Annotated in this window: 28 protein-coding genes, 2 tRNA genes and 8 pseudogenes; 24 read left to right on the top strand and 14 right to left on the bottom strand. The window is 62.7% G+C overall.

Annotated features, from left to right (window positions below; translation table 11 throughout):
- Nucleotides 1–121: 121 nt before the first annotated feature.
- The 4 genes from ahpC to secA form a co-directional block, all read right to left on the bottom strand.
- Nucleotides 122–685, bottom strand: a complete 564-nt coding sequence (ahpC, locus tag BAY1663_RS12335) for an alkyl hydroperoxide reductase subunit C (RefSeq protein WP_021208079.1) — start codon at nucleotides 683–685, stop codon at nucleotides 122–124.
- A 151-nt stretch (nucleotides 686–836) separates the two neighbouring features.
- Nucleotides 837–1787 carry a Nudix family hydrolase gene (locus BAY1663_RS12330; protein WP_037041193.1) on the bottom strand — a complete coding sequence of 317 codons (951 nt, stop codon included), beginning with the start codon at nucleotides 1785–1787 and terminating at the stop codon, nucleotides 837–839.
- Between the two features lie 133 nt (nucleotides 1788–1920).
- Nucleotides 1921–3138 (bottom strand): bifunctional glutamate N-acetyltransferase/amino-acid acetyltransferase ArgJ, encoded by a 1218-nt coding sequence (gene argJ, locus BAY1663_RS12325; protein WP_037041191.1) that lies wholly within the window; start codon nucleotides 3136–3138, stop codon nucleotides 1921–1923.
- A 112-nt stretch (nucleotides 3139–3250) separates the two neighbouring features.
- Nucleotides 3251–5989: a preprotein translocase subunit SecA gene (gene secA / locus BAY1663_RS12320; RefSeq protein ID WP_037041188.1), complete on the bottom strand. Its 2739-nt coding sequence runs from the start codon at nucleotides 5987–5989 to the stop codon at nucleotides 3251–3253.
- 296 nt (nucleotides 5990–6285) lie between these two features.
- On the opposite strand from secA, the gene BAY1663_RS12315 reads away from it, so the two are divergent.
- The 4 genes and pseudogenes from BAY1663_RS12315 to BAY1663_RS12300 all read left to right on the top strand — a co-directional run bounded on the left by BAY1663_RS12315 (nucleotide 6286) and on the right by BAY1663_RS12300 (nucleotide 8107).
- On the top strand, nucleotides 6286–6741 hold the full coding sequence (locus tag BAY1663_RS12315) for a DciA family protein (RefSeq protein WP_037041185.1): 456 nt from the start codon (nucleotides 6286–6288) through the stop codon (nucleotides 6739–6741).
- Nucleotides 6742–6891: 150 nt separating this feature from the next.
- The gene (locus BAY1663_RS12310; RefSeq protein WP_037041182.1) at nucleotides 6892–7356 is read left to right on the top strand and encodes a hypothetical protein; all 465 of its coding nucleotides are present in this window, start codon (nucleotides 6892–6894) and stop codon (nucleotides 7354–7356) included.
- Nucleotides 7357–7454: 98 nt separating this feature from the next.
- Complete coding sequence (locus BAY1663_RS12305; protein ID WP_037041179.1) at nucleotides 7455–7712, top strand: YebG family protein; 258 nt, start codon at nucleotides 7455–7457, stop codon at nucleotides 7710–7712.
- A 129-nt stretch (nucleotides 7713–7841) separates the two neighbouring features.
- Nucleotides 7842–8107: pseudogene (locus BAY1663_RS12300) on the top strand (DUF3509 domain-containing protein).
- Nucleotides 8108–8259: 152 nt separating this feature from the next.
- On the opposite strand, the pseudogene BAY1663_RS12295 reads toward BAY1663_RS12300, so the two are convergent.
- From BAY1663_RS12295 to BAY1663_RS12280, 4 genes and pseudogenes are all read right to left on the bottom strand, one after another.
- Nucleotides 8260–10883, bottom strand: a pseudogene (locus tag BAY1663_RS12295) (LuxR C-terminal-related transcriptional regulator).
- Between the two features lie 249 nt (nucleotides 10884–11132).
- Nucleotides 11133–12514 (bottom strand): annotated as a pseudogene (locus BAY1663_RS12290) (DUF1329 domain-containing protein).
- A 98-nt stretch (nucleotides 12515–12612) separates the two neighbouring features.
- A complete protein-coding gene (locus tag BAY1663_RS12285) occupies nucleotides 12613–14406 on the bottom strand; it encodes a DUF1302 domain-containing protein (protein WP_037041175.1) in 1794 nt (597 codons plus the stop codon).
- Between the two features lie 625 nt (nucleotides 14407–15031).
- Nucleotides 15032–15589 carry a hypoxanthine-guanine phosphoribosyltransferase gene (locus BAY1663_RS12280; RefSeq protein WP_037041172.1) on the bottom strand — a complete coding sequence of 186 codons (558 nt, stop codon included), beginning with the start codon at nucleotides 15587–15589 and terminating at the stop codon, nucleotides 15032–15034.
- A gap of 262 nt (nucleotides 15590–15851) precedes the next feature.
- Between BAY1663_RS12280 and upp the strand changes: the two genes are divergently transcribed.
- The 3 genes from upp to BAY1663_RS12265 all read left to right on the top strand — a co-directional run bounded on the left by upp (nucleotide 15852) and on the right by BAY1663_RS12265 (nucleotide 18160).
- On the top strand, nucleotides 15852–16490 hold the full coding sequence (gene upp, locus BAY1663_RS12275) for a uracil phosphoribosyltransferase (protein WP_037041170.1): 639 nt from the start codon (nucleotides 15852–15854) through the stop codon (nucleotides 16488–16490).
- 2 nt (nucleotides 16491–16492) lie between these two features.
- Complete coding sequence (locus tag BAY1663_RS12270; RefSeq protein WP_037041165.1) at nucleotides 16493–17752, top strand: uracil-xanthine permease family protein; 1260 nt, start codon at nucleotides 16493–16495, stop codon at nucleotides 17750–17752.
- Nucleotides 17753–17854: 102 nt separating this feature from the next.
- Nucleotides 17855–18160: a YkgJ family cysteine cluster protein gene (locus tag BAY1663_RS12265; RefSeq protein ID WP_037041162.1), complete on the top strand. Its 306-nt coding sequence runs from the start codon at nucleotides 17855–17857 to the stop codon at nucleotides 18158–18160.
- Nucleotides 18161–18227: 67 nt separating this feature from the next.
- Here the strand turns inward: BAY1663_RS12265 and BAY1663_RS12260 are convergent, their stop codons facing one another.
- From BAY1663_RS12260 to hemA, 6 genes and pseudogenes are all read right to left on the bottom strand, one after another.
- Nucleotides 18228–18746: an acyloxyacyl hydrolase gene (locus tag BAY1663_RS12260; RefSeq protein ID WP_037041158.1), complete on the bottom strand. Its 519-nt coding sequence runs from the start codon at nucleotides 18744–18746 to the stop codon at nucleotides 18228–18230.
- An 84-nt stretch (nucleotides 18747–18830) separates the two neighbouring features.
- On the bottom strand, nucleotides 18831–19625 hold the full coding sequence (murI, locus tag BAY1663_RS12255; protein ID WP_037041154.1) for a glutamate racemase: 795 nt from the start codon (nucleotides 19623–19625) through the stop codon (nucleotides 18831–18833).
- The gene (locus BAY1663_RS12250) at nucleotides 19618–20373 is read right to left on the bottom strand and encodes a molybdopterin-synthase adenylyltransferase MoeB (protein ID WP_037041151.1); all 756 of its coding nucleotides are present in this window, start codon (nucleotides 20371–20373) and stop codon (nucleotides 19618–19620) included. The genes murI and BAY1663_RS12250 overlap by 8 nt, the downstream gene beginning before the upstream one ends.
- A gap of 21 nt (nucleotides 20374–20394) precedes the next feature.
- Complete coding sequence (gene prmC / locus BAY1663_RS12245; protein ID WP_037041149.1) at nucleotides 20395–21222, bottom strand: peptide chain release factor N(5)-glutamine methyltransferase; 828 nt, start codon at nucleotides 21220–21222, stop codon at nucleotides 20395–20397.
- A 79-nt stretch (nucleotides 21223–21301) separates the two neighbouring features.
- Nucleotides 21302–22383 (bottom strand): annotated as a pseudogene (gene prfA / locus BAY1663_RS12240) (peptide chain release factor 1).
- Nucleotides 22380–23648: a glutamyl-tRNA reductase gene (gene hemA, locus BAY1663_RS12235; protein WP_037041143.1), complete on the bottom strand. Its 1269-nt coding sequence runs from the start codon at nucleotides 23646–23648 to the stop codon at nucleotides 22380–22382. The pseudogene prfA and the gene hemA overlap by 4 nt, the downstream one beginning before the upstream one ends.
- Before the next feature lie 203 nt (nucleotides 23649–23851).
- Here hemA and BAY1663_RS12230 point away from each other — a divergent pair, with 203 nt between their 5' ends.
- The 17 genes and pseudogenes from BAY1663_RS12230 to BAY1663_RS12155 form a co-directional block, all read left to right on the top strand.
- Nucleotides 23852–25582: a tetratricopeptide repeat protein gene (locus BAY1663_RS12230; protein WP_037041139.1), complete on the top strand. Its 1731-nt coding sequence runs from the start codon at nucleotides 23852–23854 to the stop codon at nucleotides 25580–25582.
- Entirely contained in the window at nucleotides 25579–26196 is a 618-nt protein-coding gene (gene lolB, locus BAY1663_RS12225) for a lipoprotein insertase outer membrane protein LolB (protein WP_037041136.1), read from the top strand. The genes BAY1663_RS12230 and lolB overlap by 4 nt, the downstream gene beginning before the upstream one ends.
- Entirely contained in the window at nucleotides 26197–27057 is an 861-nt protein-coding gene (ispE, locus tag BAY1663_RS12220; protein ID WP_037041133.1) for a 4-(cytidine 5'-diphospho)-2-C-methyl-D-erythritol kinase, read from the top strand.
- A gap of 19 nt (nucleotides 27058–27076) precedes the next feature.
- A tRNA-Gln gene (locus BAY1663_RS12215) sits at nucleotides 27077–27151 on the top strand.
- Between the two features lie 48 nt (nucleotides 27152–27199).
- Nucleotides 27200–27274: transfer RNA gene (locus BAY1663_RS12210), tRNA-Gln, on the top strand.
- A 78-nt stretch (nucleotides 27275–27352) separates the two neighbouring features.
- A complete protein-coding gene (locus tag BAY1663_RS12205) occupies nucleotides 27353–28294 on the top strand; it encodes a ribose-phosphate pyrophosphokinase (RefSeq protein WP_037041197.1) in 942 nt (313 codons plus the stop codon).
- A 119-nt stretch (nucleotides 28295–28413) separates the two neighbouring features.
- Nucleotides 28414–29031 (top strand): 50S ribosomal protein L25/general stress protein Ctc, encoded by a 618-nt coding sequence (locus tag BAY1663_RS12200; protein WP_037041131.1) that lies wholly within the window; start codon nucleotides 28414–28416, stop codon nucleotides 29029–29031.
- A 35-nt stretch (nucleotides 29032–29066) separates the two neighbouring features.
- Nucleotides 29067–29651 (top strand): aminoacyl-tRNA hydrolase, encoded by a 585-nt coding sequence (gene pth, locus BAY1663_RS12195; RefSeq protein WP_037041128.1) that lies wholly within the window; start codon nucleotides 29067–29069, stop codon nucleotides 29649–29651.
- 24 nt (nucleotides 29652–29675) lie between these two features.
- On the top strand, nucleotides 29676–30776 hold the full coding sequence (gene ychF / locus BAY1663_RS12190) for a redox-regulated ATPase YchF (protein WP_037041126.1): 1101 nt from the start codon (nucleotides 29676–29678) through the stop codon (nucleotides 30774–30776).
- 196 nt (nucleotides 30777–30972) lie between these two features.
- Nucleotides 30973–32183 (top strand): annotated as a pseudogene (locus BAY1663_RS12185) (tyrosine-type recombinase/integrase).
- A 235-nt stretch (nucleotides 32184–32418) separates the two neighbouring features.
- Nucleotides 32419–32772, top strand: coding sequence for a MarR family transcriptional regulator (locus BAY1663_RS12180; protein WP_164838451.1), 354 nt, complete (start codon nucleotides 32419–32421; stop codon nucleotides 32770–32772).
- A 111-nt stretch (nucleotides 32773–32883) separates the two neighbouring features.
- Nucleotides 32884–35273: pseudogene (gene hsdR / locus BAY1663_RS12175) on the top strand (EcoAI/FtnUII family type I restriction enzme subunit R).
- A 25-nt stretch (nucleotides 35274–35298) separates the two neighbouring features.
- The gene (locus BAY1663_RS12170) at nucleotides 35299–36777 is read left to right on the top strand and encodes a class I SAM-dependent DNA methyltransferase (protein WP_037041122.1); all 1479 of its coding nucleotides are present in this window, start codon (nucleotides 35299–35301) and stop codon (nucleotides 36775–36777) included.
- Nucleotides 36774–37812: pseudogene (locus BAY1663_RS12165) on the top strand (YhcG family protein). The gene BAY1663_RS12170 and the pseudogene BAY1663_RS12165 overlap by 4 nt, the downstream one beginning before the upstream one ends.
- Nucleotides 37805–38587, top strand: a complete 783-nt coding sequence (locus BAY1663_RS24785) for a restriction endonuclease subunit S (RefSeq protein WP_218186666.1) — start codon at nucleotides 37805–37807, stop codon at nucleotides 38585–38587. The pseudogene BAY1663_RS12165 and the gene BAY1663_RS24785 overlap by 8 nt, the downstream one beginning before the upstream one ends.
- Before the next feature lie 332 nt (nucleotides 38588–38919).
- Nucleotides 38920–40149 (top strand): restriction endonuclease subunit S, encoded by a 1230-nt coding sequence (locus BAY1663_RS24780; protein ID WP_218186665.1) that lies wholly within the window; start codon nucleotides 38920–38922, stop codon nucleotides 40147–40149.
- 90 nt (nucleotides 40150–40239) lie between these two features.
- Nucleotides 40240–40893: pseudogene (locus BAY1663_RS12155) on the top strand (Reverse transcriptase); the annotation flags it as partial.

Below are 40893 nucleotides of genomic sequence, written 5' to 3'. Positions count from 1 at the left end.
GATCGACGGTACCTACGTGCGAATTTCAGTTAATAAAACGCCCGGACGGGTCGCGTCCAGGCGTCGGGTTGGTAGAGGCCGGGTCACGGCCTCTCCAGCATGCAAGGCAGGTAGGCGAAGCTTAGATCTTGCCGACCAGGTCCAGCGACGGAGCCAGGGTCTTCTCGCCTTCTTTCCACTTGGCCGGGCAAACTTCGCCCGGGTGCGCGGCGGTGTACTGGGCGGCCTTCAGCTTGCGCAGGGTTTCGCCGACGTCACGCGCGATTTCGTTGGAGTGGATTTCCAGGGTCTTGATCTGGCCTTCCGGGTTGATGATGAAGGTGCCACGCAGGGCCAGGCCTTCTTCGGCAATGTGTACGCCGAAAGCGTTGGTCAGCTGGTGGGTCGGGTCGCCGATCAGCGGGAACTGCGCCTTGCCAACGGCCGGGGAGGTTTCATGCCAGACCTTGTGCGAGAAGTGGGTGTCGGTGGTGACGATGTACACCTCGGCACCGGCCTTCTGGAACTCGGCGTAGTTGTTGGCCGCGTCCTCGATCTCGGTCGGGCAGTTGAAGGTGAAGGCTGCCGGCATGAAGATCAGTACCGACCACTTGCCCTTCAGGGACTCTTCGGTGACTTCGATGAACTTGCCGTTGTGGAAAGCGTTGACCTTGAACGGTTGAACTTGGGTGTTGATCAGAGACATCTGCTAACTCCTTCAGGGGGTTCAGAAATTTAACGGGGCCTACGATAACGCAGTCAGTCGCATACGGTTAATTGATTAAGAGAATAAGCAAAATTACTTTTCTCTATCGAAGATCGTATAACGGCGACCCTGAGCCATCGACCGGCAATCGTCATGCAGGTTCAGCGGGCCATAGCGCTCTTATCGCCGCCACACCCTGTGCGCCGGCCCGCCATGCGTCGGGCAGGTGCGCCGGGGTCATACCGCCGAGCACGAAGGCCGGCTGGTTGAAGCCCTGCAACAGCTCCGTCACCCGCGGCCATCCCAACGGACACGCCTCGGGATGCGTCGGCGTCGCCAGTACGGGTGACAACGTGACGAAATCTACGCCCAATGCCGTAGCCATGGCCAGCTCTTCGGCATCATGGCAGGAGGCCGCCAGCCATTGCCCGGCCGGAAGCGGCCGGGCCTGTCCCGCATGGCGTCGAAGCTGCTCGGCCGTCAGCTGCCAGCCGGCGGCCGGAAACCCGCTCGCCCACTCCAGCGGGCCCTTGAGCATGAGCTGCGCCCGCCCGGCGCACAGGGCCAGGGCGTCGGTCGCCAGCGCCCGGTAGTCGGCGTCGGACAGCGACGGTGCGCGTAGCTGGAGCAGGCGGATGCCGGCATCCAAGGCTCGCGCCAGGCCGTCCAGCAATTCTCGCGGGGAAGCATCGTCAGGGGTAATCAGATAGCGATCGGGCAAGCGCGCGGCGGCGACGATCGGACGGTTCGCCGCCGGGAAGGCGTAGTCCGACAATCGTGCCGGCGCGACCCAGGCCAGCGGCTGGCCTTCGGCGCCGTGCGGCTCGCCGGAAAATGCCGATACCTCCCAGACGTCCAGCAGGACGTGCTTGTCCGGGTAGTCGTGGCGCACCTGGATCAGCGGTCGCGCCGCCGTCACGCCGATGCCCAGTTCCTCCAGCAGTTCGCGCGCGAGCGCGGTCTCGACGGCCTCGCCCGCCTCGACCTTGCCGCCGGGAAACTCCCACAGCCCGCCCTGGTGTTTGTCGAGCGGCCGCTTGGCGATCAGCACGAGACCGTCCGCGCAGCGGACGACCGCGGCTGCGACATGGATTCGTTTCATAGGTCAGGCTTCAGCCGGCAGCGTTGCATGCTGCAGGAGCGCGCCATGCTCGCGAACCCCGGCCACGCAGAGTCATCGCGGGCATGGCCCGCTCCTACGAAAGTGTGCCCCCCTCTACCACAGCACCGCTTTTTCACGTGCGGTATTCGGCGTTGATCCGCACGTACTCGTGCGACAGATCTGTGGTCCAGATAGTCTCGCTGCAGGCGCCACGGCCCAGTTCGATGCGGATGGTGATTTCCTCGCGGGCCATCACCGCCGCCCCCTGTTCCTCGGTGTAGCTGGCCGCGCGGCCACCCTGGCTGGCGATGCAGACCTCACCGAGGTAGACGTCGATCCTGCTCACGTCCAGCTCCGGCACACCGGCATAGCCCACCGCGGCGAGGATACGGCCCCAGTTCGGATCGGAGGCGAACAGTGCGGTCTTGATCAGCGGCGAGTGCGCGACGGCATAGCCGACGTCCAGGCATTCCTGGTGGTTGCCGCCGCCGTTGACCTGCACGGTGACGAACTTGGTCGCACCTTCGCCATCGCGGACGATGGCCTGGGCGACTTCCATGAATACCTCGAACACCGCCTGCCGCAGCTTGGCGAACAGCTCGCCGGCCGCCTCGGTGATTTCCGGCAGCACGGCCTGGCCGGTGGCGATCAGCATGCAGCAGTCGTTGGTGGAGGTGTCGCCGTCGATGGTGATGCGGTTGAACGACTTGTTCGCCGCATCGCGCACCAGATCCTGCAGCACGCCCTGCGCCACCTTGGCGTCGGTGGCGATGTAGCCGAGCATGGTCGCCATGTTCGGCCGGATCATGCCGGCGCCCTTGCTGATGCCGGTCACCGTGACGGTCACGCCGTCGTGCTGGAACTGCCGGCTGGCGCCCTTGGGCAGGGTGTCGGTGGTCATGATGCCGCTGGCGGCAGCGGCCCAGTTATCCACGGACAGGTCATCGAGCGCCGCCTGCAGGGCGGATTCGATCTTCTCCACCGGCAGCGGCTCGCCGATCACACCGGTGGAGAATGGCAGCACCGCCGCCTCGTCGACGCCGGTCAGCGCTGCCAGGGCGGCGCAGGTGCGGCGGGCATTGGCCAATCCCTGCGGCCCGGTCCCGGCATTGGCGTTGCCGGTGTTGGTCAGCAGGTAGCGCACCGCGCCGTGCATGCGCTCGCGGGTGACCAGCACCGGCGCCGCACAGAAGGCATTGGTGGTCGTCACGCCAGCCACGCGCGAGCCTTCGGCACAGCGCATCACCACCACGTCCTTGCGGCCGGGGCGCTTGATGCCGGCCGAGGCGATACCGAGTTCGAAACCGGGAACCGGATGCAGCGTGGGTAAAGGACCAAGACCGACCGCCATGGATACGCTCCTTCAGACGTTGAATGGCCCGCGGGCCATGAGGAAAACGGGGAGAAAAACGCCGCGAGCGGCAGGACCGGTCGCGGCGCGGGTTCACATGGAAAGGTTCCGCTTACTGGACCTGTCCATGGCAATGCTTGTACTTCTTGCCCGAGCCGCATGGGCAGGGCTCGTTGCGGCCGATCTTCGGCTCGGTGCGCACCGGTGCCACGGCGACGTCGGCCTGGCCTTCGGCCTCGGCCTGCTCCTCCGGTTGCTCCAGCGCGGAGACTTCCGCATGTTGGAACTGCATGCGGCGCGCCAGTTCCTCGGCTTCGCGCCGCAGGCGCGCCTCCTCTTCCGCCGGGTCTTCGCGGCGTACCTGGACATGGGACAGCACGCGGATGCTGTCGCGCTTGATGGAATCGAGCAGATCCTGGAACAGCGCGAAGGACTCGCGCTTGTACTCCTGCTTCGGGTTCTTCTGTGCGTAGCCGCGCAGGTGGATGCCGTGACGCAGATGATCCATGGTGGACAGGTGCTCCTTCCACAGATCGTCCAGCACGCGCAGCACGATCTGCTTCTCGAAGGAGCGCAGCGCCTCGGCACCGGCCATCTCTTCCTTCTCGCGATAGGCGTCGAGCAGGGCCTGCATGATCTTCTCGCGCAGGGTTTCCTCGTAGAGCTTCTCGTCCTCGTCGAGCCACTGCTGGATCGGCAAGCGTACCCCGAAGTCGCTGTAGAGCGTGGCTTCCAGGCCGGGAATGTCCCACTGCTCCGGCAACGATTGCGGCGGAATGTGCCCCCCGATGGCGGCATCCAGCGCTTCCTGGCGGAACTCGACGATGGTCTGGCCGATTTCATCGGCGGCCAGCAGGCTGTTGCGCATGTGGTAGATGACCTTGCGCTGCTCGTTGGCGACGTCGTCGTACTCCAGCAGTTGCTTGCGCATGTCGAAGTTGCGTCCCTCGACCTTGCGCTGCGCCTTTTCGATGGCATTGGTGACCATGCGGTGCTCGATCGCCTCGCCAGACTCCATGCCCAGCGCCTTCATGAAGTTCTTCACCCGGTCGGAGGCGAAGATGCGCATCAGGTTGTCTTCCAGCGACAGGTAGAAGCGGCTGGAACCCGGGTCACCCTGGCGCCCGGCACGGCCGCGCAGCTGGTTGTCGATACGCCGCGACTCGTGGCGCTCGGAGGCGATCACGTGCAGGCCACCGGCCTCGAGCACCTGCTGGTGGCGCGTCTGCCAGTCCGCCTTGATCCGGGCGACCTGTTCCTCGCTCGGATTCTCCAGGGCTGCCACCTCCACTTCCCAGTTGCCACCGAGCAGGATGTCGGTACCGCGACCGGCCATGTTGGTGGCGATGGTCACCGCGCCCGGCCGGCCGGCCTGGGCGATGATCTCGGCTTCCTTGTCGTGGTGCTTGGCGTTGAGCACCTTGTGCTCGATGCCTTCCTTCTCCAGCAGGCGCGAGACGTATTCGGAGGTCTCGATGGTGGCGGTGCCGACCAGCACCGGCCGGCCCTGCTCCCGGCATTCCTTGATGTCGGCGATGATCGCGGCGAACTTCTCTTCCTGGGTCAGGTAGACCAGGTCGTTGAAATCCTTGCGCGCCAGCGGCTTGTTGGTCGGGATGACCACCACTGGCAGGTTGTAGATCTGCTGGAACTCGAAGGCCTCGGTATCGGCGGTACCGGTCATGCCGGAGAGTTTCTTGTACAGGCGGAAGTAGTTCTGGAAGGTGGTGGACGCCAGGGTCTGGCTTTCCGGCTGGATCTGCAGCCCTTCCTTCGCCTCGATGGCCTGGTGCAGGCCCTCGGAGAGGCGGCGGCCGGGCATGGTACGGCCGGTATGCTCGTCGATCAGCAGCACCTGGTTGTTCTGCACGATGTATTCGACGTTGCGATGGAACAGCTTGTGCGCGCGCAGCCCGGAATAGACATGGGTCAGCAAGCCGAGATTGTGCGCCGAATAGAGACTTTCGCCCTCGGCGAGCAGGCCGGCCTTGGTCAGCAGTTCCTCGATGAACTGGTGGCCCTGCTCGTTCAGTTCCACCTGGCGGGTCTTTTCATCGACGGTGAAGTGGCCTTCCTGGGTAACGACGCCCTCTTCCTCCTCGATGTGCTGCTTGAGGTGCGGGATCAGCTGGTTGATCTGCTGGTAGAGCTTGGAGCTGTCTTCGGCCTGGCCGGAAATGATCAGCGGGGTGCGCGCCTCGTCGATCAGGATGGAGTCGACCTCGTCGATGACGGCGAAATTGAGCTCGCGCTGGTGCTTCTCCTCCAGGCTGAACGCCATGTTGTCGCGCAGGTAGTCGAAACCGAATTCGTTGTTGGTGCCGTAGGTGATGTCGGCGGCGTAGGCGGCGCGCTTCTCTTCCGGCGGCTGGAACGGCGTGACGATACCGACCGTGAGGCCGAGGAATTCGTACAACGGACGCATCCAGTTGGCGTCGCGACGTGCCAGGTAATCGTTGACCGTCACCACATGCACGCCTTTGCCGGCCAGCGCATTCAGATAGACCGCGAGGGTGGCGACCAGGGTCTTGCCCTCACCGGTGCGCATCTCGGCGATGCGGCCTTCGTGCAAGGTCATGCCACCGATGAGCTGAACGTCGAAATGGCGCATGCCCATCACACGCTTGCCGGCCTCGCGGCAGACGGCGAAGGCCTCGGGAAGGATCTGGTCGAGGGTTTCGCCTTTATCGAGACGGGCCTTGAACTCTTCGGTCTTGCTCCGCAGTTGCTCGTCGGAAAGCGACAGCATCCGCTCTTCGAGGGCATTGACGGCCTGCACCGCCTTGAGCATGCGTTTGACCTCACGCTCATTCTTGCTTCCAAAGAGTTTCTTCAATAAAGGCGCAAACATATCGACAAGGACTTCCATGCTGGGGATGGAGGCACGGCCGTGGACCTCACGGCTGCGTGCAAAGCGGCCATTCTACTCGGAAACGACAGTGAGGAAAGGTGCCTGACCGCGCAGCCCGGCGACGCCGCGAAGCCACCGGCGCTTGACCGCATGGTCATCGCCGCCACCGGAGCTCGCCGGACTGGCCGGCCCGAAACGGGCAGCGGCGCATCGACCATGACCGGCCTGGAAGCATCGGCGCGATGGCGCGAAAGCTTCTGCTACCATGTCGGCTCCTGCGTTCAAGACATACCGCCATGGCCTTTCGTCCGTCGCCGGCCCGCGCTCCCGCCGCCCTGCTGCGCGAGGCGAAGCCGCTCAGAGCACTATTCGGGGAAGCCCTGCGACTCGACCGCCTGCAGCAACTGCTGGAAAGCCAGCTGCAGCCGGCGGCGCGCGAGCATTGCCGCGTGGCCACCTGGCGCGAGGGCAGTCTGCTGCTGATCGTCACCGATGGCCACTGGGCGACGCGCCTGCGCTACCAGCAGCGTCGCCTGCTGCGTCAGCTGCAAGCGTTCGAGGAGTTTGCCGGGCTGGCCCGCATCCAGATCAAAGTGCAGCCAGCGCCACCGCCGCGGCATATGCCGCCCCGCACCCAGCCGCTTTCCAGCAACGCCGCCGACAGCATCCAGGCCGCCGCCCAGGGTATCCGCGACCCCAAACTGCGCGCCGCCCTGGAACGCCTGGCCAGCCATGCCCAGCATGACGCCTGAGATCCGTCCCGCCGGTGCCGTGCATCGGCCATCGCGGGGCAGCATCCGTGCCCAGGGTCGGCTGGCGTTTCGCTCGCGGCCACGCCGGACTCCAAAGGCCTGCGCCGAACCATCCACAGCCCCCGGCTACCCGACTCCCGGAATCCGACCATGCTGATTGGCGCCCTGCTCGTCCTCACCTGGCTGATACTGCTGATTCGCTACCCGCTCAGAGCGGTGCCCGTCTCGTTGGGGGCCGCGCTGGGCCTGGTACTGATTGCCGGCTGGGTGCTCTGGCAAGAGCATCGTGAAGAACAGTTGCTGGCCCAGCTCGAGTTGCGCCTGGTCTATGCCCCCGAGCGCTGCCCCGGTGCCCAGCCGCTGTACACGAGCCTGCACAACCACAGCGACAAGCCCCTGCAGGAGCTGCGCTGGGAGGTCGCCGCCTATGCGCCGGGCTCGCGCACCAACCTGGCACGCGCCACCTTCGAGGCCCCGACCTATCAAGGGCCCGGCGATTTGCAGAGCGGTGCGCACTGGGAATCCTGCCTGCCCTTGCCGCCGCTGCGCAGCGGTTATCGCGCCGCCACGCTGGAATTTCGCGCCGAACGCCTGCAGGGCCGTTTCGCCAACTGACGCGACCTTCGCTGCGCACGGGCGCTGTTCATCTTCGCCCGGCCGGCTTACACTGTACAAACAAACAGTATATTTCTGCCAATTGACCGAGGTGGTAAATGGCCGTCGAAGTGGTGTACCGCAGCAGCCGGGACCTGGAGCGTTTGTTCATGGATAAAGCAGAAGCCGATCGTCACGACAAGATGCTGGAGCTCGCCGAAGCGCTGGCGGCAGTGTTGCGGCATGCATCGCCCACGCTGAGCGAACAGCAGGCCGAAGACCTCGGCATCTACATGGCCAGGCACCGCGAACAGTTCGCCAAGGCCTTCAAGAACAACCCCGACGCCCTTTCCGAATTGCCGGGCGAGACAGCCTGAGCGAAGAAGGGCCGCCAGGCAGGACGCGCCATGGCGGTTGGCCTCGGGTCAGGCCCTCGTCGCACACGGGAAACTTGTCACCGTCTTGCCGGGTCCATTGCTGGCAGCCCCTCACACAGGTACTCAGGCATGACCAGCTCATTCCAGAAGATCAGCGATGTGTTTCGTCCCCACTACAACGTCAACTTCAGCATCGAGAAACCGGACGGCAGCATTCTACTGACCTGACCGGAGCCGAGGGGGTGGCCGTGAAGCGCTTCATCAGCGCCGAGCAATGGCGGGACCAGCAACAGTTGCAACGCTTGATCACCAGCCTGCAATTCAGCCTCGCCATCGAGCGCGGCGAGCAGGCCCCAGCCATACCGGGCGAAAGGCTCCAGCCCGCCGCCCTGTAACGCCTCGCCTGATTGCCTGCAGGCTGCCGTACCGTCCGCGTTTCAGCGCCACAAAAACAAGAACGCCCCACCCCTTCCGTCTGTCGCCCCTCGAGGGTGTGCAGCGTGCCGCCGTGCCTGCAAGCAGACCGGCGGCACGGCATCGGCGACCGTCAGAGCCAAGCCAGCGTCTTGGCCTTGGCCACCGCCTGCGTTCGGCGCGCGACTCCCAGCTTGGTGTTGATCCGGCGCGCATGGGTCTTGACCGTGTGCAGCGAAATGAACAGCTGCTCGGCGATCTCCTGGTTCGAACAGCCCTGGGCGATCAGACGCAACACGGTCAGCTCACGGTTGCTCAGCAGCAGATTGTCGGGCACCGGCCCCGCTTCATCCGGCTCGCGCTCGTATTGCAACAAGCGATCGCGCAACGACTCGCCCTTGGCGGCAGCGGCATGACGCGCGCCAGCCAGAGAGGCTGGCGATGCTCCAGCTCGTACAACGGCTTGACCAGCTGCTGGCGGGCCGCTTCGCCGAGCGCCAGGCGCAACTCCTGTTCCGCCTCGGCCGTCTGGCCGCTGGCCTGCAGCGCCTCCGCCAGCGTGAAGCGGCACTCGCACGCCAGCCCCAGGCGCTGCGCACGCAGGTTCTGCTCGACCTGCCCACGCAACGCCATGATCGCCCGCTCCGGATGCCCCTCGAGCACATCGATCACCGCCAGGTAGCGGCGCAGCCTTGGCAGCAGTTCGTAGAAGCCCGATGGCGCCAGATAGCCCTTGCCCTCGTAGAGCTCCAATACCTGGCACAGCACCGCACGTGCCTTGCGCAACTCGCCCTGGTGCAACCAGGCGACGCCGGTAATCAGCAGCAGGATGCCGCGAAAGCGCGCCTCCGGCACATGCCGCCACTGCGTAAGCCGCTCGGCCTCGCGCAGCCAGTGATAGGCGCAGGAAAACTCCTGGTTGCGCGCGGCCAGTTCCGCAAGCCCGACATAGCCGAAGAAGCAGTACGAATCGCCGCAGGTTTCCGTCTCCACCTTGCCGCGCTGGTACGCCTCCTGGGCGGGCTCATCGAGCCCCTGATAAGCCAGCAGGTGGCCCTGCAGGAGCTGCAGCCGGCCGATGATCGGGCTATGGCGCACCGTTTCGCGCAGCGCCTGCAGGGCCTCGTCCAATACGCCAACGGCGCGCTCGAATTCGCCGGTAAGTTCGAGCAACTGGATGCGATCGACGCTGAGCATCACTTCGTAGAGCACGCTCCCCTTGAGCCGCGCGAGCTTCATGCCCTCGCTGTTGTAGTGCTGCGCCAGCTCCAGCTCGCCCTCGGCCATCGCCTGCTGCGTCAACGCCTGGTAGCACAACACGCGCTGCGCCCAGGCATGATCGGACAGGACTTCGAGCGCCTGCAGACAATTCTCGCGCGCCTCCGGCTCACCCCGCAGGCGCGCCAGGAAGCCCCGTAACGCCTGCCATTGCGCCAGCAGCTGGGCCTGGCGCCGGGCGTCCGGCTGGGGAAAGAACTTGGCCAGTTCGGCCAGGCACTCATCCACCTCATCGAGGCGCGCCGAGACGATCAACGCCCAGCCCTGCAGCACGATCAGCCGCGTGGTGCTGGCGAACAGGTCCTGGGGCAGCTCGCTGCGCCACTTGAGAAAATGCGAGACGTTGTCACCGATCAGCAGTTGTTCCTGCCCGTAGCGCTGCAGGTAGTTGGCGGCCACCTCCGGCTGCCCCGCCCACAATGCATGCTCCACGGCTTCGCGCATCTCGCCGCGACTGGCGAACCACTGGCAGGCGCGCAGGTGCACCTGGGTCGGCGAGACCGCCTCGCTGGAGCGCTGCAGCATCAGCGCCAGCGGCTTCCACAGGCGGAACCACTCGCCGCAGTTGTCGATCTGCCGGATGAACAGCTGGAACGTCTTGAGCACATCGAGAATGTCGCTGCCCACACCGTCGAGCACGTGGTCGCAAAGCTCCGCGGAGAAGCGTGGCATGCGCGCCAGCGCCATCAAGGCTCGCCGGACTTCATCACTCTGCCCCGCCAGCACCTCGCGCTGCACGTAGTCGCGCAGCAGTGGCGTGCCGGCGACCAGGCGCTCGCGCAGCGCCTGTTCATCGGCATTGAGCAGCATCAGGCAGACGCCCGCCGGCCAGCCTTCGGTACCGCCGAGCAGTTGCTGGAAGCTCTCGCGCGGCAGCGCCAACCGGTGCATCTTGAGCAGCTGTTCGAGCTCCGCCGAAGTCAGTGCCAGGGCCTCCGCCTCCAGTTCGAACAGATGGCCCTGCAACAAGAGCCTCGGCAGCTTCCAGGCCGGCTGGCGGCGGCTGGTCACCCACCAGCTGACCGAGGCCGGCCCCATGTCCAGCAGCATATCGAGGCAGGCATCGAGTTCGGGGCTGCGCTCACGCGGATAGTCGTCCAGCATGATCCACAGCGGCTGCCGGGCGCTGCGCAACAAGGCCAACAGCCCGTCCTGGACACTGGCGTCGCGCTCCAGGCTTTCCGACAACGCGACAGCCAACTGGGCGTGCAACGCCTCGGGGGAGCAGGTACGTCCGCCCAGGTCAAGCCATATCAACTGCGTATCCGCCGGGACCAGGCGGGCGCACTCGCTCATCAGCACGGTCTTGCCGAAGCCGGCGGGGGCACAGATCAGGCGCAACCGGCAATCGGCAGCCAGTAGCGCCTCGATCAACCTCGGCCGCGGTATGTGGACAGGTGGCAGACGTGGAATCGTAGCGACTTGCCCCTGAGCGCCAGCCTCTGCGCTGAGCGCATCAGGAATGAAGCGTACGGACATGGCAATGGTTCTCTTGTTCGAATCAATCCATTGAAACACAGCGCACGCCATCGACCGGACCTTGCGGCCCGATCACGACGGCGATGCCCGCTCATGCCGACATCGCGGGATGCAACGCTGCAGCAATTGCACCGCTTTGTCGACCCGTGCCGCTCAGCTGCCGCACCGACTGGCTGCAAGCCGAATGAACGAAAATTATCATCCGCTTGTTCGAGGCAGAAAAAAAGGCGGCCAATTGGCCGCCTTTATTCATCGACGAAATGCCCCGGGATCAACGCACCCCGCATTGCGCAGCGCCGCAGGCGTGAAGTCCCGCGCCGAGGCGCGATAGCCGTACTCGTGGGGCTTCTCCTCGTTGCTCATGCCGATGGCGATGTAGCGGCCGGAGATGATGTCGTACAGGGCCTCGAAGGCATATGCCGGCACCTTGTGCTGGTAGTACTGCAGCAGGTGGGCTTCACCTACGCGCCACAGCTGGCCACGGCCGTCGTACAGCTCCGACTGGACGATGGTCCAGCTGTCCTCGTCGACGAAGAAGCGCCGCTTGGCGTAGATGTTGCGCTCGCCGCTCTTGAGCGTGGCTTCGATCTCCCAGACACGGTGCAGCTCGTAGCGCGCCAGATCCTGGTTGGCGTGGCCGGCTTGATGATGTCGTCGTACTTGAGGTCGCTGGAGGCGATATCGAAGCTGTTATAGGGCACGAACAGCTCCTTCTTGCCCACCAGCTTCCAGTCGTAGCGATCCGGCGCGCCGCTGAACATGTCGAAGTTGTCGGTGGTCCGCATACCATCCGAAGCGGTACCCGGACCGTCGTAGGCCACCTGTGGAGCACGACGCACGCGACGCTGGCCGGCATTGTAGATCCACGCCTGGCGCGGGTCCTTCACCTGGTCCAGCGAGTCGTGCACCAGCAGCACGTTGCCCGCCAGACGCGACGGCGCGGTTACCCTCTGCTTGAAGAACAGCAGGGCATTCTTGGCGCGCTCCGGATCCAGATCGGTCATTCCCGACGGGAAGGCGACCTCGTCCTCGAAGTGGACCATGGTGTAGCTGCCATTGGTCTGCGGCGTCGCCTGGACGATGTTGCGGCGCACGTTGCCACCGCGATAGCGGGTGATGTGGTTCCACACCACTTCCAGGCCGTTCTGTGGAATCGGGAACGCGTAGTAGCGGCTCTCGGTGAAGTTGGCCAGACCGTTGCCGCCCTCGACGAGCTCGGTGTTCAGGGCGCTGGTCTTGGCAGCCGCGTAGATCTCGTCCGGAACGGCGACGCTACGGTGGGTCGGAAACACCCGGATCTTGTAGGTATCCGGATAGCGCTTGAACATGGCCAGCTGGCCGGCGGTCAGCTTGTCCTTGTACTGCTCGGCGTTCTGCGCGGTGATGACGAACTTGGGCTGCTCATCCTTGAACGGGTTGGTCAGATGGCCGCTCTTGAGCGGCGCGGCGTCGGTCTTCAAGCCGCCGGTCCACTCGGGAATGGTGCCATCGGCATTACCCGCCTTCTCCGCACCCAGCGGCGTCAGGGTGGTTCCCAGCTTGGCGGCTTCGTCCGCAGAGACAGCGGCCATCACGCTGCTGGCGAGCAGCGAGAAGGCCAAGACACTGAATAGCTTTCTTGTTGTTTTCATACGATTCCAGTTCCTCTTGATCTTGTTTTTGCCCGGAGGCCTTGCGTATCGCATCGCCCGCCGATGCTCCACCGTGCGGGCGCTCGGGAATCGCCCCCTTAGAAGTTCACACCGACGCTGAAGGCGAGGAAATCGCGATCGACCAGCGTGTTGTAGTCGCCATCGAAGAAGTCGGTGTAGGACAGGCTAGCGGTATAGGTGTTCTGGTATTCGGCATCCAGCCCAATGCTGACGGCCTTGGAGCCTTCCACGAACAGATTGTTCGGGCCATAACCGTTCACATCGTGGGAGAACGACAGGTTGGGCTTGAGGTTGATCCCGGCGAAGACGTTGTTGTAGTCAGCGATGGCACGCAGACGGTAGCCCCAGGAGTCAGCAGTCACGAAGCCGTCCCAACCATAACGCGCTGCAGCGTCCGCATTAGTAGCCGGAGAACCGAAAATAGCATCACGCCCGTAGCGAACATCACGCTTGTTTTCCAAGCCACCTACATGGGTATAGCCAATTTCACCAACAACAGTGATACGGCCCGCGCCAAGCACTTGATCGAAGAAGTGGGTAAAAGTCGTTTGTAGCTGCGTGACTTCCTTACGGTTGTATCCGTGGAAGTCCATGCCTGCCACTGAAAACGGATCACCACCACCCTGAAGAATTTGCCCTGCGCTGGCGAGCAGAGAGGTCACATCAGTAGTGTTGATCTGGATTGGAAGGTTAGGACGGTAACTGATTTCACCAGACCAGGCTGTACCGGTTGGTAGCGTTGTGGAGAAACTCAGCCCGTAAAGGCGAACATCTTCAGGATACTCAAGGAAGTACTGGCCCCGCCCTAGCAACGCTGCCGGAGCCAACGCTAACGGAAAGCCTCCACCGATGGCAGTCAAGACATCACCAATCCCCGCAGCGTCGGTATGGGTCATACCCAGATTGGGGGTCCGGCTATGATAATTCATGAAATAGGCGCCATATTCGGTCGAATCACCTAGCCAGCGAAGCGCTATACCGAACTGTCCAGAATCCCGTGCATCACGATCTCCTCCTCGCGGAATCATGACGCCCTCATCCGTGACCGTAACACCCACACTACCTAAAAGACCCGGTACTCCCGCAGGGAATGGCCCTAACACGTTGTAGTTAGTATCACAGCCATCCGCCGCCACGTCCGCCCCAGAGAAGAACGTGCCGCAGTTATCGACGATGGTCTGGTCCCACTCCAACTGGTAGAACGCCTCCATGCTCAGGCGGTCGCTGAGGCTCTGCGAGAGATAGAGCATGTTGACCGGAATCAGGCCCTCCTTGATCTCGGCGCCCGGCCGGCGGAACGCGGCGGCATCCAGCGGGTTGATCGAGTTGATGCTGTTGCCGATGAAGGTGCTCTCACCCCAGCTCACCACCTGCCGCCCGACACGTACGGTGCCCGGCAGATCCCCCAAGTAGTAGTTGTGGTACAGGAACGCATCGAGAATCTCCGCCCCCGACGACTGCGCAGCTTCCTTGCGGTTACTGTCGCTGATGTCCTTGAACAGGCGGCTCTCGTCCTTCAGCTCGAAGTCGTACCAGTATTTGCCCCGGATGAAAGCGCCGCTGTCGCGATAGCGCAGCTCCAGGTCATGGACGCCCTTGAAGATCTTGGAAAACGTTTCGCCTTTCTTGAAATTCAACCGCCCGTCGTCACCGGTCTGGGTAAAGCCCGTTCCACCGTTGGCCGCACCGACCAGATCCATGTCCCGATCGGCCATCGACCAGCTGGCACCGATGGACAGGGAGGAATCGAACTGGCCTTCGATTTCACCGATGTTGAAGTTGATGGCATAGGCCGGGGCGGCGGTGCTCAGCGCGATGGCGAGAGCGAGAGACTTGGGCTGGAAGACTCCGTGCCTTGTTGTTTTTGTCATGAGGCGCTCCTGGTTGGTTCGAAGTGCGTCAACCCTACCCAGACGCCGGCAGGGGGTTAAGCGCACTAAGGTTTGATTTAGCGTGTAATCCTTTAGTGTGAATAACCTTTCCAGCAGTGGCTTTCAGCGTGATTTCGTCTGGCCATGCCGTTCAGGGCTCACCTGAGATTAGCCTCGATTCCGCGCACCGCAAAGCCCGTCGCAGAGCCTTTGCGCCGGCGAAATGGGAGAAATGTCGGCCAGTTAGCCTAAAGTGCTATTCATGGCGGAGATACGACGCCCGAAACAGGGCGAATGACCCGGCGCCGGCAGGGCGAGAGGCAGGAGCCGCGCTCCCCGAACGGAGATGGAGCGGACAGGCTAGCGGCCAGCGAGCGTTACTTCGGGTGCCAGTTGGGGCGAAACGAAACACCGCAGTGAAGTTTCAGGGGGTGCCCCTAGGAGCGATGCGTGCCGCAGGTCCGCCCAAAGCTCAAGGCCATAGCCCCAGAGGGCAGTAAAGGCAGCAAGCAATCAGCGGATCCTGTGGCAGGCGCGACCCGCGGCGATGCGGGCTCTAAGCCCGCCCGAAAAGCCAAGGAGCACTGCCGGGGGCGGGGCTACTACAAAGGCGGCATCACCCGAATCACATGCCTTTTACCGCATAGATGCCCGGCGCATTACGCCAGTAGCCCTTGTAGTCCATGCCATAGCCGAAGATGTAGCGATCGATGCAACTGAGCCCGACGTAGTCGGCCTTCAGGTCAGGACGCGCCTTGCGCTGGTGATCCTTGTCGATCAACACGGCGGTATGCACCGCCGAAGCGCCGGCGTGACGGCAGAAATCGATGATCGCCCCCAGCGTGTGCCCTTCGTCCAGGATGTCATCGATGATCAGCACGTCGCGGTCGATGAAGGAGATTTCCGGCTTGGCCTTCCAGAACAGCTCGCCGCCACTGGTCTCGTTGCGGTAACGGGTCGCATGCAAGTAGGACAGCTCCAGCGGGAAGCTCAGCTTGGGCAGCAGCTTGCCGGAAAAGATCAAGCCGCCGTTCATCACGCAGAACACTACCGGGTTGCGTTCGGCCAGTTCGCCGTTGATCTGCTGCGCGACCGCGGCGATAGCCGCTTCGACCTGCGCCTCGGTGTAAAGGCAGTCTGCTTCTGCCATGACTTGACGGATGTGTGCGAGATCGACGGACATGGTGCGATTCCCCAGTGGTAGACAAGAATGATAGGAACGCCAGCAAACCCGGCGGGCCGCCAGGCCGATCCACGCTGCAGTCGATAGCCTGCGCAACGCAAAACCTGGCCGAACGGACCACTTTTCAGCCGCCCGCGAAAGGGCGGGGAAGATACCCACCCTGCATTCGGGCGGCAAGTCCATGGGATGAATGACAGGCGAATAGCCGCTGACCCGGTGATGCTTTAATCTAAGCCGGTTTATTCGCCCGCCGGAGCCCCCCATGCCCATTCGAGAGATCCGCCACCCGCTGATCCGCCACAAACTCGGCCTGATGCGTCGTGCCGACATCAGCACCAAGAACTTCCGCGAACTGGCTCAGGAAGTCGGCTCGATCCTCACCTACGAAGCGACCTCGGACCTGCCGCTGGAACATTACAGCATCGATGGCTGGTGCGGCCCGGTCCAGGTCGAGAAAATCTCCGGCAAGAAGATCACCGTGGTGCCGATCCTGCGTGCCGGGATCGGCATGCTCGACGGCGTGCTCAGCCTGATTCCCGGCGCCAAGGTCAGCGCGGTGGGAATCGCGCGCAACGAAGAAACCCTGCAGGCTCAGACCTACCTGGAAAAGCTGGTCCCGGAAATCGAGCAACGCCTGGCGATCATCATCGACCCGATGCTGGCCACCGGCGGCTCGATGGTGGCCACCATCGACATGCTGAAGAAGGCCGGCTGCAAGGAAATCCGCGCCCTGGTCCTGGTCGCCGCACCGGAAGGCATCGCCAAGGTGCAACAGGCGCACCCGGACGTCGTCATCTACACCGCCTCCATCGATCAGCGCCTGGACGAGAACGGCTACATCGTGCCGGGCCTCGGCGATGCCGGCGACAAGATCTTCGGCACCAAGCAGAAGGACATCTGAGCATGTCGCACATGGAGGAATCCGTCGGCCGCCAGATCCTGGCCGGCGCGCAGATGCTGTTCGTGGCCTTCGGCGCGCTGGTGCTGATGCCGCTGATCACCGGGATGGACCCCAATGTGGCGCTGTTCACCGCCGGGCTCGGCACCCTGCTGTTCCAGCTAGTGACCCGCCGCCAGGTTCCGGTGTTCCTCGCCTCCAGCTTCGCCTTCATCGCCCCGATCATTGCCGCCAAGGGCGAGTTCGGTCTGCCGGCGGTGATGGGTGGCGTGGTGGCGGCCGGCCTGGTGTATGTCCTGCTGGGGTTTGCCGTGCGCCTGAAGGGGGCGGGCTTCATCGACCGCCTGCTGCCGCCGGTAGTCATCGCACCGGTGATCATCTCCATCGGCCTGGCGCTTTCCCCGGTGGCGGTGAACATGGCCATGGGCAAGGCCGGCGACGGCAGCGCCCAGCTGATTCCCTACGAGACGGCCATGCTGATCTCCATGCCCGCCCTGGTGACCACGCTGCTGGTAGCGGTGCTGGGCAAGGGCCTGTTCCGCCTGGTGCCGATCCTGGCCGGCGTCGCGGTCGGCTACGGGCTGGCGCTCGCGTTCGGCGTGGTCGATACCAGCGGTATCGCCGCGGCACCCTGGCTGGCCATGCCCAACTTCATCGCCCCCGAGTTCCACCTCGGTGCCATCCTGTTCATGGTTCCGGTGGCGCTGGCGCCGGCCATCGAGCACATCGGCGGCGTGGTAGCCATCGGCAGCGTGACGGGCAACAACTACGTCAAGAAGCCCGGCCTGCACCGTACCCTGCTCGGTGACGGTGTCGCCACCTCCGCCGCCGGCCTGTTCGGCGGCCCACCGAACACCACCTACGCCGAAGTCACCGGCGCCGTGATGCTGACCAAGAACTACAACCCGAAGATCATGACCTGGGCGGCGGTGTTCGCCATCGCCCTGGCCTTCATCGGCAAGTTCGGCGCCGGGCTGCTGAGCATTCCGGTACCGGTGATGGGCGGGATTCTCTGCCTGCTGTTCGGTTCGATCGCGGTGGTCGGCCTGAGCACGCTGATCCGTCACCAGGTCGACCTGTCCGAGGCGCGCAACCTGATCATCGTCTCGGTGACCCTGGTGTTCGGCATCGGCGGCATGGCCGTCGGCTATGGCGAGTTCACCCTTTCCGGCATCTCGCTGTGCGCGATCATCGCTCTGTTGCTCAACCTGCTGCTGCCCGGCGGCGATGGCTGGCGCAACAAGCAGTTGAACGACAGCGTTTGAGCCGGCGCGGCGCCGGTGCTCGCCATCGGTTTTCACATCGTCGAGACAGGCCGTTGGGCATTCATGCGCAAATCATGTCGTGAGGCTCGCTACACTGCGCCGATGAACGAAATCCCCCATCTGCAGCTGCACGACCCCGCCGTGAGCTGCTCCAGCTGCGCGGCCTGCTGCTGTCGCCTCGAAGTGCTGCTGTTCGGCGACACCGGCGTGCCGGAGCGCTTCATCGAGGTCGATGCCTGGGGCGGCGAAGTCATGCGGCGGCTGGAGGATGGCTGGTGCGCGGCGCTCGATCGCGACAGCATGCGCTGCACCATCTATGCGAACCGGCCATTGATCTGCCGGGAATTCGAGCTGGGCTCGGAGGATTGCCTGCAAGAGCGCCGGGGAAGCGCTTCGGCCTACTGTTAGGGTCTGCTGTCGGCTAAGGCACTGCAGGGCCGAACGGCATGCCCTGCAGCGTCAACGAGGGGCTGTTTCAGAACGCCATGCGATAGTGCAGCGAGTAGGTCTCGATGCCATCGTTCGGCTGCTTCAGGCCGGCGTTGGAGTAGTGGATCGCCCGCACCCCCACTTCGTGGCCGCCGGCGAAGCGCAGGCCGGCGCCGATGCGGTCCTCGAACTGGAACGACGAGCCGAGCTTGTTGCCTTCGACCTCGGTGTTTTCGAACGCAGCGATACCGATGCCCGCCTCGAGGTACGGCTTGACCGACTGCCCGGCGAATTCGTAGACGAATACCGGCGTCAGCGAGAGGCTGTGATTACTGCTGCTGTCGTCACCCTCCCAGTAGGTGTAGCCGGCATCCCAGTAGCCGGTCAGGCGCCCCGTGCCGGTCTGGAACCAACTGGTGCCGAAATCGAACTGGGCGCCCAACCGATAGGTCATGGTCGACTCGCTGGTGTGACCGATAGCGGCGGTGAAATCCACCGCTTGAGCGGCCGCTATCTGCCCCACGGATAGCGCCGCCACAGCGGCCAAGGAGAACAGTTTTTTCATGGAAACTTCCTTATAAAAACACTGCGTTCGTTTTGGTTTTTTATTGCCCGCAACGTCTGAGAAAACCAGGCGAGCCGGGAGTTCCTAGCCCGCGAAGAACTCGACTGCTGCATTTTCACCCCAAAGTATAGGCAGCACCCGCGCCATTCGCTGCGGATCACCGCTGCAGTAGAAGCGCTGCTGCGCCTCTGTAGCGGCGAGAAGATGGCGTTCAGCCATCACCTCATGCAAGTGTCGCGCGACCGCCGCACCCGTATCAATCAGGCGAACGTCGGCCGGCAGCAGCTCGGTCAGCAGCGGCCTGATGAAGGGGTAATGCGTGCAGCCCAGGATCAAGGTGTCGCAGCCCTGCGCCAGCAACGGCTCGACCCAGCCGGCAAGCAGCGCGCGCGTCTGCGCACTGCACAGGTCGCCGGCCTCGATGCGCTCGACCAGCCCGGGACAGGGCTGGGTGATGACGCGGACGTCCATGGCGAAGCGATCGAGCAACGCGGCGAAGCGGGCACTCTTCAGCGTGCCGGTGGTGGCGAGCACGCCGACCACTCCACTGCGGGTCGCCAGGGCGGCCGGCTTGACCGCCGGCTCCATGCCGATGATCGGCAGGTGCGGGTACAGCTCGCGCAACTCGTTGATGCCGGCGGCGGTCGCCGTGTTGCAGGCCAGCACCAGTGCCTTCGCCCCCTGTTCGAGGAGAAAGGCCGCGATGGCGCGGCAGCGCTCGCGAATGTACTCGGCGCTTTTCTCGCCGTAGGGCACATGGGCGCTGTCGGCCAGATAGAGCAACGACTCCTGCGGCAGGCGCTGGCGGATCGCACGCAGCACCGAGAGCCCGCCGACACCGGAATCGAACACCCCGATCGGGGCTGGGCATCTATCCATCGGCGCGCCCGCAGACGGCGCAGGCGGGATCGCGCTTGACCCGCAGCTCACGGAAACGGCTGGAGAACGCATCGATCAGCAGCAGCCGGCCCACCAGCGGCTCGCCGAAGCCGGCCAGCAATTTCAGCGCTTCCAGCGCCTGCAGGCTGCCGACCAGCCCCACCAGCGGGCCGATCACTCCGGCCTCGCTGCAGGTCAGCTCGGCCTCGCTGCCGTGGCCGTAGAGGCAGTGGTAGCAGGGACTGGCCGCATCACGCGGATCGAACACCGACAACTGCCCCTCGAGGCGGATCGCCGCACCGCTGACCAGCGGCTTCTGCGCCTTCACGCAGGCGGCGTTGACCGCTTCGCGGATGGCGAAATTGTCCGTGCAGTCGAGCACCAGGTCGACGCCGGCGACCGCCGCATCGAGGGAATCGGCGTCCAGCCCGCTGCGGTACGGCACCAGCCGCACGTGCGGATTCAGCGCCTCCAGGCGCGCCATGGCCGAGTCGACCTTGTGCAGGCCCAGCGAGCGGCTGTCGTGGGCGATCTGCCGCTGCAGGTTGGTCAGGTCCAGCGTGTCGAAATCGGCCAGGTGCAGCTCGCCAACACCGGCCGCCGCCAGGTAGAGCGCCACCGGCGAGCCGAGCCCGCCGAGCCCGACGATCAGCGCCCGGCTCTGCTTGAGCCGCAGCTGCCCGTCGACATCCACCTGCTTGAGCAGGATCTGCCGGCTGTAGCGCAGCAGTTCTTCGTCACTGAGCATGCAAGGACCTCGCGGAATGATTCATGGCAGGCGGCCCAGGCTGATGCGTTCGTGCCCGGCGAGGTCGCGACGGCTCTGCACCTCGCCAAAGCCCGCCGTCTCCAGCAGTTCGCGCACCGCGGCGGCCTGATCGTAGCCATGTTCGAGCAGCAGCCAGCCGCCGGGCTCCAGGTGAGCGGGCGCCTGGGCGGCGATCAGGCGGATGTCGTCCAACCCGTCCGCGCCGGCCACCAGCGCACTGCGCGGCTCGAAGCGCACGTCGCCGCGCTGCAGGTGCGGGTCGGTCGCCGGAATATAGGGCGGGTTGCTGACGATCAGCCGGTAGCGCTCGCCTTGCAGGGCGGAAAACCAGTGGCTGACCGCGAACCGCGCGTTGCCCAGGCCGAGGCGCTGCCGGTTGCGCTCGGCCAGGGCGACGGCCTCGTCCACCCGGTCGACGCCGGTCAGTTGCCAGCCCGGCCGCTCCGCCGCCAGCGCCAGCGCGATCGCGCCGGTGCCGGTGCCGAGGTCGAGCACCCGTGCCGGCGTAGCTGGCAGCAGCGCTAGCGCGGTTTCCACCAGCAGTTCGGTGTCCGGGCGCGGAATCAGCGTCTGCGGCGCGACGTCCAGCTCCAGGCTCCAGAAGCCCTGGCGACCAAGGATATAGGCCACCGGCTCGCCCGCGCGGCGGCGGCGCAGGCATTCGGCGAAGGCCTGGCACTGCTCGGCGCTCGGCACGTGCTCCGGCCAGGTGCGCAGATAGCTGCGCGGCTTGCCGAGCACGTGGGCGAGCAGCAGTTCGGCATCCAGCCGTGGGCTCGGCGAGTCGGGCAGGTCGGCCGCTTGCAGCAGGGATTCGATGGTAGCCATGGCGGTTAGCTTCAAGCTTCAAGCTTCAAGCTTCAAGCTCTTACACTTGCAGCTTGTGGCTTGCAGCTTGCCGCTGCTCTTAGTCCCCCAGCGCGGCCAACTGATCGGCCTGGTATTCCTGCAGCAGCGGCTCGATCACCTGCTCCACCGCCCCGCCGATCACTTCATTGAGCGAATACAAGGTCAGGTTGACGCGATGATCGGTGACCCGTCCCTGCGGGAAGTTATAGGTACGGATGCGCTCGGAGCGATCGCCGGAGCCGACCAGCAGCTTGCGCGTCTCGGAGATTTCCTTGTGCGCCGCGGCATCCTGGCGGTCCTGCAGCTTGGCCGCCAGCCAGGCCATGGCCTTGGCGCGGTTCTTGTGCTGCGAACGCTCCTCCTGGCACTCGACGACGATGCCGGTCGGCAGGTGGGTGATGCGGATCGCCGAATCGGTCTTGTTGACGTGCTGGCCACCGGCGCCGGAGGAGCGGTAGGTGTCCACCCGCAGCTCGGCCGGGTTGATCTCCACCGCGGCCTGCTCGTCCGGCTCCGGCAGCACCGCCACGGTGCAGGCGGAGGTGTGGATGCGCCCCTGGGATTCGGTTTCCGGTACGCGCTGCACGCGGTGCGCGCCGGACTCGAACTTGAGCTTGGCGTAGACGTTGTCGCCTTCGACGCGCGAGATCACTTCCTTGAAGCCGCCGTGCTCGCCCTCGCTCTCGGAGAGGATCTCGACCCGCCAGCCCTGCTTCTCGGCGTAGCGCGAATACATGCGGAACAGGTCGCCGGCGAAGATCGCCGCCTCGTCGCCGCCGGTGCCGGCGCGGATCTCGAGGAACACGTTGCGCCCGTCGTTGGGGTCCTTGGGCAGCAGCATGCGCTGTAGGTTGCCTTCCAGCGTCTCCAGTTGTTCCTTGGCCTCGGCCACTTCCTGCTCGGCCATCTCGCGCAGATCGGGGTCGCTGTCCTTGAGCAGCGCCTGCGCGCCCTCGAGGTCCTGCTGCACCTTGCGCAGCTGGCGATAGGCCTCGATCACCGGCTCGACCTCGGCGTATTCGCGCGAATAGGCGCGGAAACGGTTCTGCTCGCTGATCACCTCGCATCGCCGAGCAGCGCGGTGAGTTCCTCGAAACGGTCCTGCAGGACGTCGAGCTTGTTCAGCAGCGAAGCTTTCATGGTTTTTCCGTGCCCTCGTGCAGGGCGAAGAGTTCCTGGGCCGTGCTCAGCGCCTCGACGCGGCCCTCGGCGGAGAGCTTCTTCAACTGCACGCTGGGGGCATGCAGCAGCTTGTTGGTCAGCCCGCGCGCCAGCTGCGCCAGCACCTCGTCGGCGTTGCCGCCGTTGGCCAGCAGGCGCTGGGCCTTGCCCAGCTCCTCGTCGCGAATCCGCTCGGCATGCTGGCGGTAGGCCTTGAGCACGTCCACCGCGGCCAGTTCGCGCAGGCGCTGCATGAAATCGTCGGTGCCGGCGGCCACCAGCTCCTCGGCGGCCTGGGCCGCGCCCTGGCGGCTCTTGAGGTTCTCCGCGACCACTTCATGCAGGTCGTCGACGGAATACAGGTAGACGTCGTCCAGCTCGCCGACCTGCGGCTCGATATCGCGTGGCACGGCGATGTCGACCATGAACATCGGCTTGTGCTTGCGTCGCTTGAGAGCCTGTTCCACCGCGCCCTTGCCGAGAATCGGCAACTGGCTGGCAGTGGAGCTGATGACGATGTCGCTGTTGTGCAGTTCTTCGGGAATGTCGGCGAGCAGGATCGCCTGCGCACCGAACTCGGCGGCCAGGGCACTGGCACGTTCGAGGGTACGGTTGGCGACGACGATCTTCTTCACACCCTGCTCGTGCAGGTGGCGGGCAACCAGGGTGATGGTCTCGCCGGCGCCGATCAGCAGCGCCTGGCTGCGCTGCAGATCGCTGAAGATCTGCCGCGCCAGGCTGACCGCGGCGAAGGCCACGGAAACCGGGTTCTCGCCGATCGCGGTATCGGTGCGCACGGTCTTGGCGGTGCTGAACGTCGCCTGGAACAGCCGCCCCAGCAGCGGGCCGACGCTGCCGGCCTCGCGTGCCACGGCGTAGGCCGACTTCATCTGGCCGAGGATCTGCGGCTCGCCCAGCACCAGCGAATCGAGCCCCGAGGCGACCCGCATCATGTGGCGTACGGCCTGATCATCGACATGCACATAGGCGCACGCCTTCAGATCGTCGAGGCTGAGGCGATGGTAGTTGGCCAGCCAGGCCAGCACGGCGTCGGCTTCGACCTGGTCCTGCTGGAGATAGAGCTCGCTGCGGTTGCAGGTGGAGAGAATCGCCGCCTCGCGCGTGGGCGTGACGCGACACAGCTGTCGCAAGGCCTCGACCATCTGCTCGGGAGTGAAGGCCACGCGCTCGCGGACGTCCACCGAAGCGGTCTTGTGATTGATGCCAAGCGCGAGGAAAGCCATGCAGAATCGCTGAGTCGAAAACGGAGCGCGCAATTCTCCTACTTCGTCAGATGGAGAACAACCACTGCCCTCGATTGTCGGATGGATCGGACGTGCCGCCGCGACTCCCAGAGCCCGATCCGCAGTGCCTGCCTGGCGCCCATGGGCTTGCCTGGCGGCTTGTGTCATCATGCCGCAACCGCATACCAGCCGTACATTTCCCTATGAAAAGACTCGTCGCCCTTGCCGCCCTGCTGTTTCTCGGTGGCTGCCAGACCTTCATGCAGAGCGCTCCGGACAGCGGCCCGCCGGTCGAGGACGCGACGCCGGAGAGCCCGCCTGCCGTGACGGAGCAAGGCTCGTTCAGCCGCGAGTCGCTCTACGCCCTGCTGGTGGCGGAACTGGCTGGCCAGCGCAACCGCTTCGACATCGCCCTGGGCAACTACGTCCAGCAGGCCCATGCGACCCAGGATGCCGGCGTCGCCGAGCGCGGCTTTCGCATCGCCGAATACCTCGGGGCCGATCAGGCGGCGCTGGATACGTCACTGATCTGGGCCCGCAATGCACCGGAGAACCTCGATGCCCAGCGCGCCGCGGCGGTGCAACTGGCACGCGCCGGCCGTTACGAACAATCGCTCGAGTTCATGGAAAAGGTCCTGCAGGGCCAGGGCGACACGCATTTCGACTTCCTCGCCCTGTCGGCCGCGGAAACCGACCCCGACACCCGCGCCGGCCTGCTGCAGAGCTTCGATCAGCTTCTGGCCAAGCATCCGGACAACCCACAGCTGACCTTCGGCAAGGCGGTGCTGCTGCAGCAGGACGGCCGCACCGAGGAAGCCCTGGCCCTGCTGCAGGCACAGCCGGCCCGCGAACGGCAGATCCCCTCCATCCTGCTCGAAGCCCGCCTGCTGCACAGCCTGCAACGCGGCGACGAGGCGCTGCCGCTGCTGGAAAAAAGCCTGCGCCAGCACCCGGAAGACAAGCGCCTGCGCCTGACCTACGCCCGCCTGCTGGTGGAGCATGACCGCCTCGAAGACGCCATGGGCGAATTCGCCACCCTGGTGCAGCAGAACCCCACCGACGACGACCTGCGCTTTTCCATGGCACTGGTCTGCCTGGAAGCCGAAGCCTGGCGCGAAGCCACCGTCTACCTGGAGGAGCTGATCGAGCGCGGCAGCCATGTCGATGCCGCTTATTTCAACCTCGGCCGCGCCTACCAGGCCATGGGTGACACGGCCAAGGCGCTGGAGGCACTGGAGCAGGTCGGAGCGGGCAACGAATATCTGCCGGCCAAGCTGCTGCAGAGCCAGCTGCTGTATGCCAGCGAACGCGACCAGGAAGCCTCCGCGCTGCTCGCCCAGGCACGCCAACAGCAACCCGACTATGCCATCCAGCTGTATCTGATCGAGATCGAGGCACTCTCCGAGCACAATCGCACCGAACAGGCCTGGCAGCTGGCCGAACAGGCGCTCGAGGAATTCCCGGACGACCTCAACCTGCTCTACACCCGCGCCATGCTCGCCGAGAAACGTGGCGACCTGGCGCAACTGGAAAGCGACCTGCGCTTCATCATCGAGCGCGAACCGGACAACGCCATGGCGCTCAATGCGCTGGGCTACACCCTCGCCGACCGCACCGACCGCCATGACGAAGCGCTGCAACTGATCGAACAGGCCTACCAGCTCAACCCGGAAGACCCGGCGATTCTCGACAGCCTCGGCTGGGTCAACTTCCGCCTGGGCAACCTCGCCGAGGCCGAGAGCCACTTGCGCAAGGCCCTGCAGCGCTTCCCGGACCACGAAGTGGCCGCGCACCTCGGCGAAGTGCTGTGGGCCCGCGGCGAACGCCGCGAGGCCCGCGCGGTCTGGTCAGAGGCATTGAAACAACAACCCGACAGCCAGGTTCTGCGCGATACGCTGAAGCGGCTGACCGGCTCGGAGAAGCCTGATCCATGAGCCTGAGAAACCTCCTCGTTCCCCTGCTCGCCCTGCTGCTGGCCGGTTGCGCCGGGCTCGGCCCGCGCGAATCGGTGGAAGGCACCGGCAACGCCGCCGCCTGGAAGGCACACAAGAGCCAGATCGCCAGCCTCGACGGTTGGCAGATCAGCGGCAAGATCGGCATCCGCGCGCCGCAGGATTCCGGCAGCGGCACCCTGTTCTGGCTGCAGCGCCAGGACTATTTCGACATCCGTCTCTCCGGCCCGCTGGGCCGCGGCGCCACCCGTCTCACCGGACGCCCGGACGCCGTATCGCTGGAAGTGGCCGGCCAGGGGCGTTTCGAAGCCACCTCGCCGGAAGCACTGGTGGAACAGCAGCTCGGCTGGCGGCTGCCGGTCTCGCACCTGCTCTGGTGGGTGCGCGGGCTGCCCGCACCGGACAGCCGCAGCCGCCTGAGCCTGGATGGCGCCAGCCGCCTGGCGCGGCTGGAACAGGATGGCTGGCAGGTCGACTACCTGGCCTACGCCGAGCACGACGGCTTCGCCCTGCCCGAGCGCATCCGCCTGCAAGGCCACGACCTGCAGATCACCCTGGTGGTCAAGGACTGGCAACCGCGCCAGCTGGGCCGCTGAATGCAGACACTGACCCTGCCGGCACCGGCCAAGCTCAACCTGATGCTGCACGTCCTCGGCCGTCACGCCGATGGCTATCACGAGTTGCAGACGCTGTTCCAGTTCCTCGACCATGGTGACGAGCTCAGCTTCAGCCTGCGCGACGACGGCCAGATCCGCCTGCACAGCGACCTGCCGGGCGTCGACCACGACAGCAACCTGATCGTGCGTGCCGCGCGCCTGCTGCAGCGCGAAAGCGGTTGCGCACTGGGTGCCGACATCCAGTTGCTCAAGCGCCTGCCCATGGGCGGCGGCATCGGCGGCGGCAGTTCCGACGCCGCCACCACCCTGCTCGGTCTCGACCGCCTGTGGCGGCTCGATCTCGGAGAAGATCGGCTGGCCGAACTGGGCCTCAGCCTCGGCGCCGACGTGCCGGTGTTCGTGCGCGGCCGCGCAGCCTTCGCCGAAGGGGTCGGCGAGCGCCTCCAGCCGGTCGAGCTGCCCGAACCCTGGTACCTCGTGATAGCGCCGCAAGTCTCTGTTAGTACAGCGGAAATATTTGCCGACCCGGAGTTGACACGTAATACCCCGGCCATTACAGTTCGCAGCCTTCTTGCTGGGGGCGGTCGTAACGACTGCCAGCCGGTAGTCGAAAAGCGCTACCCCGAAGTACGTAACGCTTTGAGCTTGTTGAACAAATTCGTTCCGGCAAGCATGACTGGCACTGGAGCTTGTGTGTTTGGGAGCTTCCCAAACGAAGGCGAGGCTGATAAAGTTCGCCGCCAACTTCCGGACACTTTGCCAAGTTTCGTGGCCCAGGGGCGTAACATCTCGATGTTGCACCGCAGCCTCGAAGGACTGGCGCAGGAAGTGAGTGCATAGCACACGGGTTGTACGATACAGGGGCGTCGCCAAGCGGTAAGGCACCAGGTTTTGATCCTGGCATGCGTTGGTTCGAATCCAGCCGCCCCTGCCATAACCTCCAAGGTTCGTACGATCGCAAGCGCACTCGAGTTGACCCTACAGGGGCGTCGCCAAGCGGTAAGGCACCAGGTTTTGATCCTGGCATGCGTTGGTTCGAATCCAGCCGCCCCTGCCATACACTTGAAGCTGTTCAAGAGCTCGCCTTTTGAACAGCTTTTTATTCATCGGACCCACCCTCAGGCAGGTACTGCGCGTGTCCAAGATGATGGTCTTCACGGGGAACGCCAACCCCGATCTGGCCCGGCGTGTCGTACGTCAGCTGCATATCCCCCTCGGTGATGCCTACGTCGGAAAGTTCTCCGACGGCGAAATCAGTGTCGAGATCAACGAAAACGTTCGTGGCAAGGACGTCTTTCTGATCCAGCCGACCTGCGCACCCACCAACGACAACCTGATGGAATTGGTGGTGATGGCCGATGCCTTCCGCCGCTCCTCGGCGACCCGCATCACCGCTGTCGTGCCCTATTTCGGCTACGCCCGCCAGGATCGCCGCCCGCGCTCGGCCCGCGTACCGATCAGCGCCAAGGTCGTGGCCGACATGCTCGACGTCGTCGGCGTCAACCGCGTCCTCACGGTCGACCTGCACGCCGATCAGATCCAGGGTTTCTTCGACATGCCGGTGGACAACATCTACGGCTCGCCGGTGCTGGTCGACGACATCCAGGCCCAGCGCTTCGAGAACCTGATGATCGTCTCCCCCGACATCGGCGGCGTGGTCCGCGCCCGTGCCGTGGCCAAGTCCCTCGGCGTCGACCTGGCGATCATCGACAAGCGTCGGCCGAAGGCCAACCAGTCCGAAGTGATGCACATCATCGGTGACATCGAAGGTCGTACCTGCATCCTCGTCGACGACATGGTCGACACCGCCGGCACCCTCTGCCACGCGGCCAAGGCCCTCAAGGACCATGGCGCGGCCAAGGTCTATGCCTACTGCACGCACCCGATCCTGTCCGGCCGTGCCATCGAGAACATCGAGGGCTCCGTGCTCGACGAGCTGGTGGTGACCAACACCATCCCGCTGTCGGCCGCCGCCCAGTCGTGCAGCCGAATTCGCCAACTGGACATCGCGCCAGTGGTGGCTGAAGCGGTACGCCGCATCAGCAATGCCGAATCGATCAGCGCGATGTTCCGCTAAGCGAAAGCTTCGGAAATCGAACTGAACGTAATGTGCCCCGCCTCGCGCGGGGCTTTTTGCCCAACAGCCCGAGCGCTGGTCGCAAGCGCGACGGGTAGTGTTGTTACTGGAGAAACGAAATGAGCAATTTCACCCTGAATGCCCAAGTGCGTTCCGACCTGGGGAAAGGTGCGAGCCGCCGCCTGCGTCGTAATGCCAGCCTGGTTCCCGCCGTCATCTACGGTGGCGACAAGGCCCCGCAGTCCATCAGCGTCCTGGCCAAGGACCTGGCCAAACTGCTGGAAAACGAAGCCTCCTTCAGCAGCGTGCTGACCCTGAACGTCGACGGCCAGAACGAATCCGTTCTGATCAAGGCGCTGCAGCGTCATCCGGCCAAGAGCTTCGTCCTGCACGCCGACTTCGTTCGCGTCGTTGCCGGCCAGAAAGTGGTTGCGCACGTTCCGCTGCACTTCATCAACCAGGAATCCTCCGTGGGCGTGAAGCAGCAAGGCGGCGAGATCCTGCACAACATCAACGAAGTCGAAGTGTCCTGCCTGCCGCAAGACCTGCCGGAGTTCATCGAAGTCGATCTGGCCCAGGTCGAAGTCGGCCAGGTACTGCACATGACCGACCTCAAGCTGCCGAAGGGCGTCGAGCTGGTCTCCCTGGCCCACGGCAGTGACCTGCCGGTCGCCAACATCCATGCTCCGCGCGTGAGCAAGGAAGACGCTCCGAAAGAAGAAGGCGCTGCCGAGTAATCCACTCGCGCAGAGCTGAACAAGAGGCCCCCGTCGTGACTGCCGTAAAACTGATCGTCGGCCTGGGAAACCCGGGCCCGGAATACGACCAGACCCGGCATAACGCGGGGGCCTTGTTCGTTGAGCGGCTGGCGGCCCGCGAGGGCGTCCAGCTCGGCAACGATCGCAAGTACTTCGGCCTGGTCGGCAAGTTCCGCCACCAGGGCGAGGACGTCCGCCTGCTGATCCCCACCACCTACATGAACCGCAGCGGTCAGGCGGTGGCGGCACTGGCCGGATTCTTCCGCATTCCCCCCGAGGCCATCCTGGTCGCCCACGATGAACTCGACATGCCCCCGGGCGTCGCCAAGCTCAAGCAGGGCGGCGGGCACGGCGGGCACAACGGGCTGCGCGACATCATCGCGCGGCTCGGCAACCAGAACGGCTTCCATCGCCTGCGCCTGGGCATCGGCCATCCCGGCCACAGCAGCCTGGTAACCGGCTACGTGCTCGGTCGCCCGCCGCAGTCGGAGCGGGAAAAGCTGGAAGCCAGCATCGATTTCGCCCTCGAGGTTCTGCCGGAAATGCTTTCCGGCGACTGGACCCGGGCAATGCAGCGCCTGCACAGCCAAAAGGCCTGAACCTAACTCCGAGGCAAGCTCACCATGGGATTCAACTGCGGCATCGTCGGTCTGCCCAACGTCGGCAAATCCACCCTGTTCAACGCCCTGACCAAATCCGGCATCGCGGCGGAGAACTTCCCGTTCTGCACCATCGAGCCGAACAGCGGCATCGTGCCGATGCCCGACGCCCGCCTGGCGGCCCTGGCCGAGATCGTCAAGCCCGAGCGCGTGCTGCCGACCACCATGGAATTCGTCGACATCGCCGGCCTGGTCGCCGGCGCCTCCAAGGGTGAGGGCCTGGGCAACAAGTTCCTCGCCAACATCCGCGAGACCGACGCCATCGCCCACGTGGTGCGCTGCTTCGAGGACGAGAACGTCATCCACGTCGCCAACAGTGTCGACCCCAAGCGTGACATCGAGATCATCGACCTCGAACTGATCATGGCCGACCTCGACAGCTGCGAGAAGCAGCTGCAGCGCGTCGCCCGCACCGCCAAGGGCGGCGACAAGGAAGCGGTGGCGCAGAAGGCGCTGCTGGAGAAGCTGATCCCGCACCTCACCGAAGGCAAGCCGGCGCGCAGCCTGCTGAAGCACTTCAGCGACGAGGAAAAGCGCCTGGCCCGTACCTTCCACCTGCTGACCACCAAGCCGGTGATGTACATCGCCAACGTCGCCGAGGACGGCTTCGCGAACAACCCGCACCTAGACGTGGTCAACGCCATCGCCGAGGAAGAAGGCGCCATCGTCGTGCCGGTCTGCAACAAGATCGAGGCCGAGATCGCCGAGCTGGACGATCTGGAAGAGATGCAGATGTTCCTCGAGACCATGGGCATGGACGAGCCGGGCCTGAACCGCGTGATCCGCGCCGGCTACCAGCTGCTCAACCTGCAGACCTACTTCACTGCTGGGGTCAAGGAAGTCCGCGCCTGGACCGTCAAGGTCGGCGCCACCGCCCCGCAGGCCGCCGCGGTGATCCACACCGATTTCGAGAAGGGCTTCATCCGCGCCGAAGTCATCGCCTACGCCGACTTCATCGCCTACAAGGGCGAAGCCGGCGCCAAGGAAGCCGGCAAGTGGCGCCTGGAAGGCAAGGACTACATCGTCAAGGACGGCGACGTGATGCACTTCCGCTTCAACGTCTGACGATTTTTGCTGGATCTCGGTGGCGCTCAGTAGCGCTTGGCAGACAGATTGGCCCGTTGTAAATCAATGGGTTGCATAAACAATACGGTCTACTGAGCGTTCCTATTGTTCATCGAGGTCTGAAAAATTCGGGGGTAGCGTTGGGGGTACTCGTGTTCAACCGTGGGGGTACATCTCCCCGCAGTGGAGTCCAACGATGCCCGAAAACCTACTCACCGACCTCAAGGTCAAGTCGGCCAAATCGACTGATCGAGATTGGAAACTATCAGACGGCGGGGGCCTGTTCCTGCTGGTTAAGCCCACCGGCGGCAAGCTCTGGCGGTGGAAGTACCGCCTGCAAGGCAAGGAGAACCTCTTTGCCATTGGCGGCTTTCCTCAAGTAAGCCTTGCAGAGGCGCGTGCGGCCCGCGAGAAGGCGCGCGCATTGGTCAAGCAAGGCATCCATCCTGCCCATGAGCGGCAGCAGGTCAAGCAGCGCAACCTCGAAGCGCTGGAGGAGCGCAAGCGCGCCCGTGAAAGCTCGTTCGCCAAGGTGGCGCAGGCGTACCTGGCCGAGATCAAGCCTGTCTTTGCGCTCAGTTCCTACCGCACGAAAGAGTCCCGCATCAGGAAGTACCTGTCGCCCAAGTTCGATGGGATGCCGATGAGCGATATTGGCGTGAAGCAGATCCGCCCGCTACTGGAGGAATGCAAGTCCCACGGAGCCTGGGCGGCTATCCATGTCAAAGGTGATCTTTCGGCCATCTTCGAGTTCGCGGTAGTGCGTGGCTTGGCAGAGGCCAATCCGATTCCCAGTCTTCGCGGGCTGCTGCGCGTGCCGTTCAGCGAGAGCAAGGCGGCGATGACGAGAGAGCAAATCCAGAAGTTCTATCAGGAGTTGCGCGGCTACCGGGGCTATCCGGAAACCTCGTTGTGTCTGCGGCTGATTGCGCTGACCGCATGCCGTCCAGGGGAGGCGGCGGATGCCGAGTGGGACGAGTTCGACTTTGAGGACGCACTGTGGCGTCGGCCTGCGGCGAAGATGAAAGCGCGGCGTGACCATGTCAGTCCTTTGTCCACGCAGGCCATGGCGGTGCTGAAGGACCTGCAGCACATCACGAGTGGCGGGCGTTATCTGTTCCCGCACCGGAGCGGCAAGGGCTTCACCACGCCCAACCGGCTCACTACGCGATGCGCGACATGAATCTAGGCCGGGGCACGACGCCGCATTGCTGGCGGACGACCTTTTCGACCTGGGCCAATGAGAACGGATACCGGCCTGATGCGATTGAACGGCAGCTTGCCCACGTGGAAAGCAACAAGGTGCGGGCGACGTACAACAAGGCGCTGCTGCTGGATCAGAGAAGGACGCTGCTGCAGGACTGGGCGGACTACCTGAGTGCTGCGGAGGGCAGCAGCACGGCATAGGGACAACTTCGCCGAGTGTTGCTGAACGAATGGGCAGGTGCGGCCTTTTCCTTTGCTGGGTAGGGCCGTTGCCCCTTGGGTGCCATTCCCTTGCCCTTTGCCTTTGCCGAAGGATCAGCGCAGGGAATGGGGTAGTCACTTTGGGGTATTGAGGTAATTTTTATTGGATTACCCCATTGTGTGTCGCCGCATCAAGGTTTCCCTGGTTGTTCGGCAATGCTTATCAGTGGGTGATATCATTGTAAGTCGACGTGTCTTTGGACTTATGCGCATGAAACGCTGCATTGTCGGTGTTCGGCAACTGGATCGCCCGCCCCAGCAGGGCGGTGAGGTTCCCAGCATTTGGTTCCCATCCTTGGCGTCGCTGGCGGCCGTGCTATCGGATGACAACCGCCGTCTGCTGCATCTGATCCATAACAAGCAGCCTAAGTCTTTGACGGAGCTGGCTGAACTCAGTGGCCGCAAGGTGCCAAACCTGTCTCGCACTCTGAAGACGATGGCCGATTACGGACTGGTTTCACTGCAACGCAATGTTCGCGATGTTCAGCCGACTGCGTTAGCAACCGAATTTCTGGTTATGTTGGATTGAGTGTCATGGACGAAGTGGATGACGTCGCTACACGGCTACAAGATCGCGCGTCGAGCACCGAACGATAGGCAGGAATAATGGGGAAAAGCAGCATGGAAGGGACTACATCCTATGAATAAGCAGACGCTCAGCGAACGCGACATCTGCACCAAGTTCATCACGCCGGCTCTGGAAAAGGCCGGATGGGACGTCCTGACCCAAGTACGCGAAGAGTTCCTGCTGACCAAGGGACGCATCATCGTGCGCGGCAAACTGCACACACGTGGTCAGCACAAGCGTGCCGACTACGTGCTGTTCCACAAGCCCAACCTACCCATCGCCGTCATCGAAGCCAAGGACAACAAGCATGCCATCGGCTCGGGCATGCAACAGGCCCTCGGCTATGCCGAAATGCTGCAAGTGCCTTTCGTATTCAGCAGCAATGGAGATGGCTTCCTGTTCCACAACAAGATCGCCAAGGACGGTGTGATCGAGCGCGAACTGAGCCTGGATGAGTTCCCCAGTGCCGATACGCTGTGGCAATGGTGGGCAGAGCATCAGGGCCTGAGCACGCAGCAACAGGCCTTGGTGGCTCAGGACTACTACAGCGATGGCAGCAACAAGATGCCTCGCTACTACCAGCTGCTCGCCATCAACAAAACCATCGAGGCAATTGCCAAAGAGCAGAAGCGCATTCTGCTGGTGATGGCCACGGGCACAGGCAAGACCTATACCGCCTTCCAGATCATCTGGCGGTTGTGGAAGTCGCGTGCCAAGAAACGCATCCTGTTCCTGGCGGACCGCAACATCCTGGTCGATCAGACCATGACCAACGATTTCAAGCCGTTCGGCGCAGCGATGACCAAGATCCAGAAGCGGCAGGCCAACAAGTCGTATGAGATCTATCTGTCGCTTTACCAGGCCGTCACCGGTAACGAAGAAGAACGGAACATCTACAAGCAGTTCAGCCCGGAATTCTTCGATCTGATCGTGATCGACGAATGCCACCGGGGCAGCGCCGCCGAAGATTCGGCCTGGCGCGAGATCCTGACGTATTTCCACTCCGCCACACAGATCGGCCTGACCGCAACGCCCAAGGAAACCAAGGATGTATCCAACATCGACTACTTCGGCGAGCCATCTACACCTACTCGCTACGCCAAGGCATCGACGATGGCTTTCTAGCGCCCTACAAGGTGGTGCGCATTGACCTGGACAAAGACCTGACCGGCTGGCGTCCCGACAAGGGCATGCTCGACAAGCACGGTAACGAGATCGAAGACCGTATCTACAACCAGCGTGATTTTGACAAGACGCTGGTGCTGGAACAGCGCACGCAAGTGGTGGCGCGCAAGATCAGCGAATACTTGAAAGCCAGCAACCGCTTCGACAAGACCATCGTCTTCTGCGACAACATCGACCATGCCGAACGCATGCGCCAGGCGCTGGTCAACGAAAACGCCGACCTAGTGGCGCAGAACCACCGCTATGTCGTGCGCATCACCGGCGACAACGAAGAAGGCAAGATGGAGTTGGACAACTTCATCTTCCCGGAAAGCAAATACCCCGTCATCGCGACCACTTCCAAGCTGATGACCACGGGCGTCGATGCCCAGACCTGCAAGCTCATCGTGCTGGATCAGCGCATCCAGTCGATGACCGAATTCAAGCAGATCATCGGTCGCGGAACGCGCATCAACGAGGACTTCGACAAGTACTGGTTCACCATCCTCGATTTCAAGAAAGCGACCGAACTGTTCGCCGATCCGGCTTTCGACGGCGATCCCGTGCAAATTTATGAGCCAGGCCCAGGCGAGCCACCGCTTCCTCCAGATGAAGAAGATGGGGAGGCGTCGCCTGACGATGAATTCACCTATCCCACGCCGGACGACAACCCCGCGTACCCCGGTGGCGTAGCCGAACCGCTGCCAGGTGAGGAAGGCAGCAACGTGCGCCGTTACGTTGTCGCCAACGTCGAGGTCAAGGTGGTGGCCGAGCGGGTGCAGTATTTCGACGCCAACGGCAAACTGATCACCGAGTCCCTGAAGGACTACACCCGCAATACCCTGGCCAAAGAATTCGCATCGCTCGACGATTTTCTGCGCCATTGGAGCAAGGCCGAGAAGAAGCAGGCCATCATCGACGAGCTGGCCCACCAAGGCATCTTCTTCGAGGCCTTGGCCGGCGAGGTGGACAAGCAAGCCGGCAAGGATTTCGACCCCTTCGATCTGCTGTGCCACGTGGCCTGGGATCAACCCCCGCTCACGCGCAAGGAGCGGGCCGAACAGGTCAAGAAGCGCGATTACTTCGCCAAGTACGGCGCGCAGGCGCAGAAGGTGCTCGAAGCCCTGCTCGACAAGTATGCCGACGAAGGCGTGGCCGCCATCGAGGAAACGCAAATCCTCGCCATCGCTCCCTTCAACCGCCTGGGCACACCGATCGAACTGGTGCGTGCCTTTGGCGGCAAGACCCAATACCAACAGGCCGTGGGCGAGCTCGAGCGTGAGCTCTATCGCGCCTGACCAGAACTAGACTCAGGAAGTATTCATGTCACTTGCAACTCTTATCAAAGCCATTCAAGACATCATGCGCAAGGATGTCGGCGTCGATGGCGACGCCCAGCGCATCAGCCAGATCTGCTGGTTGTTGTTCCTGAAGATCTTCGACGATAAGGAACAGGAGTGGGAACTCACCCAGTCCAGCTACCGTTCGCCGCTGCAAAGCCGCTTTCGCTGGAGCAACTGGGCCAAGGATCCGGAAGGCATGACCGGCGAAGAGCTGATCGACTTCGTCAACAACGACCTCTTTCCTGCCTTGAAACAGCTTGCCACCAAGGCGGGCGTGTCCGCGCAAGGACGGGTGATCGGCTCGGTGTTCGAGGATGCCTACAACTACATGAAGTCCGGCACGCTGTTGCGCCAGGTGATCAACACCATTGAAGAGGACGTGGATTTCAACTCGTCTAGCGACCGGCACCTGTTCAACGACATCTACGAGAAGATCCTCGCCGACCTGCAGTCGGCCGGCAACGCCGGCGAGTACTACACCCCGCGGGCGGTTACGCAGTTCATGGTCGATATCCTCGACCCGAAACTTGGCGAGAGCATCCTCGACCCGGCCTGCGGCACGGGCGGCTTCCTGACCTGCGCCATCGAGCACCTCAAGAAGCAGGTCAAGACACCGGATGACAACCGGCTGCTGCAAGAGAATATCCACGGCGTCGAGAAGAAACCCCTGCCGCACATGCTCGCCATGACCAACATGATGCTGCACGGCATCGACGTGCCTACCCGCATCCGCCACGACAACACGCTCTCTCGCCCCTTCAAGGACTATGGCCCACGCGACCGGGTGGACATCATCATCACCAACCCACCGTTCGGTGGCATGGAGGAGGATGGCATCGAGAAGAACTTCCTCGCCAAGCACCAGACCCGTGAGACCGCCGACCTGTTCATGGCGCTGATCATGCACCTGCTCAGGCACGATACCGGGCGCGCCGCCGTGGTGCTGCCGGATGGCTTCCTGTTCGGCGAGGGGGTGAAAACCACGCTCAAGCGCGAACTGCTGGAAGAGTTCAACCTGCACACCATCGTGCGCTTGCCCAAGGGCGTGTTCTCCCCCTACACCAGCATCGCCACCAACATCCTGTTCTTCGAGAAGGGCGGCCCCACAAAGGACGTATGGTTCTTCGAGCACCCCTACCCGGCAGGCTACAAGAGCTATTCGCGTTCCAAGCCGTTGACCATTGGGGAATTCGATCTTGAGAAAACCTGGTGGGGCGGCCCGCAGCGTAAGGGGCGCAAGACCACCGAGCATGCCTGGAAGGTCTCTGCCAAGGATCTGGCTGCTCGCAACTACAACCTGGACTGCAAGAACCCGCACGAGGTGGCTGTCGAACTGGGTGATCCGGACGAGCTGATGGCCGAATACCAGGACATCACCCGCCAGTTGCAGGCTGCCCAGCAAGCGCTGAAAACCGAACTGCTGGCCGCGCTGAAGGCCACCAGCCGGGAGGCGGAATGAGCGACAACCCCGTGTCCCTCGTTCCCGCGCCGGAAGGCTACGCCAACTGGTTGGGCGAGCTGAAGAAGCGCATCCACAGTGCCCAGCAACGGGCCGCGCTGGCCGTCAACCGCGAGCTGGTACTGCTCTACTGGCAGATTGGCCGTGACATCCTGCAACGGCAGGCCGAGCAGGGCTGGGGGGCCAAGGTCATCGAGCGGCTGGCGCACGACCTCAGGACCGCCTTTCCCGAGATGAAGGCTTTTCTCGCGCCAACCTGATGTACATGCGCTCCTTCGCCGACGCTTGGCCGGACGCAGCAATTGTCCAACAGGCTGTTGGACAATTGCCCTGGGGCCACAACCTGGTGTTGCTGGCCAGGCTGAAGCAGCCAGAACAACGCCTGGCCTATGCCCAGCGCGCCGTGGAACACGGCTGGTCGCGTGCAACACTGGAAATCCATATCGAATCCCGCCTGCTGGAGCGGGAAGGCCAGGCGATCACCAACTTCGCCGCCCGCTCCCCGCGCCGGGAACCGATCTGGCTCGGCAAGCCCTCAAGGATCCCTACCTGTTCGACTTCCTGGATGTTGGCCAGGAAGCCAACGAGCGGGATATCGAGTCAGCGCTGGTCAAGCACATCACCCAGTTCCTGCTGGAACTGGGTGCGGGCTTCGCCTTCGTCGGTCGCCAGGTTCATCTGGAAGTGGGCGGCGACGATTTCTACATTGACCTGTTGTTCTACCACCTCAAGCTGCGCTGCTACGTGGTCATCGAGCTGAAAGCCGAGAAGTTCAAACCGGAACACCTCGGCCAGTTGAGTTTCTACCTCACTGCTGTGGATATGCAGGTCAAGGCCGAACAGGACAACCCCACCATCGGCCTGCTGCTGTGCAAGAGCAAGAACACCGTGGTGGCCGAATACGCATTGCGCGACAAGACCCAGCCCATCGGCGTGGCGGAATACCAATTGATCGAATCCCTGCCTGAAGAACTGCAAACCAGCCTGCCCAGCATCGAACAGATCGAGCGCGAACTGGGAGGCGAGCATGAATAAGCACACCGCCGAACTGCTGGAAAAGCACTTCGATACCGCCTTTGCCGCACCCGATGGCATCAAGAAACTGCGCGAGCTGATCCTGACCTTAGCCATGCAGGGCAAGCTGGTGCCGCAGGATCCGAACGATCAGCCTGCCAGTGAACTGTTGGAGCGTAGCCGTGCTCAGATGGTAAACGCAATGAATGGAGGAGGTGCCAAGAGGGAAAAGGCCGCCGCTTCTATCGAAGAAAGTGAGAAACGCTTTCTCCCACCAAATACTTGGGCGTGGTGCCGGCTTGTTGATTTAGGGCAATTCATCAATGGAGCAGCATTTAAACAAAGTGATTGGGATAAGACTGGTCGGCCTATCATTAGAATTCAGAATCTTTCGGGTCGAAGTGTAGTATTTAATCGAACCCGAAAAGAGTTTGATCAATCCATCTTGGTGAAAAAAGGAGACATTCTCGTTTCCTGGTCGGCAACACTCGATGCTTACATTTGGCATGGAGAAGAAGGCGTACTTAATCAACATATTTTCCGAGTACTGCCAGCTCCGCTTGTAAACAAGAAGTATTTGTTCTGGCTTCTGAAATGGGTAATACGCCAATTGGCTGAAAGTGATCATGCGCATGGACTAGTTATGACGCATATCAATAGAGGTCCTTTTTTGGCGTATCCTATTGCTATTCCTCCTATGGAAGAGCAAGCCCGTATCGTTAATAAATTTGATGAATTGATTGCACGCTGTGACGAACTAGAAAGGTCCGCACTGCACAGCAGGAAGCACGCCTGACCGTTCATACCACAGCCATCAAGCAACTGCTGAACATCGCCGAACCCGAGCAGCACCAGCGCGCCCAGACCTTCCTCGCCGAACACTTCGGCGAGCTCTACACCGTCAAGGAGAACGTCACCGAACTGCGCAAGGCCATCCTGCAACTGGCTGTTATAGGAAAGCTCACGAAACGCAGCAAAGATGACGGCACTGTAAGCGAACTTTTGGAGAAGATTAAGTCTGAGCGGCTGCGTCTAAGAAATCGTGGCGCAACCTCAAAACGAATTGAATCAAATAATCTAGGTTATTCAATCCCAGGGCATTGGTCCATATTGCCCCTAGAGGAAATTTTGATCTTCGGTCCGACCAATGGGTATTCACCCAAGGCTGTTGATTATGAAACCAATGTTAAATCATTAACATTGAGCGCAACAACATCTGGCATCTTCAAGGGTGAGCACTCGAAGTTTATTGCGGAAGAAATTCCCGCCGACTCAGAGCTCTGGTTGCAGGAGGGAGATATTCTTGTGCAGCGCGGAAATACGCTTCAATACGTTGGTGTTCCAGCGATTTATCGCGGAGAGCGGCATACATACATTTATCCAGACTTAATGATGAAGCTGCGTGTTTCTACCGAGCTTAATAGGGAATATATTTGCTTTGTAATGAGCGCCGCTCCGAGTCGTGATTATCTTCGTGATCGAGCATCTGGCACATCCGGGACAATGCCAAAAATAAATCAGAAAACATTGAACAGCCTGCCGATTCCAATACCGCCACTAGAGGAGCAGCATCGCATCGTCAAAAAAATCGACGAACTGATGGCTCTATGTGACTCACTAGAGCAGCAGATCGACGCCAACACCAGCAAGCAGACAGAATTGCTGAGTGCTCTGATTCGTGCGCAATCGCAAGGTGGCGCAGTTGAAGACGCCCAGCAATCATCACGTTCAACGGCCCAAGTTATTGACCTCGCCACCTACCGTGCGAGCATCGGCTGCTATGCGATCAATAAGCTCGCCACTGCCCAATACTTCGGTCGAACCGCTGCCGCCAAGGTGATGTACCTGGCGCAAGCGCACATTGGCCTGGATCTGGATCTGAAGCCTGAACGTCAGGCTGCCGGGCCACTGGATACCTGGATTTATGATTTCGAGCGGCAAGGTCAAGGGCGGAGCTGGTTCGAGGTCAATGAAAAGACCTTGGTCAACGGCAGGAAAAAGACGGAGTACCGCTGCTTATCGGCGTTGTCGGAGCCCGCAGCGAAAGCCGAAGCCCTGATGACGGCCGGCCAGAGGACTGAATTTGACCGCCTGATCTACGCCCTGGCAGACAAGAAGACCGAAGAGGTCGAGATCATCGCCACACTTTTTGCGGTATGGAATGATTTCCTGATCGATGGTGTTCAACCGACGGATACGCAGATCATCTCCGATGTTCGTGAAAACTGGCACGAACGCAAGGCACGCTTCACCCCAGCCGAGCTTGGCCAATGGCTTGATTGGCTACGCAGAGAGAACATCATTCCTCGAGGACTGCCACCGAGAACCGTGCAGCAATCAAGATTGGGCTTTGATTAACGGTGAACTTTGCATGGCAGCGAGAGGCACGTTTGCAAGACTGGGAGGTGCCCCGAAAAAGAAGAATCAAGACGGTAATGAGATAACCAAATGACCAACCTGCAATATCTTGGCCTTGCCTATCGCAAAGCGAAAGTGGATCTCTACTATTCGTCTCATGCTTCGTTGGATGCAATTGCGAGTTATGAAGAAAATTTGCACTCCAACCTTTCTGCGCTGCAGGACAAGCTCAATGGCGAGGATGAAGTCTGGGTGACATCACCGGAGTTCATCGGCACTTGGACGCTGGCCACCAAATCTGTCGAAATGGATTGCTGGGCGAAGCACAAGAAAGAAAATGGCAGTGGATTGATTTTCTCCTCACATGCCGATGAGTGGGAACATGCGCTGAAAGCCTTGGCAGAAAAGGAGCTGCCAGAAAAGCCCAAAGCCGAATTCCGAATAATGGCCCGATGCAGCCTGGACTTTCATGTGCTTTCCACCTTATGGATGCTGGAAGTCGGGCAGTTATTCGATGCAAGATTGAGCGAGTGTGCATATGGCAACCGCTTGCGCCGCACTCAAAATGGCAAAGACATCAACAAGCTGTCGCTTGGTTCGTTCCAGCCTTATCTGAAGCCCTTTCGCGACTGGCGTGACAAGGGTATTGCCGCGATGCGTACCGCGCTGGATGCCGACAAAAAGATCGTGGCATTAACGGCGGATGTCAGTTCCTTCTATCACGAACTGAATCCCGCTTCATGC

The organism is Pseudomonas sp. BAY1663 (assembly GCF_000582595.1).
Lineage (GTDB): Bacteria > Pseudomonadota > Gammaproteobacteria > Pseudomonadales > Pseudomonadaceae > Stutzerimonas > Stutzerimonas stutzeri_AF.
This window is presented reverse-complemented; position numbering and strand designations above follow the sequence as displayed.

Excerpts from the sequence above, each read along its gene's own strand:
- murI (WP_037041154.1), bottom strand. The coding sequence starts at position 19,625 with ATGGATAGATGCCCAGCCCCGATCGGGGTGTTCGATTCCGGTGTCGGC.
- BAY1663_RS12230 (WP_037041139.1), top strand. The coding sequence starts at position 23,852 with ATGAAAAGACTCGTCGCCCTTGCCGCCCTGCTGTTTCTCGGTGGCTGC.
- upp (WP_037041170.1), top strand. The coding sequence starts at position 15,852 with ATGCCCATTCGAGAGATCCGCCACCCGCTGATCCGCCACAAACTCGGC.
- BAY1663_RS12200 (WP_037041131.1), top strand. The coding sequence starts at position 28,414 with ATGAGCAATTTCACCCTGAATGCCCAAGTGCGTTCCGACCTGGGGAAA.
- prmC (WP_037041149.1), bottom strand. The coding sequence starts at position 21,222 with ATGGCTACCATCGAATCCCTGCTGCAAGCGGCCGACCTGCCCGACTCG.
- hemA (WP_037041143.1), bottom strand. The coding sequence starts at position 23,648 with ATGGCTTTCCTCGCGCTTGGCATCAATCACAAGACCGCTTCGGTGGAC.
- BAY1663_RS12315 (WP_037041185.1), top strand. The coding sequence starts at position 6,286 with ATGGCCTTTCGTCCGTCGCCGGCCCGCGCTCCCGCCGCCCTGCTGCGC.
- BAY1663_RS12305 (WP_037041179.1), top strand. The coding sequence starts at position 7,455 with ATGGCCGTCGAAGTGGTGTACCGCAGCAGCCGGGACCTGGAGCGTTTG.
- BAY1663_RS24785 (WP_218186666.1), top strand. The coding sequence starts at position 37,805 with ATGAATAAGCACACCGCCGAACTGCTGGAAAAGCACTTCGATACCGCC.
- ychF (WP_037041126.1), top strand. The coding sequence starts at position 29,676 with ATGGGATTCAACTGCGGCATCGTCGGTCTGCCCAACGTCGGCAAATCC.
- BAY1663_RS12260 (WP_037041158.1), bottom strand. The coding sequence starts at position 18,746 with ATGAAAAAACTGTTCTCCTTGGCCGCTGTGGCGGCGCTATCCGTGGGG.
- BAY1663_RS12265 (WP_037041162.1), top strand. The coding sequence starts at position 17,855 with ATGAACGAAATCCCCCATCTGCAGCTGCACGACCCCGCCGTGAGCTGC.
- secA (WP_037041188.1), bottom strand. The coding sequence starts at position 5,989 with ATGTTTGCGCCTTTATTGAAGAAACTCTTTGGAAGCAAGAATGAGCGT.
- BAY1663_RS12170 (WP_037041122.1), top strand. The coding sequence starts at position 35,299 with ATGTCACTTGCAACTCTTATCAAAGCCATTCAAGACATCATGCGCAAG.
- BAY1663_RS12280 (WP_037041172.1), bottom strand. The coding sequence starts at position 15,589 with ATGTCCGTCGATCTCGCACACATCCGTCAAGTCATGGCAGAAGCAGAC.
- BAY1663_RS12250 (WP_037041151.1), bottom strand. The coding sequence starts at position 20,373 with ATGCTCAGTGACGAAGAACTGCTGCGCTACAGCCGGCAGATCCTGCTC.
- ahpC (WP_021208079.1), bottom strand. The coding sequence starts at position 685 with ATGTCTCTGATCAACACCCAAGTTCAACCGTTCAAGGTCAACGCTTTC.
- BAY1663_RS12285 (WP_037041175.1), bottom strand. The coding sequence starts at position 14,406 with ATGACAAAAACAACAAGGCACGGAGTCTTCCAGCCCAAGTCTCTCGCT.
- ispE (WP_037041133.1), top strand. The coding sequence starts at position 26,197 with ATGCAGACACTGACCCTGCCGGCACCGGCCAAGCTCAACCTGATGCTG.
- BAY1663_RS12330 (WP_037041193.1), bottom strand. The coding sequence starts at position 1,787 with ATGAAACGAATCCATGTCGCAGCCGCGGTCGTCCGCTGCGCGGACGGT.
- BAY1663_RS12270 (WP_037041165.1), top strand. The coding sequence starts at position 16,493 with ATGTCGCACATGGAGGAATCCGTCGGCCGCCAGATCCTGGCCGGCGCG.
- lolB (WP_037041136.1), top strand. The coding sequence starts at position 25,579 with ATGAGCCTGAGAAACCTCCTCGTTCCCCTGCTCGCCCTGCTGCTGGCC.
- BAY1663_RS12310 (WP_037041182.1), top strand. The coding sequence starts at position 6,892 with ATGCTGATTGGCGCCCTGCTCGTCCTCACCTGGCTGATACTGCTGATT.
- argJ (WP_037041191.1), bottom strand. The coding sequence starts at position 3,138 with ATGGCGGTCGGTCTTGGTCCTTTACCCACGCTGCATCCGGTTCCCGGT.